Origin of the sequence: Tsukamurella hominis (assembly GCF_965137015.1) — a bacterium.
Lineage (GTDB): Bacteria > Actinomycetota > Actinomycetes > Mycobacteriales > Mycobacteriaceae > Tsukamurella > Tsukamurella hominis.
The window spans coordinates 1-45,921 of record NZ_CBCRZG010000029.1; the positions used below are offsets into that span (position 1 = coordinate 1).

Annotated in this window: 69 protein-coding genes; 60 read left to right on the forward strand and 9 right to left on the reverse strand. The window is 69.5% G+C overall.

From position 1 onward, the window contains the following. Window positions 1-145 precede the first annotated feature (145 nt). Window positions 146-1,552 (forward strand): recombinase family protein, encoded by a 1,407-nt coding sequence (locus tag ACM9LD_RS22835; RefSeq protein WP_462933957.1) that lies wholly within the window; start codon window positions 146-148, stop codon window positions 1,550-1,552. On the opposite strand, the gene ACM9LD_RS22840 is transcribed toward ACM9LD_RS22835, so the two are convergent. Genes ACM9LD_RS22840 through ACM9LD_RS22865 form a run of 6 tightly spaced genes read right to left on the reverse strand, consistent with a single transcriptional unit; the run spans window position 1,515 to window position 5,162 of the window. Then, on the reverse strand, window positions 1,515-1,733 hold the full coding sequence (locus tag ACM9LD_RS22840; protein ID WP_415678811.1) for a DUF3263 domain-containing protein: 219 nt from the start codon (window positions 1,731-1,733) through the stop codon (window positions 1,515-1,517). The genes ACM9LD_RS22835 and ACM9LD_RS22840 overlap by 38 nt on opposite strands. Next, the gene (locus tag ACM9LD_RS22845) at window positions 1,730-2,113 is read right to left on the reverse strand and encodes a hypothetical protein (protein ID WP_415678812.1); all 384 of its coding nucleotides are present in this window, start codon (window positions 2,111-2,113) and stop codon (window positions 1,730-1,732) included. The genes ACM9LD_RS22840 and ACM9LD_RS22845 overlap by 4 nt, the downstream gene beginning before the upstream one ends. Then, window positions 2,104-2,541 carry an ImmA/IrrE family metallo-endopeptidase gene (locus ACM9LD_RS22850; protein WP_415678813.1) on the reverse strand — a complete coding sequence of 146 codons (438 nt, stop codon included), beginning with the start codon at window positions 2,539-2,541 and terminating at the stop codon, window positions 2,104-2,106. The genes ACM9LD_RS22845 and ACM9LD_RS22850 overlap by 10 nt, the downstream gene beginning before the upstream one ends. A 60-nt stretch (window positions 2,542-2,601) precedes the next feature. Further along, a complete protein-coding gene (locus tag ACM9LD_RS22855) occupies window positions 2,602-3,519 on the reverse strand; it encodes a hypothetical protein (protein ID WP_415678814.1) in 918 nt (305 codons plus the stop codon). After that, complete coding sequence (locus ACM9LD_RS22860; protein ID WP_415678815.1) at window positions 3,510-4,082, reverse strand: DUF6932 family protein; 573 nt, start codon at window positions 4,080-4,082, stop codon at window positions 3,510-3,512. Before ACM9LD_RS22860 ends, ACM9LD_RS22855 begins: the two co-directional genes overlap by 10 nt. After that, window positions 4,083-5,162, reverse strand: coding sequence for a hypothetical protein (locus tag ACM9LD_RS22865; RefSeq protein WP_415678816.1), 1,080 nt, complete (start codon window positions 5,160-5,162; stop codon window positions 4,083-4,085). A 242-nt stretch (window positions 5,163-5,404) separates the two neighbouring features. Between ACM9LD_RS22865 and ACM9LD_RS22870 the strand changes: the two genes are divergently transcribed. From ACM9LD_RS22870 to ACM9LD_RS23040, 35 genes are all read left to right on the forward strand, one after another. After that, window positions 5,405-5,641 carry a helix-turn-helix domain-containing protein gene (locus ACM9LD_RS22870; RefSeq protein WP_367582193.1) on the forward strand — a complete coding sequence of 79 codons (237 nt, stop codon included), beginning with the start codon at window positions 5,405-5,407 and terminating at the stop codon, window positions 5,639-5,641. A 64-nt stretch (window positions 5,642-5,705) separates the two neighbouring features. After that, window positions 5,706-6,581 carry a BRO family protein gene (locus ACM9LD_RS22875; RefSeq protein WP_415678817.1) on the forward strand — a complete coding sequence of 292 codons (876 nt, stop codon included), beginning with the start codon at window positions 5,706-5,708 and terminating at the stop codon, window positions 6,579-6,581. Then, window positions 6,578-6,898 carry a hypothetical protein gene (locus ACM9LD_RS22880; protein WP_415678818.1) on the forward strand — a complete coding sequence of 107 codons (321 nt, stop codon included), beginning with the start codon at window positions 6,578-6,580 and terminating at the stop codon, window positions 6,896-6,898. Before ACM9LD_RS22875 ends, ACM9LD_RS22880 begins: the two co-directional genes overlap by 4 nt. Beyond that, window positions 6,895-7,194, forward strand: coding sequence for a hypothetical protein (locus tag ACM9LD_RS22885; RefSeq protein ID WP_415678819.1), 300 nt, complete (start codon window positions 6,895-6,897; stop codon window positions 7,192-7,194). Before ACM9LD_RS22880 ends, ACM9LD_RS22885 begins: the two co-directional genes overlap by 4 nt. Continuing rightward, window positions 7,191-7,397 (forward strand): hypothetical protein, encoded by a 207-nt coding sequence (locus ACM9LD_RS22890; protein WP_114515563.1) that lies wholly within the window; start codon window positions 7,191-7,193, stop codon window positions 7,395-7,397. Before ACM9LD_RS22885 ends, ACM9LD_RS22890 begins: the two co-directional genes overlap by 4 nt. Continuing rightward, complete coding sequence (locus tag ACM9LD_RS22895) at window positions 7,394-7,564, forward strand: hypothetical protein (RefSeq protein WP_415678820.1); 171 nt, start codon at window positions 7,394-7,396, stop codon at window positions 7,562-7,564. Before ACM9LD_RS22890 ends, ACM9LD_RS22895 begins: the two co-directional genes overlap by 4 nt. Before the next feature lie 94 nt (window positions 7,565-7,658). After that, window positions 7,659-8,009, forward strand: coding sequence for a hypothetical protein (locus ACM9LD_RS22900; protein WP_415678821.1), 351 nt, complete (start codon window positions 7,659-7,661; stop codon window positions 8,007-8,009). Continuing rightward, a complete protein-coding gene (locus ACM9LD_RS22905; protein WP_415678822.1) occupies window positions 8,006-8,194 on the forward strand; it encodes a hypothetical protein in 189 nt (62 codons plus the stop codon). The genes ACM9LD_RS22900 and ACM9LD_RS22905 overlap by 4 nt, the downstream gene beginning before the upstream one ends. Next, on the forward strand, window positions 8,191-8,376 hold the full coding sequence (locus tag ACM9LD_RS22910) for a hypothetical protein (protein ID WP_415678823.1): 186 nt from the start codon (window positions 8,191-8,193) through the stop codon (window positions 8,374-8,376). The genes ACM9LD_RS22905 and ACM9LD_RS22910 overlap by 4 nt, the downstream gene beginning before the upstream one ends. Continuing rightward, window positions 8,376-8,783, forward strand: coding sequence for a hypothetical protein (locus ACM9LD_RS22915; protein WP_415678824.1), 408 nt, complete (start codon window positions 8,376-8,378; stop codon window positions 8,781-8,783). Before ACM9LD_RS22910 ends, ACM9LD_RS22915 begins: the two co-directional genes overlap by 1 nt. After that, a complete protein-coding gene (locus ACM9LD_RS22920) occupies window positions 8,780-9,217 on the forward strand; it encodes a hypothetical protein (protein WP_415678825.1) in 438 nt (145 codons plus the stop codon). The genes ACM9LD_RS22915 and ACM9LD_RS22920 overlap by 4 nt, the downstream gene beginning before the upstream one ends. Then, window positions 9,211-9,669: a hypothetical protein gene (locus tag ACM9LD_RS22925; RefSeq protein ID WP_415678826.1), complete on the forward strand. Its 459-nt coding sequence runs from the start codon at window positions 9,211-9,213 to the stop codon at window positions 9,667-9,669. Before ACM9LD_RS22920 ends, ACM9LD_RS22925 begins: the two co-directional genes overlap by 7 nt. Further along, window positions 9,666-9,953, forward strand: coding sequence for a hypothetical protein (locus tag ACM9LD_RS22930; protein WP_415678827.1), 288 nt, complete (start codon window positions 9,666-9,668; stop codon window positions 9,951-9,953). Before ACM9LD_RS22925 ends, ACM9LD_RS22930 begins: the two co-directional genes overlap by 4 nt. Continuing rightward, window positions 9,950-10,339, forward strand: coding sequence for a hypothetical protein (locus ACM9LD_RS22935; protein ID WP_415678828.1), 390 nt, complete (start codon window positions 9,950-9,952; stop codon window positions 10,337-10,339). Before ACM9LD_RS22930 ends, ACM9LD_RS22935 begins: the two co-directional genes overlap by 4 nt. A gap of 9 nt (window positions 10,340-10,348) precedes the next feature. Further along, a complete protein-coding gene (locus tag ACM9LD_RS22940; RefSeq protein WP_415678829.1) occupies window positions 10,349-10,477 on the forward strand; it encodes a hypothetical protein in 129 nt (42 codons plus the stop codon). After that, the gene (locus tag ACM9LD_RS22945) at window positions 10,474-11,031 is read left to right on the forward strand and encodes a hypothetical protein (RefSeq protein ID WP_415678830.1); all 558 of its coding nucleotides are present in this window, start codon (window positions 10,474-10,476) and stop codon (window positions 11,029-11,031) included. Before ACM9LD_RS22940 ends, ACM9LD_RS22945 begins: the two co-directional genes overlap by 4 nt. Next, complete coding sequence (locus ACM9LD_RS22950; RefSeq protein ID WP_415678831.1) at window positions 11,028-11,786, forward strand: hypothetical protein; 759 nt, start codon at window positions 11,028-11,030, stop codon at window positions 11,784-11,786. The genes ACM9LD_RS22945 and ACM9LD_RS22950 overlap by 4 nt, the downstream gene beginning before the upstream one ends. Then, a complete protein-coding gene (locus tag ACM9LD_RS22955; protein ID WP_415678832.1) occupies window positions 11,783-12,196 on the forward strand; it encodes a hypothetical protein in 414 nt (137 codons plus the stop codon). Before ACM9LD_RS22950 ends, ACM9LD_RS22955 begins: the two co-directional genes overlap by 4 nt. After that, window positions 12,193-12,429, forward strand: a complete 237-nt coding sequence (locus ACM9LD_RS22960) for a hypothetical protein (RefSeq protein WP_415678833.1) — start codon at window positions 12,193-12,195, stop codon at window positions 12,427-12,429. The genes ACM9LD_RS22955 and ACM9LD_RS22960 overlap by 4 nt, the downstream gene beginning before the upstream one ends. Beyond that, window positions 12,426-12,782, forward strand: a complete 357-nt coding sequence (locus ACM9LD_RS22965) for a hypothetical protein (RefSeq protein WP_415678834.1) — start codon at window positions 12,426-12,428, stop codon at window positions 12,780-12,782. Before ACM9LD_RS22960 ends, ACM9LD_RS22965 begins: the two co-directional genes overlap by 4 nt. Before the next feature lie 22 nt (window positions 12,783-12,804). Next, a complete protein-coding gene (ssb, locus tag ACM9LD_RS22970) occupies window positions 12,805-13,260 on the forward strand; it encodes a single-stranded DNA-binding protein (protein ID WP_415678835.1) in 456 nt (151 codons plus the stop codon). Further along, window positions 13,260-13,478, forward strand: coding sequence for a hypothetical protein (locus tag ACM9LD_RS22975; RefSeq protein ID WP_415678836.1), 219 nt, complete (start codon window positions 13,260-13,262; stop codon window positions 13,476-13,478). Before ssb ends, ACM9LD_RS22975 begins: the two co-directional genes overlap by 1 nt. Continuing rightward, complete coding sequence (locus ACM9LD_RS22980) at window positions 13,475-15,238, forward strand: DNA cytosine methyltransferase (protein WP_415678837.1); 1,764 nt, start codon at window positions 13,475-13,477, stop codon at window positions 15,236-15,238. Before ACM9LD_RS22975 ends, ACM9LD_RS22980 begins: the two co-directional genes overlap by 4 nt. Then, window positions 15,235-15,684, forward strand: a complete 450-nt coding sequence (locus ACM9LD_RS22985; RefSeq protein ID WP_415678838.1) for an HNH endonuclease — start codon at window positions 15,235-15,237, stop codon at window positions 15,682-15,684. Before ACM9LD_RS22980 ends, ACM9LD_RS22985 begins: the two co-directional genes overlap by 4 nt. Then, window positions 15,681-16,463 (forward strand): hypothetical protein, encoded by a 783-nt coding sequence (locus tag ACM9LD_RS22990; protein ID WP_415678839.1) that lies wholly within the window; start codon window positions 15,681-15,683, stop codon window positions 16,461-16,463. The genes ACM9LD_RS22985 and ACM9LD_RS22990 overlap by 4 nt, the downstream gene beginning before the upstream one ends. Window positions 16,464-16,525: 62 nt before the next feature. Beyond that, window positions 16,526-16,858 (forward strand): hypothetical protein, encoded by a 333-nt coding sequence (locus tag ACM9LD_RS22995; protein WP_415678840.1) that lies wholly within the window; start codon window positions 16,526-16,528, stop codon window positions 16,856-16,858. Beyond that, window positions 16,855-17,706 carry a hypothetical protein gene (locus tag ACM9LD_RS23000; protein ID WP_415678841.1) on the forward strand — a complete coding sequence of 284 codons (852 nt, stop codon included), beginning with the start codon at window positions 16,855-16,857 and terminating at the stop codon, window positions 17,704-17,706. The genes ACM9LD_RS22995 and ACM9LD_RS23000 overlap by 4 nt, the downstream gene beginning before the upstream one ends. Beyond that, window positions 17,703-17,894: a hypothetical protein gene (locus ACM9LD_RS23005; RefSeq protein WP_415678842.1), complete on the forward strand. Its 192-nt coding sequence runs from the start codon at window positions 17,703-17,705 to the stop codon at window positions 17,892-17,894. Before ACM9LD_RS23000 ends, ACM9LD_RS23005 begins: the two co-directional genes overlap by 4 nt. After that, a complete protein-coding gene (locus tag ACM9LD_RS23010) occupies window positions 17,891-18,292 on the forward strand; it encodes a hypothetical protein (protein ID WP_415678843.1) in 402 nt (133 codons plus the stop codon). The genes ACM9LD_RS23005 and ACM9LD_RS23010 overlap by 4 nt, the downstream gene beginning before the upstream one ends. Before the next feature lie 155 nt (window positions 18,293-18,447). Continuing rightward, the gene (locus tag ACM9LD_RS23015; RefSeq protein WP_415678844.1) at window positions 18,448-19,278 is read left to right on the forward strand and encodes a hypothetical protein; all 831 of its coding nucleotides are present in this window, start codon (window positions 18,448-18,450) and stop codon (window positions 19,276-19,278) included. Continuing rightward, complete coding sequence (locus ACM9LD_RS23020) at window positions 19,275-19,568, forward strand: hypothetical protein (protein ID WP_415678845.1); 294 nt, start codon at window positions 19,275-19,277, stop codon at window positions 19,566-19,568. The genes ACM9LD_RS23015 and ACM9LD_RS23020 overlap by 4 nt, the downstream gene beginning before the upstream one ends. Before the next feature lie 55 nt (window positions 19,569-19,623). Continuing rightward, window positions 19,624-19,815: a hypothetical protein gene (locus tag ACM9LD_RS23025; protein WP_415678846.1), complete on the forward strand. Its 192-nt coding sequence runs from the start codon at window positions 19,624-19,626 to the stop codon at window positions 19,813-19,815. Further along, complete coding sequence (locus tag ACM9LD_RS23030; RefSeq protein WP_415678847.1) at window positions 19,812-20,339, forward strand: exonuclease domain-containing protein; 528 nt, start codon at window positions 19,812-19,814, stop codon at window positions 20,337-20,339. The genes ACM9LD_RS23025 and ACM9LD_RS23030 overlap by 4 nt, the downstream gene beginning before the upstream one ends. Then, window positions 20,336-21,196 (forward strand): NUMOD4 domain-containing protein, encoded by an 861-nt coding sequence (locus tag ACM9LD_RS23035; protein WP_415678848.1) that lies wholly within the window; start codon window positions 20,336-20,338, stop codon window positions 21,194-21,196. The genes ACM9LD_RS23030 and ACM9LD_RS23035 overlap by 4 nt, the downstream gene beginning before the upstream one ends. A 3-nt stretch (window positions 21,197-21,199) precedes the next feature. After that, entirely contained in the window at window positions 21,200-21,871 is a 672-nt protein-coding gene (locus ACM9LD_RS23040) for a DUF7341 domain-containing protein (protein WP_415678849.1), read from the forward strand. 9 nt (window positions 21,872-21,880) lie between these two features. Here ACM9LD_RS23040 and ACM9LD_RS23045 read toward each other — a convergent pair whose 3' ends face one another. Both ACM9LD_RS23045 and ACM9LD_RS23050 read right to left on the reverse strand, forming a co-directional pair. Next, entirely contained in the window at window positions 21,881-22,324 is a 444-nt protein-coding gene (locus tag ACM9LD_RS23045) for a hypothetical protein (protein ID WP_415678850.1), read from the reverse strand. Continuing rightward, complete coding sequence (locus tag ACM9LD_RS23050) at window positions 22,321-22,971, reverse strand: hypothetical protein (protein WP_415678851.1); 651 nt, start codon at window positions 22,969-22,971, stop codon at window positions 22,321-22,323. The genes ACM9LD_RS23045 and ACM9LD_RS23050 overlap by 4 nt, the downstream gene beginning before the upstream one ends. 386 nt (window positions 22,972-23,357) lie before the next feature. On the opposite strand from ACM9LD_RS23050, the gene ACM9LD_RS23055 reads away from it, so the two are divergent. The 19 genes from ACM9LD_RS23055 (at window position 23,358) to ACM9LD_RS23145 (ending at window position 39,048) form a co-directional block, all read left to right on the forward strand. Beyond that, complete coding sequence (locus ACM9LD_RS23055) at window positions 23,358-23,552, forward strand: hypothetical protein (protein ID WP_415678852.1); 195 nt, start codon at window positions 23,358-23,360, stop codon at window positions 23,550-23,552. Continuing rightward, window positions 23,549-23,887 (forward strand): hypothetical protein, encoded by a 339-nt coding sequence (locus ACM9LD_RS23060; protein ID WP_415678853.1) that lies wholly within the window; start codon window positions 23,549-23,551, stop codon window positions 23,885-23,887. The genes ACM9LD_RS23055 and ACM9LD_RS23060 overlap by 4 nt, the downstream gene beginning before the upstream one ends. Window positions 23,888-23,898: 11 nt before the next feature. Further along, on the forward strand, window positions 23,899-24,174 hold the full coding sequence (locus ACM9LD_RS23065) for a hypothetical protein (protein WP_415678854.1): 276 nt from the start codon (window positions 23,899-23,901) through the stop codon (window positions 24,172-24,174). A 212-nt stretch (window positions 24,175-24,386) separates the two neighbouring features. After that, on the forward strand, window positions 24,387-24,746 hold the full coding sequence (locus ACM9LD_RS23070; RefSeq protein ID WP_415678855.1) for a hypothetical protein: 360 nt from the start codon (window positions 24,387-24,389) through the stop codon (window positions 24,744-24,746). Then, window positions 24,730-26,265, forward strand: coding sequence for a hypothetical protein (locus ACM9LD_RS23075; RefSeq protein WP_415678856.1), 1,536 nt, complete (start codon window positions 24,730-24,732; stop codon window positions 26,263-26,265). The genes ACM9LD_RS23070 and ACM9LD_RS23075 overlap by 17 nt, the downstream gene beginning before the upstream one ends. 11 nt (window positions 26,266-26,276) lie before the next feature. Then, window positions 26,277-27,572 (forward strand): phage portal protein family protein, encoded by a 1,296-nt coding sequence (locus ACM9LD_RS23080; RefSeq protein WP_415678857.1) that lies wholly within the window; start codon window positions 26,277-26,279, stop codon window positions 27,570-27,572. Continuing rightward, a complete protein-coding gene (locus tag ACM9LD_RS23085) occupies window positions 27,569-28,807 on the forward strand; it encodes a head maturation protease, ClpP-related (RefSeq protein ID WP_415678858.1) in 1,239 nt (412 codons plus the stop codon). Before ACM9LD_RS23080 ends, ACM9LD_RS23085 begins: the two co-directional genes overlap by 4 nt. A 2-nt stretch (window positions 28,808-28,809) precedes the next feature. Then, window positions 28,810-29,184, forward strand: a complete 375-nt coding sequence (locus tag ACM9LD_RS23090) for a DUF2190 domain-containing protein (RefSeq protein WP_415678859.1) — start codon at window positions 28,810-28,812, stop codon at window positions 29,182-29,184. 17 nt (window positions 29,185-29,201) lie between these two features. Next, complete coding sequence (locus ACM9LD_RS23095; protein ID WP_415678860.1) at window positions 29,202-30,113, forward strand: major capsid protein; 912 nt, start codon at window positions 29,202-29,204, stop codon at window positions 30,111-30,113. Further along, entirely contained in the window at window positions 30,113-30,529 is a 417-nt protein-coding gene (locus tag ACM9LD_RS23100) for a hypothetical protein (protein ID WP_415678861.1), read from the forward strand. The genes ACM9LD_RS23095 and ACM9LD_RS23100 overlap by 1 nt, the downstream gene beginning before the upstream one ends. Window position 30,530: 1 nt before the next feature. Then, window positions 30,531-30,914, forward strand: coding sequence for a hypothetical protein (locus tag ACM9LD_RS23105; protein ID WP_415678862.1), 384 nt, complete (start codon window positions 30,531-30,533; stop codon window positions 30,912-30,914). Further along, a complete protein-coding gene (locus ACM9LD_RS23110) occupies window positions 30,914-31,255 on the forward strand; it encodes a hypothetical protein (protein ID WP_415678863.1) in 342 nt (113 codons plus the stop codon). Before ACM9LD_RS23105 ends, ACM9LD_RS23110 begins: the two co-directional genes overlap by 1 nt. After that, entirely contained in the window at window positions 31,252-31,641 is a 390-nt protein-coding gene (locus ACM9LD_RS23115; protein ID WP_415678864.1) for a hypothetical protein, read from the forward strand. Before ACM9LD_RS23110 ends, ACM9LD_RS23115 begins: the two co-directional genes overlap by 4 nt. 12 nt (window positions 31,642-31,653) lie before the next feature. Beyond that, window positions 31,654-31,893: a hypothetical protein gene (locus ACM9LD_RS23120; RefSeq protein WP_415678865.1), complete on the forward strand. Its 240-nt coding sequence runs from the start codon at window positions 31,654-31,656 to the stop codon at window positions 31,891-31,893. Window positions 31,894-31,979: 86 nt separating this feature from the next. Continuing rightward, window positions 31,980-32,519, forward strand: coding sequence for a hypothetical protein (locus ACM9LD_RS23125; protein ID WP_415678866.1), 540 nt, complete (start codon window positions 31,980-31,982; stop codon window positions 32,517-32,519). Beyond that, a complete protein-coding gene (locus ACM9LD_RS23130; protein WP_415678867.1) occupies window positions 32,516-32,767 on the forward strand; it encodes a hypothetical protein in 252 nt (83 codons plus the stop codon). The genes ACM9LD_RS23125 and ACM9LD_RS23130 overlap by 4 nt, the downstream gene beginning before the upstream one ends. Beyond that, on the forward strand, window positions 32,748-33,077 hold the full coding sequence (locus tag ACM9LD_RS23135; protein WP_415678868.1) for a hypothetical protein: 330 nt from the start codon (window positions 32,748-32,750) through the stop codon (window positions 33,075-33,077). The genes ACM9LD_RS23130 and ACM9LD_RS23135 overlap by 20 nt, the downstream gene beginning before the upstream one ends. A 68-nt stretch (window positions 33,078-33,145) precedes the next feature. Beyond that, window positions 33,146-33,562 carry a hypothetical protein gene (locus tag ACM9LD_RS23140; protein ID WP_415678869.1) on the forward strand — a complete coding sequence of 139 codons (417 nt, stop codon included), beginning with the start codon at window positions 33,146-33,148 and terminating at the stop codon, window positions 33,560-33,562. Between the two features lie 2 nt (window positions 33,563-33,564). Beyond that, a complete protein-coding gene (locus ACM9LD_RS23145) occupies window positions 33,565-39,048 on the forward strand; it encodes a phage tail tape measure protein (protein WP_415678870.1) in 5,484 nt (1,827 codons plus the stop codon). Here ACM9LD_RS23145 and ACM9LD_RS23150 read toward each other — a convergent pair. After that, a complete protein-coding gene (locus ACM9LD_RS23150) occupies window positions 39,045-39,503 on the reverse strand; it encodes a hypothetical protein (protein ID WP_415678871.1) in 459 nt (152 codons plus the stop codon). The genes ACM9LD_RS23145 and ACM9LD_RS23150 overlap by 4 nt on opposite strands. Before the next feature lie 63 nt (window positions 39,504-39,566). Here ACM9LD_RS23150 and ACM9LD_RS23155 point away from each other — a divergent pair, with 63 nt between their 5' ends. From ACM9LD_RS23155 to ACM9LD_RS23175, 5 genes are all read left to right on the forward strand, one after another. Further along, on the forward strand, window positions 39,567-40,634 hold the full coding sequence (locus tag ACM9LD_RS23155) for a hypothetical protein (protein WP_415678872.1): 1,068 nt from the start codon (window positions 39,567-39,569) through the stop codon (window positions 40,632-40,634). Then, a complete protein-coding gene (locus ACM9LD_RS23160) occupies window positions 40,624-42,315 on the forward strand; it encodes a Gp37-like protein (RefSeq protein WP_415678873.1) in 1,692 nt (563 codons plus the stop codon). Before ACM9LD_RS23155 ends, ACM9LD_RS23160 begins: the two co-directional genes overlap by 11 nt. 19 nt (window positions 42,316-42,334) lie before the next feature. Continuing rightward, a complete protein-coding gene (locus ACM9LD_RS23165; RefSeq protein ID WP_415678874.1) occupies window positions 42,335-42,778 on the forward strand; it encodes a phage gene 29 protein family protein in 444 nt (147 codons plus the stop codon). Further along, window positions 42,775-43,878, forward strand: a complete 1,104-nt coding sequence (locus ACM9LD_RS23170) for a phage tail protein (RefSeq protein WP_415678875.1) — start codon at window positions 42,775-42,777, stop codon at window positions 43,876-43,878. The genes ACM9LD_RS23165 and ACM9LD_RS23170 overlap by 4 nt, the downstream gene beginning before the upstream one ends. 31 nt (window positions 43,879-43,909) lie before the next feature. Next, a partial coding sequence (locus ACM9LD_RS23175) for a hypothetical protein (protein WP_415678876.1) occupies window positions 43,910-45,921 on the forward strand: 2,012 nt, incomplete at its 3' end.

Consider the following 45,921-nt stretch of genomic DNA (forward strand, 5'->3'; position numbering starts at 1 on the left):
AGGTCCCGGGCGTCGTGTTGCGCCGCCGGTTCCGGCTCTCGGCCAAGGCTCTTCGTCCGCTGGAGCTCTACCTGCGGGGCGGGAAGATCACGGCGCGCGGCGCGGACCGCTGCCTGCGATTAGCCAGGCAACTAATATGGCGGATGTGCGTGTAGCGATGTACCTCCGCCAATCGTCCGACCGGATGCTCGACGAACTCGGCGTAGACCGCCAGCGTGAAGCGATCGAAGCATTCGCGCAGCAACGGGGCTGGACGATTGTGCAAACCTACGTCGACAACGACGTCTCCGCCAGCACGCGCACCCCGCGGCCCGCCTTCGAGCAGATGCTCGCCGACGTCCCGACCGGCACCTTCGACGTGATTGTGGCCCGCCACATGGATCGTCTGCTGCGGCAGATCGCCGAGCTCGAGCGGGTCCTCGAAACCTGCGCTCCGTCCGGTGTGCATGTCGTGACTGCGCTTGACGGTGTCGACACTTCCACTGACGGTGGGCGGCTTGTCGCCCGGATCCTCGGCTCTGTGGCGCAGGGCGAGGTGGAGCGCAAGAGCGCGCGTCAGCGTGCCGCGGCGAGGCAGGCTGCGGAACAGGGGCGACCGTTGACGGGGAAGCGGCGGTTCGGGTTCGAGAAGGGCGGTGTCGAGCATCGCCCGGAGGAGGCCGCAGCGATCCGCGACGCGTATGCCGCGCTCCTGGCTGGCGAGTCGCAGACGGTGATCGCGCGGACCCTCAATGAGGCCGGGCATCGCACGGGTCAGAACAACGTGTGGGACCGGAACAGTGTGCGGGACATGCTGATGAATCCGGCGAACGCTGGGCTGCGGCGACACCGTCCGTCGGGGGAGGCGGGGCTGTTCCGCGTTAACCCGGAGCCGTACATCGTGGGCCGCGGGAACTGGGAGCCGATCGTCCCGGAGGAGACGTACAGGGCGGCGTTGCGGCTGTTCACCGATCCGACACGGCGTAGGGCGCCGAAGAACGCGGTGGCACTCCTGACGGGTGTCGCCGTCTGCCACTGCGGTGCGACGGTGCACACCGGCGGCGCCCGAAGGGAGTACCGCATGTACCGGTGCCGCGACCACGCGCACCTGCAGCGGATGGCTGAGCCGATCGAGGACTACGTGCAGCAGGTGGTGGTGGCCCGCCTGTCGCGGGACGACGCGGTGGAGGTGTTCGCCCCGGAGATCGACACCGCTGACGATGCGGCGGAGGCCGACACGTTGCGGCGCCGCCTGCAGGACGTCGCCGAGGACTACGCCGACGGTGCGATGACCAGGCAGCAGTTCCGGGCGGCCAGCGACCGGATCAAGACCCGGCTTGATGCGTTGGAGGTCCGCGCGTCGGCGGCGATCGCCCACTCGACGGTCGCGCAGCTGGTGACCGCGGACGACGTGGGCGCGGCGTGGTTCGCCTTGTCGACCTCTGTCCGGAGGGGGCTGATCGGGGAGCTGATGCGCGTGCAGATCCTCGGGGTGGGGCGGGGGGTGCGGACGTTCCGCCCAGAGTCGGTGGTGATCAGGTGGAACGTCGACGAATGCGCCGTAGGCGGTTGACGACGGTGGGGGAGTAGGCGAGCGCCTCAGGTCGGTCGAGCAGCTGGTTCAGCAGCTGCGTGTACCGGACCGGCGAGACGTCGAACTGGGCGCGGATGGCGTCCTCCTTCGCGCCGCGCTGCTGCCACCACGCAGCTTCGAAGTCGAGGATGGCGCGCTCGCGGTCGGTGAGCTCGGTCATGCGCCGAACTCCGGGCCGTCGGGGTCGGGCTCGTCGCCGAGCGGCCACGGAAGGTGGTCGCTGGTGCCGGCTCCGCCTTCGTCGCCGTCGTCGAGTCCGCGGGGATCCAGTCCCTTGCGCCGGTAGCTCCTGCAGGCGGTGACCGGGAGGACCACCGGCTCAGCCTCTCGGAACTCTTCCCAGCCCTCGGTGGAGGCGCCGGCGGACTGCCACGTCCACCACTGCTGCCAGGTGTCGCTGAAGACGATCGCGCCGTCCGGCCAGCGGTTGGGGCCGTCGGGTGCACCGTTCGCGGTGAGGTCCTGCGCCGGCCGTGCCCACTCAGGACGGGGTGGCGGGGGAGGATCCCCGAAGTCCCTGTTGCGACCGATCACTGCCACTGCCACCACGCTCCATTCGTCTCGTACTCAAGTTCGGCGACCTCGATGGGGTCGAGCGCGTTGAGGCGCACTCGCAGCGTCCGCGCGTCGACCCACAGATGCTTGGTGAGAGTGTCGGCGCACCGGGTCCAACGGAACCCGTCGATCAGCCGCGGCAGGGGGATCAGCTGCCGGGCCGCGAGCTCATCGCAAATCCGCTCCTCGACCGGATCGGCTGGCAGGATCCGGCGGCGCAGGTGCCACATCTCGTGAGTGAGGGTGCATCGGCGCCCGACCTGGTTCAGGCGGGGGTCGAGCCAGATGGTGTCACCGTCGGTGAACCCACCGATACCTCCGGGGAGCTTGGTCCACTCGAGGCTGACGTCAGGGAACTCTTCTCGTAGCGTGCGCCAAGGGTGCCACGTGGGCGTTGGCTCGGTCGTCGTCATGCCCGATTTTGTACCGGACCCCACTGACAAAAATCGCTCTGACCAGGAACTACACTGTTGTTATTCCGACGTGAGGGTGTGCTCGATCGAGACGAATCTTCGCGCCTTCGAGGTTGAGCGTCCTACGGAGTCTTTCGAGGTGACCACGGAGACGATGACGATAACGTCCTGATCCACCTGGATGTCGTGGTTGGTCAGTGACGAGTGAGGGACGTCCGTGATTGTGACTCGTCCGCCCTTCGGGCCGCCTCGGACGACGATCTCGTTCGCGTCCGCATCCACCGCGACCACGAGCCCCTTGACCTTGCCGGGCTTCGTCTCGCTCTCGCCGATCGCATCGAATACCTGGCGCGCCCAGGCTAAGCCCTTCCCGCGCGTCAACGTCGACCTGTGGCGCCGGCCATCGTGGCCGTTAGCGGTGATCTCGAGGTCTAGGTTGTTATCGCGAAGATCCTTCGTGACCCGCTCCAGCTTGTCCAACAGCCCCTTGCGCTCGCGGGCGAACCGCGGGCTCGGCTCTTGCGTCTCGAGCCAGCTATGCAGTTCGATCACCTTGAGTATTGCCTGCTCACACTCGGTTGAGTCCGGCACCGAGATCTCGTTTGAGCGGTCGTCGGGGCTGGGTAACACGGGTCGGAAATGCACGATCGCGCTCCCTTCCGAGACGTCTGCGATGACGAAGTCGACCGACCCCGGGCCGGGGAGGGCCGCAGATAGCTCTTCTTGAAATGCGGGCAGGAGCGAGCCGGCCGAAGCTGGAAGGCCCCCGCCGTCCGTAGATGGGCCGATCAGTCGGAAATCGATGTGCAGTGGCATCGAGAAGTCCATGGTCTGCTCTCGCATTGCATCGACTAGCGACCTGCGCGCGACCTCAAGCAGGTTGTCGGCTGCTTCGTCTGGCTCGCTGAGCCACTCTGGGTCGCGGGTGCCTTCCAGCTGCGGGAATCGCTCTCGCAGGCTTCGCCTGGCTACTGCCACGGGTCCACCTCCAAGTATCCGCGCCGCGGTACGGCGTCTACTTCCAGCATGGGGCCTTTCGCGGCTCCCGTCGAGCGACAGCGCTGCCAGAAGTCGTCGAAGATCCCGCGCGACTCGACGTAAGTATGCTCGTCCACCGTCAGCGCGCGGGCTTTAACGGTAGTGAATGGGTGTCGCACTACGCTGAACGGCTCGACGTGGTAGTCGTCACGTACCTTCGCTCGCTTGCCGATCAGCTCCTTGACCCGCTTGGTCCCAGGCTTCCCATCGATCCTTCTCAGCTCCGCACCGTCGATCAGGGGGGAGATGTCGATGTCCTCCGGATCGAGTTCGGCCGATGCGAAGCTCCCGCCGACCCAGAAGGCCGTCAGGATGTCGGTGCCGAATCGCTCGGTCGCTCGTTCCCAGGCGTCGAGGTACTTCAGCAGTCCATCGAACACAACACGTCGTCGCACGCTGGATGTGTACCGCGGGGCGCTGACGAATTCGCTCTCGAGCTCGTCAAGGGAGCAGGGGTACCGGCCGAGTGGAAGGTGTCCATCGGGGCCGAGGGGTGGGATCATCTACTCCTCGCCCTCGTCAAGGCCGGCGTCGTCCGAGCCCTTGCGCTCGTCGTTCTCCCTCGCAGCGAGGTCGTAGTCGTTGCGCTCCCCAGCCCGGTACGGCTCGAAGTCCGCGGGCTGCCGAGCTGCGAGCCACTGCAGGTACCCGGACTTCTCCTCGTCGGTCACCACTGTTCCGTCGGGCCACTCGGCACCTTCGGGGTTGGGGTCGTCGAACGGATCCTGGGTGCCTCGCAGGTCATGAGGCTTGCCCTCGGAGGGCGCAAGGTCCTCAACCTGCTGGCGGCGCACCACTGTTGACGTCGCTTGGTCGACCATCTCCTTAAGCTCACCCATCCAGTAGTCGCTCGCGCTGATCGCGCCGTCCACTTGAGTGCGCACGTCGGGCAAGTACCTGTACTGGGCGACCATGTCCGCTGCGCCCTTCAGCATGTCGAGCAGCCCGGCGGCGAGGGTCGCGTGAACTTCCCGCGCCGGCGCCTCGAGCGGCATTGCGAGCGTCTTTTCGCGGTCGGCGTACCACTCTGTGAGCGTCTCGTGGGCCTTCCATTGCACCATCGTGGCGAAGTTCACCGCGGTGAGCGCGGTGTTGTTCAGTCCGATACGAGATACCGGGTCAAGCGGAACTTCTTCGAATGGGTGGGGGTCGAACAGGGGCTTCGGTGCGTCGAAGATCCCAAGGGAATCGCGGGTCTTCTGGTCTTCACGCGCCTCGTCCTCGGCGTCCTCGGTCGAGGTCGGCGGATCGGATCGGTCTGGTTGGTCGGCATCGGTAGCTCCCTTCATCCGTCGCAGGACTTCTGCGATGAGGTCGTCGTCGGACAGGGCTGACACGTCTAGGCCCAGTTCAACGACGCCATCTACCTCGTCTTGACGCAGATGGCCAGAGGCGACAAGCGCCTCGACAGGGGAGCGACCCCAGGTTCGCGCGATCTTCACTACCGACTCGGCGCTCGGGTTCGACCGTCCCGTCTTCCAGCGAGAGACGTTCCCAGCGTCAACTTCGGCTGCTCGCGAGATGGACACGCCCGATGCGTTGTCGGTTATCCGCATGAGGTACGTCCAGAAGCTCTCGGTCACCTCCAAAGCGTATTGCACAGACGCTGCCCAATTCGGCACCCGATCAGGTGTTGCGTGTGCGCAAGGGGTGAGGTGAGCGAACTACACGGTGGTATTTCAGCAGGTCCAGAGCGAATGACGCTTGCGCAAGTCGCCGTTACCAAACTGTGATCTCGATAGATTGCGAGAAGGCCTAGGAATGCGTACAGTCCTAGGTGTTCCCGCAAGACAGCAGGTCAGCGGGGAGAAATTAGGAGGGGAGCGTGTTGGCCACACTGCGGATCAACCCGGTCGGCCTCGCCAAGATTCGACGCCTCACTCAGACCTCGCTCGACCGCGAGTTCGCCGAGAAGATCCGCGTCGACCCGGGGACCGTCTCGCGAGTTCTGACGGGGAAGGCGGCACCGGGCCCGAAGTTCATCGCCGGGTGTGTCGAGGCGTTTGGCAGCGACTGCTTCACGGACTTGTTCGACGTCGTCCCCGACGACGACGCGGCATAGAAAAGGCCCCCACCTGCGCGAACAGGTGAAGGCCCATCAAGCACAACGAGAGATTGGAGTCTCAGTGCAGAACCAGAATACCAACGGGGTGGCATCCCTGTTCCAATACGGCACGCGGGTGATCCGCACTGTCGACATCACCGAGAAGCGCTGGGCGGTGGCCAACGACATCTGCATGGTCCTCGAGATCGAGAATTCGCGTGACGCCGTTGCGCGCCTCGATCCGAGCGACGTCCTGCGCCTGCGCAGGTCAGAAGGTGTCGGTTCAACCGACACCTTCTGGGCGCAGTTCGACGCCCGCGTCCACACGATCACTCTCATCTCGGAGGATGGCGCGACGGACCTCGTGCTCGACTCGCGGAAGCCGGAGGCCCGGAAGTTCCGCCGGTTCCTCACCCACGAGGTGTGGCCTGCGGTCCGCGATCACGGTGGGTACCTCACTCCGGAGAAGGTGGAGGAGGTCCTCCTCAATCCGGACACGATCATTCGGCTCGCTACGGACCTGAAGGCCGAGCGTCACCGCGCCGAGATCGCGGAGTCCCGGAACAACGTCCTCGAACTCCGCATCGAGCGAGACGCACCGCTAGTCGCGAAGGCGGAGGCGCACTCCGGCTCGAACGGCACGATCCACCGGCAGGCGTTCGCCCGCGAGGTCCAGCAGTGGGGAGTGCTCCGCGGTATCCGCATCCTCCATGAGCACGTGTACGAGATGCTCCGCCGCAAGGGCATGTTGGTCGCCGGCGAGCGGTCGGACCGCAACCACGCCACGGCGCACGCCGTGACCTCCGGGTGGGCGTGGACGAAGAAGGACACCACCGTCGACGGTCACGCTACCGCGACCACGTACCTGCACCCGAAGGGGCAGGACCTCGCGTGGAAGTGGATCACCGCGCACGTCGAGCAGTTCGGCACCCTCGCACCGCAGGACGTGGCCGGATGAGCAACCCCGACTACCTGTACCGCGTCGTCGTCACCGCGTACCCGGAGGGCTCCCTCGAGGTGGACCCGTCGGATCCGACCGGCGACACCCTGATCCCGCGCGAGGGCTGGGCCCCGCCCGGCTGGCGTCCCGAGGGCCGCTACGTCGAGATGCTCGGCACCTCCGACTTCGTGTGGCCCGTCACGAACAAGACCTACATGTCCCGGTCGACCGCGAAGAAGCGCGCTGACCTGCTGATCAGCTGCGGCGCTACGGCGCATGTGGAGCGGTCGAATCGCATCGTCTGGCCCGACAACACCGAGGAGCGTGCCGCATGACCACCACGATCCCGTCGTTCGAGGAGTACGAGCACGCCAGGCACGTCTTGGCTCACAGCACCGACTTCGAGCCTCCCGAGGTCAACACGGCGATCACGTGGATCAACGAGTTCGAGACCGCGGTCCGTGATGCGGTCGCCACCCAGTTCCGTGACCCGCGCCGCGCGAAGTTCATGTCGGACTCGATCCCGCACACGGTGATGCCGGCGTGGGAGGACATGTCGTCGTGGCTGCAGGAGGCGCTGTTCGACGCGGCGATGGCCGGGGCGCGCACCGCGCAGGGTGGTGCGCGGTGACCGCGGCGCTGGTCCGCGCGCTCCCTCGGGAGGACGGCGGCCCGGACGACCAGCTCGATCTGCCGATGAATGTGGTCGACCTGGCGCACTGGTTCGTCGGCGCGGACGGCGCGCTGATGGGTGCGGTCGTGCTGAACCACAAGGACTTCGCGGAGCCGTACACGCTCGCGTTGCCGGCGGACCGGATCGAGGTGATCGCGTGACCACGGAGGAACGCCGCCTGGCGCGCGCCGTCGCGCAGGCCGAGGTGATCCGCGCAGCGGCGCAACGACTCGCGGACGATGCGCCGCCGCTGTCTCAGGCACAGAAGGACCGGCTGACCGCGGTGTTTAACCGTGCGTCGGTGCCCAGGGTGAGGAGGGTCGCGTGATCTTCCTCGGAGTGGCGTTGCTGGCCGCGTTGCCGCTGGTCGTTCATGACCTGTTCGAGCGGGAGGCGGGGCGATGACGCCGGCGGATCAGCAGATGGATCGTGTCGTGGCGGCGCAGGCCAAAGTCCGCGCGCTGACGGCGCAGGACCTCGTGGATTCCGCGAGATCCCGGATGGAGTCGGTGCCCGGACCGCTTGGCGGCCCGTGGTCGCGGAGCGAGCTGAACGCGGGCGCGGCGACCGCGCTGGCGCAGGAGCTGCTCGACGAGCGCGCGGAGCGTCTCCGCGTCGCGGGCCGGGTGCACAACTTGGCCGACGACCTCGAGAAGTTCCTGACGCAGTGGACCGCGGACGACCTGTCGGACTTCGGGCTGGCGGAGCAGGTGGAGACGGTGATCGAGCTGCTGCAGAAGCAGGTCGAGGCGTTGAAGGCGGGCGTCCGGTGAGCGCGGAGGCGCAGCTGGCGCTGTGCGTGCTCGCCGCGGGTCTGGTCGTGGCGGCGGTGCTGTCGGCGGCGATGGCGGTGTTGCAGCGGCGGGTGAACCGGGCGGAGGCCGAGGCGGACGCGGCGGTCGAGGCGCGGTTCGGCCGGGACATGGCGGAGCTCGCGGAGGAGACGCACCCGAGATGACCGGGTTCCGGGCGCACGAGCTGGTGCGCGTGAACGGCCGGTTCGGCCACGTGATGAAGGGCCCCATGTCGACGGGGCGGCACCGGCTGTGGTCAGTGCGGATGTTCGACGGCCGCGCCGTGCTGGCGCGGGAAGACCTGATTGTCAGCGCCGAGGGGCGCAACACGAACGAGGAGCTGTGATGAGCAAGAAGACGATGAACCGGGTGTGGCTGGTGGTGGCCGCGGTGGTGGTGGCGGGCGCGTGCTCGTCGCCGGCGTGGGCGGACCCGTCGGAGTCGGTGTCGGTGGTGGAGACCGCGGACCCGACGACGGACCCGACGGGCACCGAGACTGTCGATCCGACGAGCACGGAGACGCCGACGGAGACGCCGGAGCCGACGCCGGAGCCGACGCCGGAGCCGACGGAGGAGCCGACGGAGACCGCGGCCGAGAAGCCCGCCGCAACCGTGACGAAGACGGAGACCGCGGCACCGCCGACGACCGTGCGCCCCGGGAAGGACGATCCGGCGGTGGACCCGTGCGAGTGGACCGGCAAGTACCGGCCCACGTGGTGCCCGACCGTGACCGTGGCGAAGGCTGCGCGATGACCGCGCCGCTGCGTCCGCACGAGTCCACGTGGGCGTTGCCGGACGCCGAGCTGTTCGATGACGCGGAGGGCCGTCGGCTGCCCGCTGACGCCGCGACGTTCGTGTTCGAGGCGGACGACCCGGCTGGCGTGGACGTCGGATCGGACGCCGCGCACGTGGCGGTCGCGCTCGACCTGGGCCCGATCCTCGGTGTCCTCGACCTCGTCGTTCCGGTGCCGATCGTGGTGCTGCGGGAGGCGTACTGCGCTGCGGCGTGGCACACCATCGAGGTCGGGGAGCTGATGGCGTGGGTGCCGGGCCAGGAGCACGTCACCGTCACGGTGGCGCCGGGCCCGGACGGGCTGACCGAGGTTCGTTCCGCGGGTGGGGTTCACCGGGTGCCGGCCGCGCATCTGCACCGCCTGCGCACCTTCGAGGAGGTGGCGCCTTGCTGACCGAAGCTGAAGTCCGGCGTTACCGCGCCATCGTCGACTACACGCCTTCGCGTGACCGCGACGTCCCGCATCGACGCGAGCCGCACAGGCCGTCGGTCGAGCTCCGGCAGCGAATCCGCGGCTGGTTCGCCGCCGAGGATGTCGACCCGCTGCAGCCGCTACCGTATGGCGTCACCGAATCGTGCTGCCGTGACCTGCAGATCGACCGCGACAGATTCCGCAGGAACCTACTGGCGATCCGCCGCGCCGAGGGCGTGAGGGTCCGGCGCGGTCCCGGCCCATGCGCGGGGGCCGCGGACCACGAGGTGCGCGCGATGGAGTGGCTGACCGCCCACCGCGTCGACTTCAACGAGAGGCTTCCGCGGGGAACTCTGGCGGCCGTCGCAGACGCCGCCGGGTGCACCTTGTGGCAGGCAAAAGCCGCGATCAGCCGATTGCGGGCCGCATCATGACCCCGGAGCAGGAGATCCGCCTCGCCGCCCTTGAGGTGGCGTGCGACTGGGCGGGTGACCACGCGCTCGAGGGTCGCGGGCATCCCGGTCCGGGTGCGGTGATCAACACGGCGGAGCGGTTCGAGCGGTTCGTCGCGACGGGGGAGACGGTGTCGCCGCCGCGCTGCCGGTGCGATGGGGATCCGGAGCCCGCCGAGGACGTGTGCGGTCTCGGTGAGGACCTCGCCGCGCTGCGGGGCCGGCTCGCGCCGACGCCGCTCGACGTGATGGTGGGGCGGCGATGACCGCGGCCACGGCGAAGAAGGACTACCGGCGGCTCATCGAGTGCCTCGACTGCGGGAAGTCCCGGCCGAACGGCGGCGGCGGCCGGTGCGGCACTTGCTACGACCGGCGTCGTCGCGGGGCCGCTCCGCTCACGGACAAGCAGGTCGCGTCGCTGCGGCGGATGGTCGGCTACCGCCCGGAGTGGTCGGAGCCGCTGCCGAAGGGCGGGACCTTGTCGGACGGGAACGCGAGGACCCGCGCGCGTATCGCGGCCCGTCTCTCCGAGCACGGGTGGCCGGCGACCCGGCTCCCCGACGGCGCGCTGACCCGGTTGAAGCGGGAGCTGGGGATCACCGACGGCCAGATGAAGTGGCACCTGCGGGAACTGCGGAGGAAGGCGTCGTGATGGGGAGCTTTGCTGTTCGCCGGATGGGTCCTGTTCGCGCTGGTCCTGGGCTGGCTGGCGACCGGGGAGTCGACGGGGCCGACGAAGACGGGGCTGGACGTGCTGCCGCCCAAGAACAACGAGGAGGACGAGAGATGAGCGATACCAACGAGGTCGAGACGCTCGACGTGTACGGGCGGCTGGCGATGCAGTCGGCGGTGGCGAAGGTCGTGAAGGGCGAGGTCGACGCGACCCGCGCGCTCGCGGCGGCCAGTCTGCAGCCGGGGGACCGGCGCGCGGCGCGCCACGACGGCGTGAAGCTGGGCGCGGTCACCCTGACCGACCCGTCCTGGCAGGCGACCGTGACGGACCGGGCGCAGTTCCTGGCGCACGTCATCGAGGCCCACCCATCGGAGGTGGTGATGGGCTGGCGGCCCCGCCCGGGCGTGTCGTGGGAGGACGTGGCGGCGGTGCTCGCCGAGTTCGACGAGGGCCTCGCCGCGGAGTACGTGGAACAGGTGCCGGCGGTGGCGGCGGCGTTCGAGTCGAAGGTCCTGGCCGCGGCGGCCGCGAGCGAGTCCGCGGTGGTGCCGGGTGTGGAGCGGTCGCAGAAGGCGCCGGTGCTGCAGGTGCGGTTGGAGGCCGCGGCGACGGACCGGGCCCGCGCGCTGCTGCAGGGCGACGCGATGCCCGAGCTGGGCGGTGCCGCATGACCGCGACGAAGACGGACCCGCGGGCCGAGGGGTTCGCGAAGCTGCGAGAGCCGTTCCCCGCGGAGCAGATCGGTGTGCTCCCGAAGCCGAGATCGAAGGATGCGCCGAAGGGCCGGTGCGACGTGTGCAACGGCTGGCACGGGCTGCCCGCGGTGCACCTGGACTACGTCGGCCACGCCGCGCTCACGCAGCGGCTCCTCGAGGTCGACCCGGAGTGGACGTGGGAGCACCAGGCGGTCGACCAGTTCGGCGCCCCGATCCTCGACCGCAACGGCGGCCTGTGGATCCGGTTGACGGTGCTCGGCGTGACCAGACCGGGTTACGGGGACGCGCAGGGAAAGTCCGGCGGGAACGCGGTGAAGGAGGCGATCGGCGACGCGCTGCGGAACGCGGCGATGCGGTTCGGGTGCGCGCTGGATCTGTGGTCGAAGGAGGACCTGCACGGCGCTGAGGAGCAGCGGAACCAGCACGACGACCCGGCGCCGCAGTCCGCGCCGCCGGATCCGCTGCAGATGGCGAAGGACCGGCTCGCCGCGGCGTGCCGCACCGCGGGCGTAGCACCGCAGACGGTCATCGACTGGGCGATCACCCCGTCGGGTCCGAACGGTGGTGTCGCGCTGAACGTGTGCACGGATCCGAAGGTGTTCGACGCGTTGGCGAAGCGTGTGCAGGACGGTGGGTTCGCGGAGCCGACGCCGGATGAGGCGAAGGCCGCGGTGCAGGGCGAGCTCGGCGGAACCGAGGTGCCGTCGTGAAGCCCGGCGACTACACCGAGGTCGCGGTCACCCGGAACAACAAGTGCCCGGCCACGCGCGGGCTGTCCACGGTCTGCAACCGCCCGGACGGGCACGCGGGAGAGCACGCTGATGTCTCCGAGTCGGGACTGGTGCTCGAGGTGTGGGGCAGTGCCGGCGCTTCAGGCGGCGCGCTGCTGACCGAGGCGCGCCGGAAGGGGCTGCTGCGGATCGTGGAGGCGCTCGACGAGATCGCGGCAGCGCAGGATCAGGCCGAGCGCGTCTTGCGTGAGCTGAAGCAGGAGTTCGCGGCCGACGCGTTGATGAAGAAGGTCCTCGATCGGACCGAGGTGCCGTACGACGACGGCACGTACCCGGTGGAGTCCGAGGACCCGGACGCCTGGGAAGCGGAACTCGAGGAGTACGCGTGACGGCCCCGCAGGATCTCCTGGCGCACGGCCGGATGCAGCGCGACGACGCGATGCCCCCGAACCGGGTGGTGCTCGCGGCGGCTAAGCGGCTGCAGCAGGCGTGCGAGCTGGTCCTCGACGGCACCCCGGCGACGGACCTCACCGTCGACGCGCCGCCGTGGGAGGACGTGCCGGCGGAGCAGCGGGAGACGTGGCTGTGGCTGGCCCGTGTAGCGCACGGGGTCGAGTCGTGACCGCGCCGCAGCTGACCGCGAACGAGGTGTCGATGCACCTGCTGGCCCTGGCCCGCGAGCTCGACCGCCTGACGTCGGCCCTGAACAACGAGGACGTGGACCTCGCGCGGATGACGGAGGAGCTGAAGCTCGCCGACGCGCGCGCCTTCCTCGGCGCCGAGGGCTCCGTGGATGCGCGGAAGGCGATCGCGGTCACGCAGACCGCGGAGCTGCGCGCCGCCGTCGCGGTGAAGGAGGCCGTCGTCCGCGGCCTGATCCGCGAGTCGAAGGCGCTGTACGCGCGGATCGACGTGGGCCGCACGCACGGCGTGAACCTCCGCTCGGAACTGAAGACCTTGGGCGTCCAGCCCTGACCACCTGACTTAGGAGAACGACATGACGAACACCATCACCATCGAGGGCCGCGCGACTGCCCCGGCCGAGCTTCGCTTCGTGGCCAGCACCGGAAAGGCTGTGGCCACGTTCACCGTCGCCGACGACTACGGCCACCGTGACCGTCAGACCAACGAGTGGATCAAGGACGGCGTGACGTTCCTCCGCGTCGAGGTGTGGGACTACCTCGCGGAGGCTTGCGCCGAGAAGATCGGGAAGGGCACGAAGGTCACCGTGACCGGCGCGCTGCGGCAGCGGGAGTACGAGCACAACGGGGAGAAGCGGACCGCGTACGAGATCAAGAACGTCTCGCAGGTGGCGCTGCCGTTGGACCGGTTCAAGCCGCGCGAGCAGCAGGGGAGCGGCGGGCAGTACCAGCGGCCGTCGCAGCAGCAGGACGATCCGTGGGGCTCGGCGCCCGCGGGCGGATCGTTCGGTTCCGACGAGCCGCCGTTCTGATGGCGAGGCTCATGGAGTGCGTGCTCACCAGACCGGTGCGCACCAGACACGGAATGTTCGTCGCCGGCCTGACGGTGCACGCGGACCTCGACGTCGCGGCCCCGGCCGGACAGGTGGAGTGCGTGATGTCGTCGATCGAGTCGGCGGCCGGCGTGCACGAGGTGCGGGCATTGGTGCCGGACTCGGCGCTGCAGCTCGGCGGGGAGGTGGCGGCATGACCACCGCAGTCGCAGAGCACCGTCCGGCCACCAAGCAGCGCAAGTACCGGCACGACGAGCTCACCGCGCTCGACCTGTTCTCCGGATTCGGTGGACTCACACAGGGCATCAAGCGCGCCGGGTTCGAGGTCATCATGGCCGCGAACCACAACCGCTACAAGGTGCAGGTCCACGAGCGGAACCACCCCGAGGCCGAGCACTGGGTCGCGGATCTCGTCGACGACGAGTCCGCGGACTACCACGACGTTCGCGACCTTCCACGCGCCGATCTTCTCGTGGCCGGTGTCTCGTGCGTGAACCACAGCCAGGCCAACACGAAGAAGGCGTACGCCACCGGAGCGTCCCTGTTCGACATGGACGACCCCGACTACGAGGAGCGGGTCACCAAGAGCGAGAAGGACCGCGCGACCGCGAACTGCGTGCTGCACTACGCGGAGCGTCACCGTCCGCTGATGATCCTCGTCGAGTGCACCACCGAGCTCGTGTCGTGGGGCCCGGCGGTGCCGGGGAAGAAGAAGGTCGGCGACGGCACCACGTACCGGTGGTGGCTGAAGCAGTTCGAGAACCGCGGCTACCGGTACAAGGTGCTGCGCCTCAACAGCATGTTCTTCAAGGTGCCGCAGTCCCGGGACCGCCTGTACATCGTGTTCTGGCTGGTCGAGGTCCCGGCGCCGGACCTCGATCACTGCCCACTGTCGTGGTGCCACGCGTGCGACGACGCCGTTGAGGCGGTGTGGTCATGGAAGACCGGTGTGCCGCCGACGGGATCGGTCAGGTACGGCAAGCAGTACGAGTACCGCTGCCCGCGGTGTCGGCGTGCGGTCCTGCCGCCTGCGACGCCGTCGCTCACCGCGATCGACTTCACGAACCTCGGCACCCGCATCCGTGACCGCGAGGCCGCGGGCCTACGGAAACTGAAGGACACGACGTACGCGCGGGCCGGGCGCTGCCACTCGCGGTTCGGGGACTTCCCGGCGGTGCTGATGCCGGCGAAGGCGATCCGCGGCGCTGAGAAGCACCCGTGGGAGCCGATGGCGACGCAGACCAGCCAGCAGGAGACGGCGATCCTGTCGACAGGGGCGATCATGGTCGCCGCGGGCAACACGTACGAGCGGCCCGGATCGGAATGCCGCTCGCGCGATCTGACAGAGCCACTGTGGGCGCAGACCGCGACCAACGCGGTCGGTCTGGTGACTCCGCCTGTAGCGATGGCGATCACGAACTACCAGGGCGCGCCCCGCGGCGTGGACGAGCCACTGCCGACACAGGGCGGCTCGGAGACGATGGCTCTGCTGTCCTCGGGGATCATTCCGTTCCGCCGGAACACGATTCCGACGGTGCACGCGGAGGCGATGCCGACGGTCACGAGCGAGCAGATCCCTGGCCTGCTGACGGCGGCTGGCTGGTTCAAGCAGAACGGGTCGGGTGCCGACGCTACGGCGCCGCACCCGGTCACTGATCCGTTCGGGACGCTCACGTCGCGAGACACGACGGGGATGCTGCTCGCGCAGTACCGGCAGTCCCTCGCCGAGGTGGAGTTGGACGACTGCTACTTCCGGATGCTCGGACCGCACGAGGTCGGCCGCGGCTGCGGTTTCGATCCCGACTTCGGCGACCATAAGGGCACCTTCGAGGTGTGGGGCTCTGACCGAGACCAGGTCGACGGCTACGGCAACGCGGTCAGTCCGCCGGTGGGCGAGTGGATCGGCGGGCGGCTGTATGCGGCGCTGCACGGCCGGGACCTGGTGGGTGCGGCATGAGCCAGATCAAGCCGCGGCCGGACCGCCTGACGAAGCCGACGAGCGCGCGTTCCCCGCGCCGGCCCGAGGGCTTCCCGCGGCCGGTGCGAGACCTCATCGACGCGCGTGCGGGTGGCGTGTGCGAACTGTGCGGCGTCCTGCCGGTGGCGCAGATCCACCACAGGCGGCCGCGGGGCATGGGCGGCACCAGCGACCCGAGCACGAACCGGGCGGCGAACGGCCTCGCCCTGTGCTCGTGCTGCCACGACGTGGTCGAGGGCCGGTCGGTGGAGCACCCGCAGCTGGGCCGGGTGCGTGGGTCGCGTGCGGAATCGGAGCGGAAGGGCTGGCTGATCTCTCGGCTGTCACCGGACGGGCCGGACGAGGTGCCGGTGTGGACGGCCGTCGGGTGGGTGCAGCTGGCGGACAGCGGCGCGAAGCGACGAATCGAGGGGAGAAGACCTTGACCTGGTTCAAGATCGACGACGGGTTCTGGTCGCACCCGAAGGTCGCGATGCTCTCCGACGGCGCGGTGGCGCTGTGGGCGCGCGCGGGCTCGTACAGCTGCCAGCACCTGACCGACGGTGCAGTGGCGCGGACCCTGCTGCGGATGCTCGGCACCGTCGAGGCGGCGGACGAGCTGGTGGCCGCCGGCCTGTGGGACGAGACGTCCGACGGGTGGGTGTTCCACGACTGGTCGGAGTATCAGGAGACCAGCGCTGTTGTGAAGCGGCGGCGTGACGAGTCGCGTGAGCGGCAGCGTCGTTCGCGTGCACGTCGCGAGGAAAAGCGCAGTGACACACAGGGTTCGTCACGTGGTGAGTCACAGAGCGTGTCGCGCGTGACCGATGACGTGACAGACGGTGTGAGTTCGCTACCCCCGACCCGACCCGACCCGACCCGACCCGGCCCTTCTTCTTCTGGGGTTACGGGGGGAGGGGCGGTTACGTCCGGTAACGCGCGCGAAGCCGCCGCCCCGCCGGGGAATCTCGATCCGTCGAACCCTCGCTGCCCGCGGCACCTGTCGGTGCCGGCGGCGGAGATGGGCCCGAATTGCCGCGGGTGCCGTCAGGTGCGGGAGTGGTGCGAGTCGGCGCCGGATCGCGGCAAGGCGGACGAGGTGGCGCAGCGCAGGTCTCGGCGTGAGGCGATCGATGCGTGCGGCCTGTGCGACGACACGGGGTACGTGCTGGGTGTGGAGCCGGTCCGCCGGTGCTCGCATCTGAGACCGGCGCAGGAATCGTGATCGAAATGTGTTCTCGGACAACAGGTGGCGGCGTCTACGCCGGTAGAATCGAAGGATCGGAGGTGGTCGAAATGACCAGACAGACATACGTTTACACGCTGCCGAGGCCGGTGGAGGTGAACGGCACGACGTTCGGGCATGACCGGGTCGAGCAGGTGGCGGTGTTCGCGTCCGACGTCGGCTGGGTGGCGGTGCTGCTCGGTGAGCATGTGGAGCGGTCGGAGTCGTGGGGCGTGACGGGCCGAGAGTTCCGGGAGCGTGTGACGCGCCCTGTGGGCTTCGTGCGTCGTGAGGGTGACCGGATGCCCGACGGGTTCATTCTGGATGCTCTGCGAGCCGCTCAGGGGGCGGGGATCGCGGTTTCTGTCCCAGCGGACGAGGCGGGTGCGGCATGACTGCCCCGAACCCCGCTGCCGACGCTCTGCCGGGTTGGCGTGGCACCGACCCCGACGGCGGAACGTGGGTGCGGCGCCCCGGCGGTCCGTACGACCACCCCTGGGCGCAGTTCATAGTCGGGCACTCGGTCGGCTACCGCGTCCGCTCGCAGGAGGAGGCCGAGGCCGCGGGCCTGGTCCGCCTCATCCCGGCGGTGGGCTACCACTACGACGAGCGCGGCGAGGATGTGGTGCCGGACGGCGCTGCTCCCGCCCCGATCGCCCCGGGAGCGCGTGCCGTCACGGACGCGGAACGTGCCGGGGAAGCAGAAACGTTCCTGGCGCACTGGGCTGGCGGCAACCGGGTGTCGGCTGAGGACCGTGAGGATTTCATCGCTGCGTGGACTGGCTGGCATCGAGGCGCGGACTTCGACCGGGAGTGCGCTGAGCGTGATGCCAAGGCGGCTATCGACGCGTACGTGTCGGCGCTCGCTGTTGAGCGTGCCGAGTTGACCGCTGCCCTGGCTGACGCTCGGTCTGCCGCTCCCGCCCCGCTGGACCCGGGCAACCCCGAACACCTGCGGCAGGTCGTAAAGTTCGTCATGAGCTGCTACATCGGCGAGGACGACGACGTGATCGCCGAGCAGGTCCGGGCGCTCGCGACGAGTCTGCACTCCCGCGCCGATCGCCTGGACCGTGAGCGCGCCGAGGCCGAGCAGGACGCCTCCGACCGCAAGCGGGCCGAGGAGATCCTCGCGGAGGAGTACCCGGACGACGAGTTCACCGCCGCGGGTCGTGATGCGTCGCTGCGGCTGATCCTCGCCGGTGTCCGTGCGGGCCGTGCCGAGCGTCAGGAGACGGGACAGTGAGTGCTCAGAAGTTCAAGCTAGGCGACCGAGTGACCAACCGCTTTGACGGGGACAAGGTGGTCGGGTTGATCACCAAGGTGATCAATTCCTATCTCTACGAGGTCGTATGGAGCGATGCCGGACTCATGGAGTTCGACCTACAGGTTGGCGACGACCTGGAATTGGCCGATCAGGAGCGTGCCTCGTGAGCGCCGTCGAGGACCGTCTCGCCGCCACGCTGGCGAAGCACCGCTGGTCGCCCGTGCCCTGCGGACGCGACTGCCTGTGCGAATGGAGAGCCGATCCGGGAATGCGGGATCCCCGAGGGCAGCACGACCGCCACGTCGCTGCCGTGATCGCCTCCTCCGACGACCTCGCCGTCATCTCCCTGCCCGAGCCGCAGACAGAGGACGACGAGGGCGAGACGGTCACCTTCTGGCCGTTCAGCGACAGCACGACGGTCCGCACCTACCCGCGATACGGCGAGGTCGGTTGGTCGGTGCATGGCGAGCCTGAGGAGCCGGTGACGCCCTCGTGGACACGGGACTTCGCTGCCGCGCTCCTGGCCGCCGCGAAGGCAGCGGAGGCGGTGAGCGACCGTGGCTGACACCACCTGCAAGCACTGCGGTGCACGGATCGTTCCGATCAACGACTGGGCCGGGCGGCCAGGCTGGACACACCAGCCTGAGGGGGCCGCGTTCCAAGACATGCAGCATCAGGCGTGCCACCTCACGTTCGCTGCCCCGGCGGAGGTGTCCCGCGATGGCGAGTGAACCGACCGACCTCATCCGCGAAGCCAACGCAGCCCTCGACGGCATCACACCCGGACCGTGGGAAGCCGAACGCCCGCACCACCTCGGCACCGACATCGCCTCAACCGACGACAGCATCATCGACTACATCGCGGTGGATGTGGAGAACCGAGCCGACGCGCTGTTCATCGCCTCAGCCCCGGATCTGGTGCGCCGCCTGCGGGACGCGCTCGACGCCATGCGCACGGAGGCGGCAGAGCTGACGCTGTCCCGCGCTGAGCTGGCCCACGAGGCGCAGAAGCTGCGGGACTGGCGGGACGGTGAGGCTCGCGAGAATGCGCGTCTCGCAGCGTTCGCCGCCGTGACGCCGTGCTCGTGCAGTGCGCAGCGGGCGCGGGCTGATCGCGCTGAGGCCGCCCTGGCTGAGGCGAACGCCACGATCGAACGGCTCGTGAGGACGAACCGGATCACGATCGACCGACACGTCGCCGCGCTGGTAGATGTCGCTGCGGTCACGTCAGCCCGTGCGGGATGGCATGAGGCGCGCTGTTGGGAATGCGACTGGACTACGAGCGGCTTGGAGTCGGTTGTCGAGGATGCCGCCTACGAGCATGTGACCCAGGAGCACCCGATCCCGACGGTGTCCCGCCGGGTGGAGACCGCCGAGGAGCTGGATGCGCTGCCCGCAGGCGCCCACATCCGCGAGAAGACCGGTGCCTACTGGGACAAGCAGCCGAGCGGCAGTTGGTGGATACCAGCAGGCGGCGTGGAGCGGACTTCCCAGCACGTCGCGCGGTACCTCCCCGCAATCGTCCTGTGGCTGCCTGAGGTGTCGTCGTGACCGCCTACCTCCGCCGCGCACCCGGACCCACACCCGGCGCTACTGCCTGGATTCGCAACGTCATCGTCCACCCACCGATCAGCGACGGACGGCAGCGCTGCGCCAGCATCATGACGACCCGCTGGGACGACTACACCGCCCAGGATGTCCGCCGCGTCCGTCTGGCAGGTCTCCGCGATGCCAGCCATGACGTTCACACCGATGGGGATGTGGCGACGGTCCGGTATCGGGATGGTCGGGTGGAGACCATCACCTTTCATGACGCCGAGCCGTTGTTGGGTGCGTCGTGACTGGGGCGCGTGGGTGGACGTTGGTGGCCGGTGTGGTCATCGAGGGGGAGCGGTGATGGCCGAGATCCCCGCCGTCGAGGTGAAGCTCACCGCCGGCACACCCGAACCCGACTGGTGCGACACCTGCATGCAGATGTCCGCGTGGAAGGTCCCGCGCCACCTGATCTGGCCGGACGGCGTCTCCCACATCGGGGACATCTTCCGCTGCTTCCAATGCCACCCATACCCCGAGGAGGACCGACCGTGACCGCACCCGTCGTCGTAGTCGACGTCGAGACCACCGGGCTACACCTGAACGTCGACCAGATCTGGGAAGTCGCCGCGATTCGGCTGTTCCCGGACGGAAACACCCTGGTGTACCAGACGTTCGTCGAGCACGACCGCAGCCTGGCAGAGCGGCTGCCCGAGAAGTTCCGCGCCCAGCACGACGAGGTGTTCGCGGACCTCGCCCCGATCGACAACGCCAAGGTCCGATCCAACCTTGTGTCGATGTTCACGGGCGGGACGGACGAGAAGGCGATTTTCGTCGGCGCCTGCCCGTGGTTCGACGCCGCGTTCCTGACCAACTTCCTGGGGATCGCCCCGTGGCATCACCGCCTGCGCTGCGTCGAGTCCATGACCGCGGGGCACCTCAGGCGCAACGTCGGCGGCCTGAACGACTGCCTGGCTGAGCTGGGGTTGTCCCCGAACCGTGACGCGCACCGCGCGCTCGCCGATGCCGAGGCGGCCGCGGCGATCTGGAAGCACCTGACAACCAAGGAGGAGCGATGACCGAGTCCTGGGCGCTGATCCCCGACTCCACCCGCTACGAGGTGTCCGACCTCGGCAACGTCCGCTCCGTCACGCACACGGTGACCGCGAGCAACGGCATTCCCCGCACCATCGAGGGGAAGCCGATCGCCCGCCTCATGACTGCGAACGGTTCCCCGTACGTGTCGATCCGCCGGGACTCCGCCGGGCGGCCGACGAACCGGCGCATCGCCGCGCTGGTCCTCGAGGCGCACGCCGGCCCCGCCCCGCAGGGTGCACGACCGAGGGTGATCAACGGCGACCGCACGGACGTCCGCCTCGCGAACCTCGAGTGGGCGGGCCCGAAGCCCCCGAAGCCGAAGACCCCGAAGATCCGGGCCGCGGCCACGAAGCGACCCGCCGCCGTCCGCGCACCCCGCCCGCTGAAACCGGCGCCCACGCCACCGACCGAAGCCATCATCGACCTCACCGGCCTGCCGATGATGTCCCCGAACGGCCGCCCGAACCACTTCGCCCGCGCCCGCGACACCCACACCATCCGGCACTCCGTCGCCTGGCGGGCCCGCGCCGCCCACATCCCCACCGGCCTCGACCACCTGACGATCGAATACCACTACCGGCCCGCCGAGGACCGCTACGCGTGGGACCCGCGGAACCTCGCGAGCGCCGGCATCTGGAAAGCAGCGCAGGACGCCCTCCACGCCCACCGCGGCCGCAACACCGCCGGCGCCCGCGGCCCCAAGCACCCCGTCGTCCACGACGACAGCCCCGGCTTCATGACGGAGATCGGACCCACCCAGCACCCGGCACGCAAGGGTGAACCCGCCGCCGCATGGCTGGTCATCCGCTGGACCCACAACACCGAGAAGGCGAGCTGAATTGTGACCGCACCCCACGAGATCCCCGAGCAGGAGTTCCGGCAGCGCCTGCACCAGTTCCGCGACGCCATCCACGACCTCATCGGCGCCCGCTTCCAGAACTTCACCCTCGACGACGGCACCAACCGCATCCACGAGCAGGACTGCCGATACCAGCAGCTCCGCGCTCACCTCGCCGGCCAGCAGGGGAGCGGCAACGGCAACACCCACCGCAGCCTCCCCGCCGTGTGGGCGGACGCCGTCGACGTCCTCCGCGACATCGACACCACCGTCACCGCGTGGCAGCCCGACCCGGGCCCGTTCGACGGCGACCTCACCCACGCACCGACCCCGGAGGCCGTCCGCCGCCTCCGCCTCCTCGAAGCCAGACCCTGGGCGCCGGCGAACACCACCGACCTCACGGTCGCGGCCCGCGCGCTCGAACGGTGGGCGAAGCAGATCGACGACCTCCTCGACCCGCCGCCGCGGATCGACCTCGCCGCACCGTGCCCCGCGTGCGGGGAGTCCATCGCGTACCGCCGGGACAGCGCGGGGGAGACGGTGCGCTCCGCCGCCCTGCAGGTGAGCTCGGACGGCTGCACCTGCTTGTGCTGCCACTACACGTGGACCCCGGACTACTTCACGCACCTCGCCCGCACCATCGGCTGCGCCCTACCTGCCGGGGTCCTGGAGTAGCACGCGCCCCTAGGCGCCTAGGCCGCCCTTGCGACCGGCCCGACGCTTCCCGATCCGCCGACGGACGACCCGGATTCTAGCCTTCTCGTCCTCAGAGAAGGCGTCATCAGCCTTCTCGTCCTCCGAGAAGGCGTCATCCGCACCCATCTGAGGGGCGGACACCTTCGGCACTATGTCGTCTACTGGTCCGGAGTAAACCGGAATCACCTTGCGAGGATCGACGATCCGTGGGGGATCGCCAGTGATCTTGACCTCGATGTGACGGCTCTCGGCACCGAATACCGGAGGTAGATCGAGACCCGGGAGATACTTGTGTATGGGACCGAAATCTGCAGCCTCGTTTACGAAGTAAACGTTCGCCCAGGGACCCTCACGAGCCTCGTCCTTCGCACTCTCGACCCTCGTCGTCTTGCCATCACCGGCGGGGCGCCGACGGCCTTCGTCTTGAGTCATTTCGCTCTCCTTCGCTCCTCGACCATTGCGATCAGGGACTCGATAACTCGGTCCTGGTCGCGGGTCTTGCTCGTATCGGCGAGAAACTCAATCCAGTCTACTTCGAGCCCCTCGAAAGCGCCGCTCGTCAGCCAATCGACGATCTGCCACCACCGATCGTTCTCAGCTTCGAGCCGTTGGCGTTCCATGGTCGCTTCATGCGCAACGCGAGCTGCCTCGAGAGCGTTCTGGTGTGACTTGGCGGCCAGTTCCGCGGCATACCCATGCGCTTTGGCGGCGAGTTCCGCAGCGTGGATGCGGGCCTGTTTGGCTAGCTCGGCTTCGTGGGTGCGCGCCTTGCTCGAGATCCGGGTCGACTGCGTGAGGCTCTTTGCTGCGATGCGGCTCGCGCTTCGTCGCGCCGCGCGGGCCTCCTTCTCGTCCGACTCCACCTTCCGCACGACACCGCGGTACGCGACTGCAGCCGCCGCGAGGGCCATCGCACCACCGAAACCGGGCGAGATGACGAATCTGCCCACAGCGGCGGGGATCGAGGCCATGACCGCTGGGGTCGCGCGGAACACGATCAGCTCGACCACGATGATCGCCAAGGCGATCAGCACCCCCGGCAGCCACCGGCGCACTGCATATGGCTTCTGCTCAACCACGAGAAGCAGGCTAGTTCGCCATGTCGCGGCGCGGGGATGGATTCGATCAGGTAGTATCTGAGGTGCGGCACAGGTGTCTTCAAAACCTGGCCGCATTCGTGTCTTCCGCCCCGGGCATCGTCTCCCTCGGCGGACGCTGCCCCGACAGCCGCCAGCCAGCGCACGGGCCAGCATGATCCCCGGCGGGTGTCGTACCGCTCATCACGGCCAAGCACCCCACCGATGGCCCTCCGCAATCACAGCACCCCGACCGCCCTACTCCGGGCCGGGTTGCGCTCGGGGCTCGGGGCGCTGCACCCGTCGGGGGATCACACCAGGCCGCACCTACCCACGAGTAGCGGTGCGGCATTCCTGCTGGTGGCACTCTGGAAAGTGCAGGTCGCATCATGAGCACCAAGCACGACGGTGAATGGCATGAGCCCACCGCAGCGGTGAGGATGAGCAGGAACGGCTGGCCCATCGAAGCCATCCACGACGCCATCCTCATCCCGTGCAAGACGATCCGCTCCCAGCTCCACCGCGCCGAGGTCGACTCGCAGGGCTACATGCGCGACCACATCGTCCGCTCCAAGCTCACATGACCCGCACCAAGACCACCACCGCCCGCGGGCTGGGTTGGCAGCACCAGCAGATCCGCAAGCGGCTCATCGCCGCCCACGTCGACGGCTCACCGTGCTGGTGGTGCGGCGGCCCGATGCACCGCGACGCCGACCAGAACTTCGACAACGCAGTCCTCGAGGCAGACCACACGCTCTCGCGAGCCAACGGCGGCCAGCACGCCGACCGCCTCCTGCACATGACCTGCAACCGGCAACGCCAGGACGGCAGCCGCGACCACATGCGGCCCGCCCTCGCCGGCACCCAGCCAACCGAGCCCAGCACCGACGACGTCCGCGTCATGGCCTGGCCCTGGTGAACGGAGCAACCATGACCGCCAGCCTCGACAACCCGCTGATCGGCGAGCGCATCACCCGCGACCACCCGCAGTACGACGCGGTCACCGCGGTTCTCATGCGCCAGCCCGACCTGCGCGTGCCCGCCCAGCCTGGGATGCTCCGCGTCCCTGACGGCCGCGTATGGCGCAACGGTCGCGAGCTGCTCGTGCAGGTCTGGCAGATCGGCCCCGACGGCCACGTCCGGTTCAACGAGGCGGGCGACAAGGCGCTCACCGAGGTCGAGTTCAAGCGCATCCCGCTCGACTGACCCGGCCCACACGCACCCCTCGGATCCTGTTGCGGACGCATAACCGCAGGTCACAGACTCGCCGACACCGACCATACGCCCCGCTAAGCAAGCCTCTGACCTGCGGAAACGCCCCAATCAACCCCACCCCCTTGCAATCTCGAAGGGGGTGGGAGGCCTGACTGCCGGCGGTAGTCATCATTTTTATTTTTTGCTGGTCAGGGGGTGGATCCGTGGACGCGAACGGCCTCAACGACCCCGGCCGGCGCCTGTGGGACGCCCTGACCGACGATTCGACCCCCGAGGCGCGCCTCGCGCTGATCCTCGAGGCGTCGCGCACCGTCGACCGGCTCGACGAGCTCGACAACGTCATCCACGGCAAGGGCGTCCTCGACCTCATGCGGTTCCGCGTCCTCGACCGCGCGATCGACGACCGCGTGCAGACGATCCACGTGAGGGTGGAGTTCTCGCAGGTGCTCGCCGAGGCCCGCCAGCAGGGCGCCGCCCTCAAGGCGCTCCTCGCGGAGATCGCGAAGCAGACCGACGACGCCCCGACGACCGGCCCGGCGGCCCCGAGTGATCTCGACGTCTGACCTCGCGATGCCGACGCTCGAGGACTTCCCTCGGCTGACCGGCCGGCAGGAGCCCGAGCACCTGTCGATGTTCGACGGCGACGACACGCTCGGCCGGCGCGCGGTGCGCCTCGGCCAGAACGTCCGCATGAAGCCGTTCCCGTGGCAGGCCGACTGCGTGTGCGGCATGATGCGCGTCGGCATCGACGGCCTCTGGACGCACCCCGACGTGCTGCTGCTCGTGCCGCGGCAGAACGGGAAGACCGAGATCCTGATCCTCCGGGTCCTGTTCGGCCTGTACAAGCTCGGCGAGAAGATCATCTTCTCCTCGCAACGGTGGGCCACCAGCTTGAACACGTACAAGCGGCTCTCGGGGCTGATCAAGTCCCGGCCGGACCTGCGCGCCGAGGTCGTCGAGAACACGAAGGCCCCCGGGTCGGCGTACATCGAGCTCAAGAACGGCGCGCAGATCACGTTCATCACCCGCTCGTCGGACAGCGGCCGCGGCCTCGACAAGGTCGACCTGATCATCTACGACGAGGCGTACAACCTCACCGAGGCCGAGACGTCGGGCCTCGAGTGGACGCAGATGGCCTCGCGCAACCCGCAGACGATCTACGCGAGCTCGGCGGCCAACGAGGAGCAGCACATCAACTGCCGCGTCCTCGCCGGCCAGCGGCGCCGCGGCCTCGAGCGCGGCGAGGGCCTGTACTTCCGCGAGCACATGGCCCCCGAGGGACCAGCCTGGGACGAAGTCGAAACAGCACAGATCGCGAACCCGTCCTTCGGGATGATCCAGACGAAGACGAAGATCCTCAACGCGATCCGCAAGGCGCGCACTGCGGCGGCCCGCCGGTCCTACGGCGTCGAGGCGCTCGGCCGCGGCATCTGGCCCGCTGCCGACGAGGAACGCGAGGATCTGCTCGACACGGAGCGGTGGCACGACATGACCGACCAGAACCCCACCCTGGTGGGGCCGCGCGCGATCGGCCTCGACCTCGCCCCGGACCGCCGGCACTGGGCGGTCGTCGCCGCGCAGCGCACCAGCACGGGCCGCGTGTTCATCGAGGTCGGGTTCTGGCGCGTCGCGCGGCACGACACCGTCGTCAAGTTCCTCGAGGCGATCGTGCAGTCGTGGGACCCCGACAAGATCCTCGTCGACGGCCGCAGCCTCGCGAAGGTGATCGTGCCCCGCCTGCAGGCCGTCGGCATCGAACCGGACGTCGCCAGCACGCCGCAGATGGCCGCGTGGACCGGCGGCTTCCTCGACGACGCGGTCGACGGGCTCCTCGCCCACCCGGGGCAGGAGGAGACCGAAACCGCGTGGGCCGCCGCCGCGAAACGGATGCTGCCGCAAGGCGACTTCGTCTTCGAGCGGGACATGGACACCCCGGTGCTCATCGCCGCCGCGCTCGCCTACGGCGGGATCATCGGCACCCCCGAGCAGCAGGCCGTGCAGGCCCTGCCCTCGACGGCCGCCGAGGAGCACCGTCCGGCGCCGGCCGTCCGCGAGCTCGACCTACTGACCATGGCGTTCTGAGAGGAGGCCGCGTGACCAAGCCCGATCCGACCTCCTCGCCCATGCCCTCGACCAGCGAGAAGGGGTACGTCACCCGCGATAGCGAACTGTCGCAGTGGAACCAGAACGAGAAGGTCCCGTCGCTGCAGTGGCCGCAGTCCGTCGAAGTGTTCTCGCGGATGGAGTCCGAGGACTCCCGCGTGTCGTCGCTGCTTGCCGCGATCGGGCTGCCGATCCGCCGCACCCCGTGGCGCATCGCGCAGGCCGGCGCATCGGACGAAGTGACCGAGTTCGTCGCGCGGAATCTCGGGCTGCCCATCCAGGGCGCCGGGGACCTGCCCGACGCGGCGCGCACCCGTGACCGGTTCTCGTGGCCGCAGCACCTCGCGTGGGCGCTCGACGTCCTGCAGTTCGGGCACAGCGTGTTCGAGCAGCTGTACCGCCGCGAGGGCGACCGGCTCGTGCTGCGGAAGCTCGCGCCGCGCCCGCAGTCGACGATCTCGAAGTGGAACGTCGCCGCCGACGGTGGTCTCGTGTCGATCGAGCAGCAGCCGCCGGAGCTGATCACGTACGGGCGGCACGGCTTCGAGCCGATCGAGATCCCCGTCTCGCACCTGGTGGTGTACACGCGGGACATGGCGCCGGGCATGTGGATCGGGAAGAGCCTGCTCCGCCCGAGCTACAAGCACTGGCTGCTCAAGGACGAGCTGATCCGCCTGCAGGCCGTGGCGATCCGCCGCAACGGCATCGGCGTCCCCGTCGGCACCACCCCGGACAACGCCGACCAGAAGCTCGTGGACCGGATGGCGGAGATCGCGCAGTCGTACCGCGGCGGCGAGACCGCAGGCGTCGGCCTGCCGGGTGGCACCGACCTCAAGCTGCTCGGTGTCCAGGGCAACCTGCCGGACATCCAGCAGGCGATCTCCTACCACGACAAGGCGATCGCGCTCGCCGGGCTCGCTCACTTCCTGAACCTCGACGGCGGAGGCTCTTACGCCCTCGCCAACGTGCAGGCCGACACCTTCACGCAGAGCGTGCAGACGTTCGCCGAGTCCGTCCGCGACACCGCGAACGCGCACGTCATCGAGGACCTTGTCGACGTCAACTGGGGGCCGGACGAGCCCGCGCCCCGGCTGATCTTCGACGAGATCGGATCTCAGCAGGCCCCGGTGGCCGCCGCGCTCAAGATGCTCGTCGAGGCGGGGCTCCTCTCGCCGGACGTCCTCGTCGAGCAGGACCTTCGGCAGCGCCTCGGCCTGCCCGCGCGCACCCCGGACACCCCGGCCCCCGCCGTTCCCGCGGCCTCGAGCGAAGGAGCTCTCGCATGACCATCGACCTGAGCGCGCTACTGCGCGAGCGGCAGCCACGTCCTGCGGCGCAGCGCGGCCCGCGGCCGACCGGCCCGAGCCCGTACCGCATCGAGGCCTTCGCCGAGCCCGACCCGGACACCGCGACCACGGCCGAGGTGTTCGTGTACGACTCGATCGACCCCGACCCGTGGTGGGGCGGCATCGCCGCCCGGGACTTCGTCCGCGATCTCGTCGCGCTCGACGTCGACGAGATCACCGTGCGGATCAACAGCCCCGGCGGCGACGTCTACGACGCCCTCGCGATCACCAACGCGCTCCGCTCGCACCGCGCCCGCATCGTCACCGTCGTCGAGGGCCTCGCCGCGTCGGCGGCGTCGATCATCGCGATGGCCGGCGACGAGGTCGTCATCTGCCGCAACGCCGAGCTGATGATTCACGACGCCCGCGGCGCCTGCCTCGGCACCGGCCCCGAGATGGCCGAGTACGCGGTGTGGCTGAACAAGGTGAGCGACAACCTCGCCACCGTCTACGCCGACCGCGCCGGCGGCACCGCCGACGAGTGGCGGGCCGCGATGCACGCCGAGACCTGGTACAGCGCAGACGAGGCCGTCGAGGCCGGGCTCGCCGACCGTGTCGGCAACCCCGTCGCCGACACCCAGGCTGCGGCGGCGAGCGAGCAGCGCCGCGCCGTGGCGCGCTACGACGGCCGGGCCGCCGCGCCCGCGCCGTTCATCCCGAAGGCTTCCGCCGAGGCGGCGGAGAACGAGAGGAAGGAGGGCACCATGCCCACTCTTAAGGAAGGCCTCGTCGAGCGCCTCGGCATCCCCGCCGACGCCGATGACGAGGCGGTACTGACGGCGCTGGATCAGGCGCTGGACGAGCTGACCACCCCGGGCGAGCAGGAGGCGGCGCCGGCCGCCGCCACCGTCGACCCCGGCACCGTGGTCGTCGACCGCGCGCAGTGGGAATCCACCGTCGCCGCGGCCGAGGAGGGCCGCGCCGCGCGCGCCCACCAGATCCGCGAGGCCGACAACCGGCTCGTGCAGGCCGCGATCGACGACGGCCGCATCCCGCCGGCCCGCGCCGAGCACTGGCTCAAGGCGCTGGACGCGGACCGTGAGGGCGCGACCGCGACCCTCAACTCGCTCGAGAAGGGCCTCATCCCCGTGGCCGAGATCGGGCACAGCGTGCAGGCGCAGGCCAGCACCGAAGACCTGGGCTGGTTCGACAGCCCCCGCGCGAAGGAGGCGTGACCATGGCGAACGAGAACATCGGCGTCTACGAGCCCGGCCAGGACATCTCCGGCCGCTGCTCTGCAGCCGTCACCGGCAAGCGGTTCCTCAAGATCAGCGGCAACCGGGCCGGCGGCAACGTCGCCGTCGCGCACGCCGACGCGGGCGGCCGTGTCTGCGGCGTCTCCGGCCGTGACACGGCTTCGGGCGCGCTGGTGAACGTCAAGCGCGGCAAGGACCGCGTGACGTTCGTGACCGCGGGCGGCAACATCGCCGCCTTCGCTGAGGTGGAGGTCGGCGCCAACGGCGTCGCCATCACCAAGGCCTCGGGCGTGGCCGTCGGCTACGCCGTCACCGCAGCGACGTCCGGCGGCGACGCCGAGATCAGCCTGTACTGAGAAGCGAGGAACGCATCATGGCAACGACTCCCTCCCCGGTCGCGTACCCGCTGGGCGCGCCGACCATCCAGGACAACAAGCTCACGGTCGACATGGCGCTCGCGCAGCCGCAGCGGATCACGCGCCGCATCGCCGACCTGACGCTGCAGAAGTTCATCGTCGACAAGATCTTCGCGTCCTCGGGCGTGAGCGTCGCGTCGGGCGCGGTGCTGTACGACCAGGCCACCACCAACGAGCTGTACACGAACCGCGACGTCGAGGAACGCGCCCCCGGCGCCGAGTACCCGCTCGTCGGGAGCGATCGGCTCGAGCCGAAGGTCGCGACGTCCGAGGACTGGGGCGGCAAGTTCTTCGTCACGGACGAGGCCGTGCGTCGCAACGACCGCGTGTACTTCGACCGCCAGACCACCCAGCTCGCGAACACCATCGTGCGCAAGGTCAACCAGCGGGCGGTGGCGACCCTCGAGAACGCGATCGCGGGCCTCGGCGGCGCGGGCGTGGTGCCCGGTCACGACTGGTCGAACGTCACCCTGTCGGGTACGTCGCCCACGCCGAACAACGCCCGCCCGTTCGCGGATTTCGCTGCGGTGCAGCTGACCGCCGACGTGCAGGAGCTCGGCGTCGTCTACGACCTGTGGATCGTCAACCCGCAGGAGCAGCACAACCTGCGGATCGCCTACGGCGAGGAGTACGCCGCGGCGCTCGCCGCCGCGCAGATCGAGATCTTCGCGTCGAACCGCGTCACGGCCGGCACCGCGTACGCGGTGGCGCGCAACCAGGTCGGCTTCCTCGACTACGAGCAGGGGCTCGGCACCGAGACCTGGCGCGAGCAGAAGACGAAGCGGAACTGGGTGCAGTCGTCGGTGATGCCGATCATGGGCGTCACCAACCCGTACAGCATCAAGAAGGTCACGGGGCTGGCGGGCTGATGGCTGCGCACAAGGTGGTCGTCGCCACGTGGGAGATCCTCGACGGCGAGGGGCTGCGCCGTCGTCGGTTCTTCGGCGATGTGGTCGACGTCGACGAGGCGGAGGCGGCCCGCGGTATCGCTGCGGGCGCCCTCGCCGAGGTCGATGAGGCTCCGGCCGACGACCAGGACGACCAGGACCAGGCCGACGGTACGGACGGCGACCAGGGCGACGGCTCGGATGACACCGGTGCCGATGACCAGGGCGACGAGTCGCAGCCCGACGGTGCGGACACCCCCACGGCCGACGAGGTCGAGAAGCCGAAGGGGACCGCCAAGACCGAGGTGTGGCGCGACTACGCGGTCGCCAAGGGCATCGTCACCGTCGACGAGGCCGCGCAGCTCAACCGTGACGAGCTGCGCGAGCTGGTGGGCTGACATGGCCGAGCCGTTCCTCACCGCTCCCCAGGTGGCGGAGCGGTGGCGTGCCCTCACACCGGCCGAGGAACAGGCGGTCGAGGACATCCTCACCGCCTGTTCCAACGCCATCCGCGACGCCTTCACCGAAGCGGGCTACCCCGAGTTCCCCGCCGATCGCGAGGACGCCGCACGCGTCGTCACCCTCGACGTCGTGAAGACGCACTTCGCGACCGGCCCCTACGCCGGACACACCACGTACACCCGCGTCGAAGGCCCACGCACCAAGGCCGGCACCCTCTCCGGGGCCGCCGGGCGCGTCGACCTCACCGACTGGCACCGGCAGCTACTCGGCCTGCCGATCCACGCGATGCCGCGCGGCAACTTCCCCCGAGGGGACTACTGATGCTCGGCACCGAGACCGTGATCCTCCTGACCGAGGCCCGGCTCGACGCGGACAACAACCCCGTCGCCTCGCCCGAGGTGACGGTGCCGAACTGCCTCGTCGAGGACGCGACCGTGCGCGAGGACGCGGGCCGCCCCGACGAGCGCCGCGGCCAGGGTTCCCCGTCGATCGGCATGATCCGCGTGCTCCTGCCCATCACCTCCGGCGTGCACGCCGGGTGCGCGCTCAAGGTCCGCGGCCGCCGCTACCAGGTGATCGGCGACCCGACCCCGTACATCGACCCGGACGGCGACCCGGACCTGTCCGGGTACGACCTCCTCGCCGAGGCAGGCCGAGGATGACCCGCCCGCCCGTCCAGCCCTCCGCGATGGCGCCGATCGTCAAGGAGTGGCTCGCCACCCGGATCGCGAACGAGGTGCGGCGGAACCTCGACGACAACTGGACCCCGGCCAGCGCGCCGTGCATCGTCATCGCCGCCGACCCCGACCCCGCCTCGATGTGGCCGGTGGCCGTCCGCGAGAAGCTGCGCATCACCGCCTGGGCAGCGGGGGAGGACGCCGCACGCGATCTGTGCGGCGAGGCCGTCGGCCTGCTCCTCACTCATCCCGTGCCCGGGATCGCGACGATCCGCGGCTCCGGCGCGATCGCGTCCGGGCGGGATCCGAAGAACCTCGGGTTCTTCGCCACCGCGACGCTCACTGTCACCGTCCGCACGAAGCCGCTGTAGAGGAGGACCGTCATGGCGAAAGCAACGATCAAGCTCCGCTCGGCCGGGTTCGCAGCCCTTGCCAAGAGCGCCGGCGCCCGGACCGTAGTGACCAAGGTCGCCGAGGGTATCGCGGCCAACACGAAGGACGCGAACGTCGCGCAGTACACCACCGACCGCGCAGTCGCCGCGGTCGAACTGCCTGCCTACCAGCAGGCCCGAAACGGCGAGCTCACCCGAGCCGCAGCACGAAACGGTATCTCCGTCTCGTGACCTGATCGGCGGCATCCGCCGTCGGCACCCATCCACCCCCAACCCGTTGTCGGGCTGGGGGTTTCCTATTTCAAAGGAGACTCACCATGGCCGGTAACCCGGACAACGTGAAGCTGTGGGACGGCGCTGACGTGCTGATCCTCGACAAGGCCGGCGCGCTCGCCCCGGCCGACCTCCCCACCGCCGTGACCGACCCGTTCCCCGCCCCGTGGGAGTTCGTCGGCCTGCTCAACGGCGACCAGGGCTTCGAGAACTCGCGCGAGTGGGACGAGACCGACATCACCGCGTGGGGCTACGGCGTCGTGAAGGTCGCGTCGAAGAACCTCAAGGTGGAGCGGAAGTTCACCGCGCTCGAGGACAACGAGACCACCATGGGGCTCATCTGGCCCGGCTCCACGAGCACCGCGCTCGTCGTGCCGAAGCCTGCGTACAAGTACGTCGCGTTTCAGCTCGTCGACGACCTCGGCCAGACCGTGCGGTACGTGTCGAAGCTCAAGGCCCGCATCTGGGCGTCCAACGCCAACGAGAAGGAAGGCGCCGCGGACGGCTACGAGTTCAACGCCCGCATCTTCCCGAACTCGGCGAAGGAGCTGTTCCTCGTCCAGCGGTCCGTGGTGACGCCGTGATCAAGGTCGAACTGACCACGGACACCGAGATGTTCCCCGCGGGCGCGGTGCTGTCCGTCGACGAGAACAGCGCTGCCGCGCTCATCGCGCGCGGCGACGCGAAGCTCCTCGACGATCAGGCACCGGCGCCCGCGGTGCAGTCCGGCGGTGCCCGGGCGCGCGCGCTGAACCAGCAGGCCACCGCGGCGGCCGAATCCACCAACGACAACGACAGCGAGGCAGGCGAAGATGGCGAAGACGACGACTGAGAAGGCCGACGAGGCGGAGAACGAGACCTCCGAGGTCGAAGCCCCGGACACCGCGGCCGAGGCCGAAGCGACCGGCGCCGACCGCGTCAAGGTCGAGTTCGACGGTCTCACCTACCTCGTCCCGGCCACGTTCGAGGACTGGCCCGTCGAGGCCGAGACCGAACTCGAGCGCGGCCACGACGCCCTCGCCACCGAGGCGCTGCTCGGCCCCACACAGTGGGCGCTGTTCGTCGCGACCGGCCCGACGGTGCGCAAGCGCCGCGAGCTCGTCGCCACGATCATGAAGGCGTTCAACTCGTCGGGAAACTGACCGAGCGCGTCAGCTCATTCGGGATCCTGCCGGCCCTGCTTGGTCTGCTTCGGCACCATGCAGGGCTGGTGGAATCCGATCTGTCGCGCTACCACGGCATCGACTACCGCGACCGGTGGCGGTTCGACGAGAACGGCTGTCGCAGGCTCACGATCCGCATGATCGGCGTCCGCATCACCACGCTGCCCGCCGACTCCGCGCTCAACAAGAAGTTCCGTGACGGCGCCACCCCGTGGACCCTCACCGATCACCTCCTCGCCGACCTCGTCGAGCGCCTCGCCGGCATCAAGTACCTCGCCCGGCCCGGCGCGAACACCGAGCAGGACGAGAAGGAAACGCGCCGCGAGAACCGCCGCGCCGGCGCCCTCAAGCGCGCCGAGCGGCAGCGCGCACGACGCGGACAGGCCGCCCTGCCCGCGCAGGTCCTCGCCGCAGTGGAGACCGCCCAACGCAACGCCCGCCCGAACGACCCGAAGGAGGAGTAGCCATGGCCGAGAACATCGGATACGCCGCCCTTCCCGTCATCCTCTCCTTCGAGGGCGCGAAGAACCAGATCGCGCAGGGCCTCGGCGTCCCCATCCAGGCCGCCGCCAAGAAGGCCGGGCGCGACGCGGGCGACTCCATCGCCGCGGGCATCGCTGCCGCGAAGACGAAGGTCGAGAAGGCCGCGTCGACCCTGGCGACCGCGCGGCGCCGCGAGGAAGACGCCGTCGGCAAGGTCCGCGTCGCCGAGGCCCAGCTGCAGTCCCTCCGCGACCGCAGCATCACCGACGCCGGCCGCATCGCCTCCGCCGAGGAGAAGATCGCGTCGGCACGCCGCAAGGCCACCGACGCCGCGAACAGCCACACGAACGCGACCGGCGCGCTCGCCAACGCGCAGAAGGCAGCCGAGGAGGCCGCCGCCGCCGTCAACGAGCAGACCGCCGAGGCGACCGAAGGCGTCGAGGGTCTCGGCTCCGCCGCCGCGCAGACCGGCTCGCTCATGGAGAAGCTCGGCCAGGTCGCGAAGATCGCCGGCATCGCCGCCGGCGGCACCCTCCTCGTCGACCAGGTGAAGCAGTCCCTCGCGATCGGCATGGAGTTCACGACCGCGCTCAACACCATGCAGGCCGCGAGCTCGGCGAACGCCGGGCAGATGAAGCAGGTCAGCGCCCGCGCCCGCGAACTCGGCCGCGACATCGACCTTCCGGCGACCAGCGCCCGCGACGCAGCCGAGGCGATGACCGAGCTCGCCAAGGGCGGCCTCTCCGTCGACCAGTCCATGCAGGCCGCGAAGGGCACCCTGCAGCTCGCCGCGGCGGCGAGCATCGACGCGACCACCGCGGCGACGATCCAGGCCCGCGCGCTGCAGACCTTCGGCAAGGACGGCGCGTACGCGGGCAAGGCCGCCGACGTCCTCGCGAACGCCGCCAACGCCTCGACGTCGGAGATCACCGACGTCGCTTCGGCGCTGCAGGCAGGCGGCCTCGTCGCGCACCAGTTCGGCCTGTCCATGGAGGACACCGCCGCGTCGATCGCGCTGCTCGCCAACAACGGTGTCGCCGGGTCCGACGCAGGCACCCTGCTCAAGTCGGCGCTCCTCGCGCTCACCGACCAGGGGAAGCCCGCGCAGAACGCGATCCACGATCTCGGCCTGACGATCTACGACGCGCAGGGCAAGTTCGTCGGCATGCACTCGCTGCTTGACCAGCTCGGCCAGGCCGCGGGCCGGATGACCGAGGAGCAGTACCAGGCCGCCGCGTCGACCCTGTTCGGGTCGGACGCGATGCGCCTCGCCGGTGTCGCAGCCAAGGACGGTGCGACGGGCTACGACCAGATGCGGGCCGCCGTCGACCGGCAGGGCGCCGCCGCCGACGTCGCGAAGGCCAAGACGCAGGGCCTGCCCGGTGCGGTCGCCAAGTTCACCAACACCGTCGAGGACGCGCAGCTTCGCCTGTACGACCTCATCGAAGGCCCCGCGACCAAGGCGCTCAACGTCCTCTCGGACGCGCCGGAGCGCCTCGGCAAGCTGTTCTCGTCCGACCTGATGCGCGGCGCCGACACCTCGAGCGCGCTGCAGTCGATCATGGCGTCGGCGAAGGCCGCCGCACCGTCACTCCTCAGCCTCGCGAAGTCGGCGGCGATGGTCGGCGGCGCGATCGGCGTGGCCGGGTGGAACGTCGCCGTTACCGGCCTGCAGGCACTCTCGACCGTCCTGAACCTGGTGACCCCGCCGCTCGCCGGCCTCGCCTCTCTGATCGACAACAACAAGGTCGCCGCGACCGCACTCCTCGCCGCGTTCCTCGCGTGGAAGGTGCTCCCCGGCCTCGTCGGAGCGTTCCGCGCAGGAGTCGCGGGCACCGCCGTCGAGGCAGGGCGCATGGCGACCGCCGCCAACACCGCCGGCCGCGGCGTCGGCGCCTTCGGCACCGCGGTGAGCAACGCCCGCGGCCGCGTGTCGGGCATCGTCGGCTCGCTCGGGCAGGCCCGCACCGGCGTCTCGAACTTCACGTCGGCCTACCGCGACAGCGTCCGGTGGATGCAGCAGGCGAACCCGACGACGAGCACCCTCGGCCGGGTCCTCTACGGCACCGGGCAGAACGCGGCGACCGCGTCCGCGCACCTGCGGGTCCTCGGCAGCAACGTCGCCGGCGCCGCATCGTCGGGGCTCAGCGCCGTCAAGGGCGCCGCGTCCGGCGTCGCAGGCGTCCTCGGCGGCCCGCTCGGTGTCGCGCTCACCGGCGCCGCGATCCTCGGCACCGCCTGGGCGGCGACCACCGCCAAGCAGAAGGCCATCACCGACGAGTACAACAGCTCCCTCAAGGAGCTCGCGGAGACGCAGAAGGGCACCGGCTCGAAGCTCATCGCGAGCCGCGGCGCCGCGACCGCCGAGGTCTTCCAGGACCTGACCAAGCAGGTCGACGCCTACCGCTCGTCGGTCGAGGCGGCCGCGAAGAACGACGCGAAGTGGACCGACGAGGCGAAGGACGTCTTCGGCGACGTCTTCGGCGGCGGCGCTTGGTTCGACAACACCCGCACTCAGCGGATGGACGAGGCCGCGGGCCGCGCCCAGGTCACCAAGAAGGCCCTCGACGACCTCGGCATGACCACCGAGGACCTCGGCAAGCGCCTCGGCGGCTCCGACGCGGAGTGGAACAGCTTCGTCGGCAAGCTCCGCGCCTCCGGCGACGGCGGGCGCCTCGCCGCCGAAGGGCTCGCGGGGCTCCGCGCCAAGTACGACGAGCAGCGCGGCCAGGCGCAGCGCCTCGCGCCCGGCATCACGCAGCTCGGCGATGCGATCCGCGTCATGGGCGATAAGACCGCGTCGGCCGGCGACAAGATGAACGCCCTCAAGACCGCCATGGACGCGATGAACCCCGCGCGCACCAAGGTGGAGGCGGTCGCTCAGTTCGCCGAGGCCACGCAGAAGGCCACGGAGGCGGCCGCCGGGCTCGGCACCGTCGCCCTCGACCAGTCGGGCGGCCTCGACGGGCTGAACGCGAACAGCGCGAAGCTGGCACGCACGCTCGCGGACCTCGCCGACAAGGCCGGTCAGGCCGCGTCGACCGGCGCCGACATGAACGTGATCAACGCGCAGCTCGAGACGCAGTTCAAGAAGCTCGCCGACGCGACCGGCCTGCCGATCGAGAAGATCCGCGACCTGTACAACAGCCTCGGCGGCAAGACCGTCGAGCTCGCCGTGCGCCTCGCGGGGATGCCCGAGACTGTCGCGGGGCTCGGAAAGGTCAAGGCCACCTTCGACGCCATGCCCGGGAAGAAGACCGTCACGGTCGCCTCGTCGGAGGTCAGCGAGAAGACCCGTAAGCAGCTCGCCGCCATCGGCTTCACGATCAAGGACATGCCGGGCGGCCAGACCGTCGAGATCACCGCGAAGTCCGACGCCGCGCTCGCGCAACTCCGCGCGGTCATGGACACCGTCACTGGGCTCCCGAAGGGCGCCGACGTCAACGTCGGCGCCCCCGGCGGGCAGGGCGTGCTCGACCTGCTCAACAGCATTGGTATCAAGGTGCGAGAGGGCAACGACAAGCGCATCGAGGTCGAGGCCCCGAACGCTCCCGGCGTCCTCGAGAAGCTGCAGGCGCTCGGCCTCGCGGTGCGAAACGACAACGGGAAGACCGTCATCGTCACCCTGTCCGGCGTCGCCGAGGCGCAGGCAAAGCTCCGCGAGCTCACCCAGCCAGCGGTGAAGACCGTCACCGTCGTCGGCACGGGGCAGAGCGTCGGCACCGACCGCTACGGCAACCGCGGCAGCGAGCCGACGATGGAGGACGGCGGCGTCCGCGCGTTTGCCCGTGGTGGCTTCACCAGCCTCCCGAACAGCGCGGTGATCCAGAAGCCGATCCCGGGCCTGATCCAGTGGGCCGAGCCCGCTACCCAGGGCGAAGCCTTCATCCCGCTCGCACAGTCGAAGCGCAGCCGCTCGACCGCGATCCTCGCCGAGGTCGCCCGCCGCTTCGGCCTCAACCTCGCCCGGCCGATGGAGAACGGCGGCCTCACCGTCGACGACGTCAAGTCGTTCGCCTCCGGGATCACCTCGGGCACCTACACGTTCGGCGGATCCGGCACGTCGTCGTGGGACACGGACTGCTCTGGCGCGCAGGCCCGGATCGCGAACTTCATCACCGGCGCCAAGGGCCGGTTCGCGACGGGCTCGGCAGCGGGGGAGCTCGCGAAGCGCGGCTTCATCACGGGCGACCCGCCCGCCGGCACCGCCGCCTACATCATCGGCTGGAAGAACGGCGGCCCCGGCGGCGGCCACGCCGCCGGCACGATCGTCGACGCAGACGGCGGGCGCACCAACGTCGAGATGGGCGGCCAGTCCGGCAACGGCGGGTACGGCGCAGGCGCGGCCGGCGCGGACGAGTTCCCGAACCGGGCGTGGATCTCCCTCAACGGGCAGGGGCCGACCGAGTCGACGTCAGGCGCCAGCGACTTCGACACGACGGGCAGCTCCTCGACCGGCTCGTCGAGCACCACCACCGGTGGCGGATCCGGCTCGGGCGGGGGAGTGCAGAAGTACAGCCTCGGCTGGTGGATCGGCCGCGCCCTGTTTGGCGACGTTCCCGGCATGTTCGGCTCGGGCGAGTCGGCGATGCAGACCGCCGTCGACAAGACCGTCAAGAAGGCCATCGACCCGCGCAAGCTCCGCGAGGCGAAGGACAAAGCCGACGACGCCGAGACGAAGGCCGCCGAGGCGCGCACCGCGCTCGCTGAGAAGGAGAAGGACCCGAAGACCAAGGCGTCCGCGCTGCAGGCCGCGAAGAACCGGGTCACCAAGGCAGAGCGCGACGCCGCCCAGGCGAAAACCGACTACGAGGCCATGCAGACCGGCGCGAGCACCGCGTCCACGGGCCTGTCCGCGGCGAAGAGCAAGGCCGAGAAGGCCGAGACCGCTGCCGCAGAGGCGCGCACGAAGCTCGCGCAGCTTGAGGCCGACCCGAAGGCCACCGAGGCAGCGAAGACCGCGCAGCGGAACATCGTCGCCCGCCTCGAGCGGGACGCCGCGCAGGCCAAGACCGATTCGTCGACGTCGCCGACGAAGACGAGCGACAGCAGCACCGGCGACTCGGGCGGTTCGGACCTCAAGGAGCTCACGAAGATCTTCGGTGGCGGCGTGCTCGAGACGCTCGGAATGGACGGCTCGTGGCTGCCTGACCTGCAGAACCTCGGCATCGTGAAGATGGCGAACGCGATCATGGGCATCAAGTTCACGCCGCCGCCGTGGATGGAGGGCAAGGAGGCGCCGCCGCCGTGGCTCGCGGGTGCGGGTTCCGGCGTGGCGGCGCCAACGTCGACGTCCGCGGCGGCCGGGCCGGGGATGGCGCTGCCGATCACGCCGGCCAGCCCGGTCGACGCGTCGATCAACGTGAATGCGTCGGGGCCGAACGCGCAGGAGATCGGGAAGATCGTGCGGCGCGCGGTCCCGGAGCAGCGGACCCGCCTCGCCGGCGCGGTTCCCGTCGGCCGCTAGTTCGGGGATTCACCCTCGGGGTAGGCGAGGACCGCGCCGACGCTCCCATCGCCTGTCGGGTGTTTCTGCTCGATCTCGAACACCACGATCTCACCGTCGGACTTGCGGTGACCTGCTTTGCAGATGAAGCGGCCGGGGTCATCCTCGACCGCCGGTTTGCCATCGTCGTCGAACTCGTAGGGCTTCGGGGCGATCGTCTTCTTGATCAGCAGTTGCCCTTCGACAGTCCATCGTTCAGTCGGCTTGCTGTCGTCTGTCAGAGACGCAGCCAAATCGGTGTAGTGCAGCGAGATCGCGCTAAGGCGCGACGAGCCCCAGGTGCCCATCGCCTTCTTCTCCGCGGCGGCCTTGCACGCCGCTATCACCCGGTCGCTCGTCGAGGGTTCTGAGCCGCATCCCGCGGTGAGCGTCGTCACGGCCAGCACTGCTGCAGCCGCCCAGGTCTTCGTCTTCATCCGCAGATCGTAGCGCCCGATTCCGGGCGGCTCATCCCGAATCACCCGAGGAGGTGTACCGCCTTGCCGCTGCCGATCGACACCAGCTGGGACGCCCTCCCCGCGCGCCTGCGCGCCGAGAACGTCGAAATCAAGATGCTCCTCACCACCGGGGAACTGTTCCACCTCGCCGGCCCGCTCGCCGGGACCGAGGGCGCGATGATCACCGGCTCCGTCGAGGGGCTCGGCGAGATCCCCGGCGAGGGCGTCTGGTCCGAGACCGCGAACAGCGCGCCGTACTTCGAGCGGTGGGTCGACGGGAAGCTCGAGATTCACTTCAACCTCCTGCTCATCAACGACAGCGAGTTCGGGTGGGCCGCGACGCGCCGACGTTTCTTCGACGGCTGCCTCCCGGCCGAGCCGTGCTGGTTCTCGGTGACCACGCGAGGGTGGGGCGAGGTGTGGGTGCCGGTGCACCGCGCCGAGGTGAACACCATCTTCGAGGACGACCCGACCGCGAACGACAACAACGTGTCGATCCACGAGCTCACCCTCGCCGTGTCCGGTGACCCGCGGTGGCGGCGCCCCGACTTCGTCGGCATGTACCAGCACACCAACGGGCAGAAGATCGGCCAGATCCGGGTGATCAACCGCGGCAACGTCCCCGCCTGGCCCTACTTCATCTGCGAGGCGCCCGGCCGGATCCTCCTGCCGGACGGCCCGAACGCGATCATCACCCCGGCCGACGCCGCCGACCACACCGACTTTCCGGGGCTGCTCGGCCTGTTCAAGCTCGGCGAGCTGCTCCCGTTCGGGCAGCGTCGCCGCCGCGAGCCGAAGACCGTCATCGACGTCACCCTGTACACCGACGAGCACACGCTCATCGACACGGACCCGACGCACCGCATCGCGATCGACTCGAAGGCCCCGGTCACCGACGGCTGGCTCGAGTGGATCAACAACGCCGAGCTCCTGCAGCTCCTCACCGGCAACGCGGGCGACAAGGCGAAGACCGTGATGGAACGCCTTCGCGGGCAGGGGTTCCGCGTGCCGATCCCACCGCGGTCCGAGGCGACGCTGCAGGTGTCGCACTCGCGTCCCGGCGGCCGGATCTGGTGCGTCGTGCCGCAGAGGTTCGACCATGCCCTCTGATGTCCTCGAGGTCGGCCCGGCGCTCGAAAGCGCGCGGCACGCGTTCATCAACCGGCCGCCGCAGTACGAGCTGATTCGCGTGTGGGATCGGAACTTCGACCTCCTCGCGCAGATCTCCGATCCGGAGGCTGCGACGTGGGAGGAGCTCGACGACAAGGTCGGCGGCGCCGAGATCACGATTGTCGGGAAGCGGTTCGACTGGCTGCGCCGGCTGCTCACGCAGCAGATCCCGTTCGACCAGAACATCATGATCACGATCGACCCCGACCGGGACAACCCGCACGACACGGAGAACCGGTGGGGCGGCTGGATCGACGACCTCGACGACACCGAGGAAGCAGGGGAACCGGACCGGCTCGTGCTCAAGTGCACCAGCTTCCGTGACCACCCCAACTTCATCAGCGTCGCCGCGAACCCGCTGATGCCCCCGCAGGCGCAGATCCCCAAGATCTTCATGAACGGCGGAGGGACGGCGTACGCGTGCGCGTCGACCGCGTTCTTCAACCTGTTTCGCATCTACACCCTCAACGGGTTCTGGCCGATCCCGCGGAACCTGTGGTCGCCGAAGACGTGGCTCGAGAACCTGCACATGCTGAACTGGCCCGTCCAGGTCATGCCGGTCAACCCGCTGCTCGACCAGACCCGCTGGTGCACCCTCTCGTCGCGGTGGAAGTCCCTCGAGGAGGTGCAGGCGCCGCTGCTCAAGGACGCCGGCGTCACCTGCCGCGCCTACACCTGGCTGCCCGGCGATCCCGCCCCGTACACGATGTTCGGGCCGGAGATGGCGGAGATCCTCCGCCCGAAGCGGGCGTGCATCATCCTCAGCTACGAGGACCACAGCGGCGTCGACGGCCCGACGGGCACCGTCCTCGACGGCGGCATCAACCTCGCCGCCGCCACCTTCGACAACCTCCTCGGGTCGACGCTCATCCCGCTCGACGGCGACGGCGACGGCCTGCCCGAACCGTTCTTCCGCAAGCTGTTCATGGTCGCGCCGAAGCCGTCGCCGTACACCTACCGCGACGCCGAGCACGGCGGAATCCGCAAGTCCACCATGAGCATTCACAAGCGGCGAGCCGTCTCGATCGTCACAGGGGGGAAGAGTCCCCAGTGGCTTAACCAGGCGATCACCTTCGCCATCCGCTACGGCCTCAGCCAGCTCGCCCAGGTCATCAACTACGGCATCGGCGCCTATCAGCAGTACGGCACCGAGGGCCTCGACAACCTGTACCAAGGGCAGCTCGACGACGTCTTCCTCGCGTTCCAGAACTACATGAACCCGATCGCGAGCGCGGCGGCCGGCCCGTACGCCCGAAACGAGTTCTTCGAGAGCGGATCCGGCTCAGCGTTCACCGTGTCCGGGTTCCAGGCCCTCGCGCTCGGCGACTACAAGAACCGCGCCTACGTCAGCTTCCAGCAGGACGTAGGCGATGTCGCCCCGTTCGTCCTCGGCAAGGACTTCGGTCTCGGCCACCGGGTGAACATCGAGCGCAACGGGATCCTCTACACCGACCAGGTGAAGGGCATCAAGCGCACCCGCACCCGCGGTGAGCCCTGCCGGCCGATCCTCACCGTCGGCGACGACACCCGCGAGGAAGACGGCCTGATCCGCGCGTTCCGCACCATCGGCGACGTCGCCAACTTCGCCGCGCTCATCGCGAGCGCGGGCGACATGTTCTGACAAAGGAGATCGACACCCCATGCCCGAGGAAGTGTTCCCCCAGTTCCCCTACGAGCGCCGGTTCACCAAGGAGCAGATCGCCGAGATCACCGACGAGGCCGAGAAGCTCGCCGACGCCCTCCGCGACGGCGTCGCCCCCAACGGTGCCCAGATGTTCATGGACGAGGCGTACCTGCAGCTGATGTGCGTGCACGGCGCCCTCGCCGGCGTCCGCGTCCACCCGGACATCGCGTACATCGTCGCCGTCCCCGTCCCCGACGAGCACCTGCAGATGCAGGGCACCGTCGAGTGGAAGCTCCGCGAGGACCTGCCCGCCGACTACGACGAGCGCAAGGTCGAGGCCGAAGCGCAGGCCGTCGCCAAGGCACTAACCGAACGGCTCCCCGACGACGTCCGGCGCCGCACCGCCGCGCTCATGGCCGCTGGTTTCGACGCGCTCGCCAACCCGAAGGAGGACCAGTGACCAACCCGATCCTGCCCGGCACCCTGAACTACATCGGCGACAAGCTGGTGCGGACCCGCTTCTATGCGATGGCCCGCCGCCCGGGGGACCCGCAGACCATCGTCGGCACGTTCACCATCGAGGACTCCGACGGTGTCCTCACCCTCGACGCGCTGCAGGGCCCGCAGGGTATCCCCGGTGTGCCGTCGCCGATCATCCTCCCGCAGTGGGGCCACGGCTACACCACCGCCGCGGAGATGAAGGCCATTGAGCACCCCGTCGCTGGGGACGCGGGCAAGGCCTGGTACATCGGCGGGTTCTGGCACATCTGGACCGGCACCGAGTGGATCCAGGAGCAGGGCAGCCTCGAAGGGCCACCCGGGCCGACGCCGGACGTGTCCATGTCGGCGGAGCTCGTCGCCCCGCTGACCGGCGGCCCCTACGGCACCATTGTGGTCGAGCGGTCCGGCCCGGACGCCGACCCGCACTTCCACCTCAAGGTGCCGGGGATCGTGGGCCCGAAGGGCGACAACGCCACCATCCAGGAGGCCACCGACTTCGACGGTTCGATCGACCCGCAGGACGGGCAGGGCATCGTCTGGAACGAGGCCAAGAGCAAGTTCGAGCCCGGCGACCTGTCACCGTACGGCCTGCAGATGTGGACAATCCCGCAGGGCGCGTTCAACGGGGACAGCTACAACGCGCCGGAGCAGATCATCGCGCAGCTGTCGATCGAGGCGCAGCCCGTCGCGTGGTGGGCGGACGTGTCCGGTCACGTGAAGTGGCGGCGCGGCCTGATGTCGAGCGCCGGCATCCAGATTGAGGTGCGCATCGAGCCCGACGTGGGCACGCCGTCGGTGCCCGGCTCGGCGCCGGTATTCGGCGTCGGCCCGTTCGATCCGTCGACGCTGGACACGACGACGGTGACGAACATCGGCGCGCACTTCTCGACCGAGAGCGAGCCGATGCGCGCGGTGTCCCCGACCTCGGAGGTCGGCCGTATCCCGGCGAATCAGGCGTGCACGGTGTGGGTGATCGCGCGGCGGATCTCCGGCGGCGGGTCGTACACGATCGACGCGAGCTACTCGCAGGTCGTGATCCGCGGGTTCCCGGTGAGCTGATATGCGGCAAGTCGACCTGTACCGGCGGGGTGTGCCGGACCGGAACCCGCTGCGCGGCCTGGACTGGGAGAACATCGATGAGGGCGCGCGGGAGGCGGGGCAGCAGGTCCACGAGTTCATCAAGAACATCCGCGACGGCGTGATCGAGTGGATCAAGGAGACCACCGGCATCGACCTGTCGGGGCTGGCGGAGTTCTCGGACGCGATATTTGAGGCCCTCGCGCAGGGCTTGAACCTGTCGGAGGGTGGCGCCGCGGTCCTCGAGCTCCTCGAGGGCCTTGTCACCCTCGACCCGCGGTCCTTCCTGGATCAGCTCGCCGGCCTGTTCGGCGGCGGCAGCGGCCTCGAGCTGCCCGCGATCTTCACCGGCCTCGGCGAGATGTTCGGCGGCCTCCGCCCCGACGGCGCGTTCGACGCGGCGAAGCTGTTCGGCAACCTTCCCGCGGGGATCATGGCGGGGATCAAGGGCCTGTTGTCGATGCTCGGCGGCAACGTCGAGCTCGGCCAGCTGATCCGCCTGCCGTTGGGGCAGGAGCGGAACTGGCTCGGCACGTTCGATGCGCCGGAGGATGTGCCCGCGGGGGATGGGTTCGAGCATGACGCCACCGTCGGCCGCACCCGGCTGGGCAGCGCGAAGCTGACGTTCGACGGTGCTGGGCATGTGCGTGTGTCGGAGCCGATCGACGTCGCGGGCGGTCAGCAGCTGTCGTTGGGCGGGTTCGTGCGGTTCACCAGCTACGCGGGGTCGGGTGGCCCGGCCGTCGGGCTGCGGGTGCTCGCGTACAACGCGGGGGACCAGCTGATCGGGTCGCAGGTGATCGGCACGGTCACACCGTCGGGTGCGACGTCCTCGGATTTCGAGACGAAGATGGAGACCTCGTGGACCGCGCCCGCGGGTACGGCGTACTGCTATGTGCGGATGGAGGGCTACGCCGCCGGCACCGCGGGTGTGGCGCACTTCGATGACCTGTGGCTGCGGAAGCCCGCGCAGTCCCTGCCGCAGCAGTGGGTCGAGGGCCTCACCGGCGCGCTGTCGAACCTCGGGCAGGGTGTGACCGACGCGTGGAACTTCGTGCAGGCCACCATCGACAACTTCATGAACGGCCGCGGCATCCTCGGGTCGTTGTTCTCGCTGGGCCACTTCCAGGATGAGGTGGCGAAGGTGTTCGGGCCGGGCAGCTCGATCCCGCAGGCGAACGTCAGCGGCCTCACGTCGGCGCTGGCGAACGTCAACAGCTACGTGCAGGACTTGGTGAACGCAATTCTGCGCGCGATCCGCGGCATCCCCGTGGTGGGCGGCACGTTGGCGGACATCATCGCCGAGGTCGGCGGCTTGAACACGAAGGTGGTGACCGCTCAGCAGACGGCGGAGCAGACCGCGCAGGGCGTTGTTGACGGGTGGATCGGCTCCGGCGCCAGCACGGGCGATGTGTACGACACGATGCAGGCGATCCGCACGTCTATCGCTGCCGGCTACACCGTCCAAACGATCACGTCGAACACGACGTGGACGAAGCCCGCCGATCTGACTGAGCTGATCGTGATCGGGATCGGTAGCGGAAAAACCGGAGCGGCGGGAGCAAGTGGAGCTAACGGTTTGCCGGGCGGCCCCGGAGGCGATGGGGGCGGTTTCACTGCTCTCGCCTTGGACCCATCGACAATCAGCTCAACCGTGCCAGTCGTCATAGGTACGTCTGGCGGACAGACGTCCTTCGGGTCTTACTTGACCACGATCACTGCGCAGGGACACATTGCGAGCGAGCTGGGCTTCGTGCCGACAACGTCAGTCGGCGGGAAGGGTGGCACTGGCGGCACTGGGTCTGATTACAACAACCCGGCCACTCAGGGGGGCGCGGGGTCTTCAACCCCGCTCGCCGTTGGCGGTACGCCTAATTCGTTAGCGGGCGGCACTGGCGGCGCGGGCGGGGCCGCACCCCTGAACTCTGTGACGAAATGTGCTGGCGCGGGCGGCGCGGGCGGCACTGGCGGCAGCCAAACCGCAGGGTCCAGAGCGGGCGGCGCAGGAGGCCCGGGCGGCTACCC

Bases quoted from the DNA above. Each gene is read 5' to 3' on its own strand.
- ACM9LD_RS22840 (WP_415678811.1), bottom strand. From the start codon at position 1,733: ATGACCGAGCTCACCGACCGCGAGCGCGCCATCCTCGACTTCGAAGCT.
- ACM9LD_RS22850 (WP_415678813.1), bottom strand. From the start codon at position 2,541: ATGACGACGACCGAGCCAACGCCCACGTGGCACCCTTGGCGCACGCTA.
- ACM9LD_RS22860 (WP_415678815.1), bottom strand. From the start codon at position 4,082: ATGATCCCACCCCTCGGCCCCGATGGACACCTTCCACTCGGCCGGTAC.
- ACM9LD_RS22880 (WP_415678818.1), top strand. From the start codon at position 6,578: ATGAGCAACCCCGACTACCTGTACCGCGTCGTCGTCACCGCGTACCCG.
- ACM9LD_RS22885 (WP_415678819.1), top strand. From the start codon at position 6,895: ATGACCACCACGATCCCGTCGTTCGAGGAGTACGAGCACGCCAGGCAC.
- ACM9LD_RS22900 (WP_415678821.1), top strand. From the start codon at position 7,659: ATGGATCGTGTCGTGGCGGCGCAGGCCAAAGTCCGCGCGCTGACGGCG.
- ACM9LD_RS22910 (WP_415678823.1), top strand. From the start codon at position 8,191: ATGACCGGGTTCCGGGCGCACGAGCTGGTGCGCGTGAACGGCCGGTTC.
- ACM9LD_RS22915 (WP_415678824.1), top strand. From the start codon at position 8,376: ATGAGCAAGAAGACGATGAACCGGGTGTGGCTGGTGGTGGCCGCGGTG.
- ACM9LD_RS22920 (WP_415678825.1), top strand. From the start codon at position 8,780: ATGACCGCGCCGCTGCGTCCGCACGAGTCCACGTGGGCGTTGCCGGAC.
- ACM9LD_RS22930 (WP_415678827.1), top strand. From the start codon at position 9,666: ATGACCCCGGAGCAGGAGATCCGCCTCGCCGCCCTTGAGGTGGCGTGC.
- ACM9LD_RS22935 (WP_415678828.1), top strand. From the start codon at position 9,950: ATGACCGCGGCCACGGCGAAGAAGGACTACCGGCGGCTCATCGAGTGC.
- ACM9LD_RS22945 (WP_415678830.1), top strand. From the start codon at position 10,474: ATGAGCGATACCAACGAGGTCGAGACGCTCGACGTGTACGGGCGGCTG.
- ACM9LD_RS22950 (WP_415678831.1), top strand. From the start codon at position 11,028: ATGACCGCGACGAAGACGGACCCGCGGGCCGAGGGGTTCGCGAAGCTG.
- ssb (WP_415678835.1), top strand. From the start codon at position 12,805: ATGACGAACACCATCACCATCGAGGGCCGCGCGACTGCCCCGGCCGAG.
- ACM9LD_RS22975 (WP_415678836.1), top strand. From the start codon at position 13,260: ATGGCGAGGCTCATGGAGTGCGTGCTCACCAGACCGGTGCGCACCAGA.
- ACM9LD_RS22980 (WP_415678837.1), top strand. From the start codon at position 13,475: ATGACCACCGCAGTCGCAGAGCACCGTCCGGCCACCAAGCAGCGCAAG.
- ACM9LD_RS22985 (WP_415678838.1), top strand. From the start codon at position 15,235: ATGAGCCAGATCAAGCCGCGGCCGGACCGCCTGACGAAGCCGACGAGC.
- ACM9LD_RS23000 (WP_415678841.1), top strand. From the start codon at position 16,855: ATGACTGCCCCGAACCCCGCTGCCGACGCTCTGCCGGGTTGGCGTGGC.
- ACM9LD_RS23015 (WP_415678844.1), top strand. From the start codon at position 18,448: ATGGCGAGTGAACCGACCGACCTCATCCGCGAAGCCAACGCAGCCCTC.
- ACM9LD_RS23025 (WP_415678846.1), top strand. From the start codon at position 19,624: ATGGCCGAGATCCCCGCCGTCGAGGTGAAGCTCACCGCCGGCACACCC.
- ACM9LD_RS23035 (WP_415678848.1), top strand. From the start codon at position 20,336: ATGACCGAGTCCTGGGCGCTGATCCCCGACTCCACCCGCTACGAGGTG.
- ACM9LD_RS23045 (WP_415678850.1), bottom strand. From the start codon at position 22,324: ATGACTCAAGACGAAGGCCGTCGGCGCCCCGCCGGTGATGGCAAGACG.
- ACM9LD_RS23055 (WP_415678852.1), top strand. From the start codon at position 23,358: ATGAGCACCAAGCACGACGGTGAATGGCATGAGCCCACCGCAGCGGTG.
- ACM9LD_RS23060 (WP_415678853.1), top strand. From the start codon at position 23,549: ATGACCCGCACCAAGACCACCACCGCCCGCGGGCTGGGTTGGCAGCAC.
- ACM9LD_RS23065 (WP_415678854.1), top strand. From the start codon at position 23,899: ATGACCGCCAGCCTCGACAACCCGCTGATCGGCGAGCGCATCACCCGC.
- ACM9LD_RS23085 (WP_415678858.1), top strand. From the start codon at position 27,569: ATGACCATCGACCTGAGCGCGCTACTGCGCGAGCGGCAGCCACGTCCT.
- ACM9LD_RS23090 (WP_415678859.1), top strand. From the start codon at position 28,810: ATGGCGAACGAGAACATCGGCGTCTACGAGCCCGGCCAGGACATCTCC.
- ACM9LD_RS23095 (WP_415678860.1), top strand. From the start codon at position 29,202: ATGGCAACGACTCCCTCCCCGGTCGCGTACCCGCTGGGCGCGCCGACC.
- ACM9LD_RS23100 (WP_415678861.1), top strand. From the start codon at position 30,113: ATGGCTGCGCACAAGGTGGTCGTCGCCACGTGGGAGATCCTCGACGGC.
- ACM9LD_RS23105 (WP_415678862.1), top strand. From the start codon at position 30,531: ATGGCCGAGCCGTTCCTCACCGCTCCCCAGGTGGCGGAGCGGTGGCGT.
- ACM9LD_RS23110 (WP_415678863.1), top strand. From the start codon at position 30,914: ATGCTCGGCACCGAGACCGTGATCCTCCTGACCGAGGCCCGGCTCGAC.
- ACM9LD_RS23115 (WP_415678864.1), top strand. From the start codon at position 31,252: ATGACCCGCCCGCCCGTCCAGCCCTCCGCGATGGCGCCGATCGTCAAG.
- ACM9LD_RS23120 (WP_415678865.1), top strand. From the start codon at position 31,654: ATGGCGAAAGCAACGATCAAGCTCCGCTCGGCCGGGTTCGCAGCCCTT.
- ACM9LD_RS23125 (WP_415678866.1), top strand. From the start codon at position 31,980: ATGGCCGGTAACCCGGACAACGTGAAGCTGTGGGACGGCGCTGACGTG.
- ACM9LD_RS23135 (WP_415678868.1), top strand. From the start codon at position 32,748: ATGGCGAAGACGACGACTGAGAAGGCCGACGAGGCGGAGAACGAGACC.
- ACM9LD_RS23145 (WP_415678870.1), top strand. From the start codon at position 33,565: ATGGCCGAGAACATCGGATACGCCGCCCTTCCCGTCATCCTCTCCTTC.
- ACM9LD_RS23150 (WP_415678871.1), bottom strand. From the start codon at position 39,503: ATGAAGACGAAGACCTGGGCGGCTGCAGCAGTGCTGGCCGTGACGACG.
- ACM9LD_RS23160 (WP_415678873.1), top strand. From the start codon at position 40,624: ATGCCCTCTGATGTCCTCGAGGTCGGCCCGGCGCTCGAAAGCGCGCGG.
- ACM9LD_RS23165 (WP_415678874.1), top strand. From the start codon at position 42,335: ATGCCCGAGGAAGTGTTCCCCCAGTTCCCCTACGAGCGCCGGTTCACC.